The sequence below is a fragment of the Micromonospora sp. NPDC050784 genome (assembly GCF_044456765.1).
Lineage (GTDB): Bacteria > Actinomycetota > Actinomycetes > Mycobacteriales > Micromonosporaceae > Micromonospora > Micromonospora foliorum.
Genome location: NZ_JBITGG010000011.1, coordinates 112,575 through 167,720, shown reverse-complemented (window position 1 = coordinate 167,720; position 55,146 = coordinate 112,575). Strand labels below are relative to the sequence as shown.

General features: G+C 72.8%; 56 protein-coding genes (1 of these 56 cut by a window edge). 34 read left to right on the top strand and 22 right to left on the bottom strand.

The genetic code is table 11. From position 1 onward, the window contains the following. Position 1 precedes the first annotated feature (1 nt). The gene (locus ACIBD9_RS17420; RefSeq protein WP_396718723.1) at positions 2-607 is read left to right on the top strand and encodes a hypothetical protein; all 606 of its coding nucleotides are present in this window, start codon (positions 2-4) and stop codon (positions 605-607) included. 45 nt (positions 608-652) lie between these two features. Here the strand turns inward: ACIBD9_RS17420 and ACIBD9_RS17415 are convergent, their stop codons facing one another. Next, complete coding sequence (locus tag ACIBD9_RS17415) at positions 653-1,369, bottom strand: carbonic anhydrase (RefSeq protein WP_396718721.1); 717 nt, start codon at positions 1,367-1,369, stop codon at positions 653-655. 184 nt (positions 1,370-1,553) lie between these two features. Between ACIBD9_RS17415 and ACIBD9_RS17410 the strand changes: the two genes are divergently transcribed. The 3 genes from ACIBD9_RS17410 to ACIBD9_RS17400 all read left to right on the top strand — a co-directional run bounded on the left by ACIBD9_RS17410 (position 1,554) and on the right by ACIBD9_RS17400 (position 3,828). Beyond that, the gene (locus tag ACIBD9_RS17410; RefSeq protein WP_396718719.1) at positions 1,554-2,222 is read left to right on the top strand and encodes a HEAT repeat domain-containing protein; all 669 of its coding nucleotides are present in this window, start codon (positions 1,554-1,556) and stop codon (positions 2,220-2,222) included. A 6-nt stretch (positions 2,223-2,228) separates the two neighbouring features. Continuing rightward, positions 2,229-3,239 (top strand): HEAT repeat domain-containing protein, encoded by a 1,011-nt coding sequence (locus ACIBD9_RS17405; RefSeq protein WP_396718717.1) that lies wholly within the window; start codon positions 2,229-2,231, stop codon positions 3,237-3,239. A 109-nt stretch (positions 3,240-3,348) separates the two neighbouring features. Continuing rightward, complete coding sequence (locus tag ACIBD9_RS17400; RefSeq protein WP_396718715.1) at positions 3,349-3,828, top strand: hypothetical protein; 480 nt, start codon at positions 3,349-3,351, stop codon at positions 3,826-3,828. Between the two features lie 87 nt (positions 3,829-3,915). Here the strand turns inward: ACIBD9_RS17400 and ACIBD9_RS17395 are convergent, their stop codons facing one another. The 3 genes from ACIBD9_RS17395 to ACIBD9_RS17385 all read right to left on the bottom strand — a co-directional run bounded on the left by ACIBD9_RS17395 (position 3,916) and on the right by ACIBD9_RS17385 (position 8,097). After that, positions 3,916-5,427, bottom strand: a complete 1,512-nt coding sequence (locus ACIBD9_RS17395) for a DUF1996 domain-containing protein (protein WP_396718713.1) — start codon at positions 5,425-5,427, stop codon at positions 3,916-3,918. 253 nt (positions 5,428-5,680) lie between these two features. Next, a complete protein-coding gene (locus ACIBD9_RS17390) occupies positions 5,681-7,732 on the bottom strand; it encodes a glycogen debranching N-terminal domain-containing protein (RefSeq protein WP_396718710.1) in 2,052 nt (683 codons plus the stop codon). Next, complete coding sequence (locus ACIBD9_RS17385; RefSeq protein WP_396718707.1) at positions 7,729-8,097, bottom strand: SCP2 sterol-binding domain-containing protein; 369 nt, start codon at positions 8,095-8,097, stop codon at positions 7,729-7,731. The genes ACIBD9_RS17390 and ACIBD9_RS17385 overlap by 4 nt, the downstream gene beginning before the upstream one ends. 273 nt (positions 8,098-8,370) lie before the next feature. On the opposite strand from ACIBD9_RS17385, the gene ACIBD9_RS17380 reads away from it, so the two are divergent. The 4 genes from ACIBD9_RS17380 to ACIBD9_RS17365 all read left to right on the top strand — a co-directional run bounded on the left by ACIBD9_RS17380 (position 8,371) and on the right by ACIBD9_RS17365 (position 11,800). Then, positions 8,371-9,321, top strand: coding sequence for an SRPBCC family protein (locus tag ACIBD9_RS17380; RefSeq protein WP_396718704.1), 951 nt, complete (start codon positions 8,371-8,373; stop codon positions 9,319-9,321). 29 nt (positions 9,322-9,350) lie between these two features. Further along, positions 9,351-10,523 carry a zinc-dependent alcohol dehydrogenase gene (locus ACIBD9_RS17375; RefSeq protein ID WP_396718702.1) on the top strand — a complete coding sequence of 391 codons (1,173 nt, stop codon included), beginning with the start codon at positions 9,351-9,353 and terminating at the stop codon, positions 10,521-10,523. A gap of 132 nt (positions 10,524-10,655) precedes the next feature. Continuing rightward, a complete protein-coding gene (locus ACIBD9_RS17370) occupies positions 10,656-11,231 on the top strand; it encodes a GNAT family N-acetyltransferase (protein ID WP_396718700.1) in 576 nt (191 codons plus the stop codon). 182 nt (positions 11,232-11,413) lie between these two features. After that, entirely contained in the window at positions 11,414-11,800 is a 387-nt protein-coding gene (locus ACIBD9_RS17365) for a DUF2267 domain-containing protein (RefSeq protein WP_396718697.1), read from the top strand. Positions 11,801-11,842: 42 nt separating this feature from the next. Here ACIBD9_RS17365 and ACIBD9_RS17360 read toward each other — a convergent pair whose 3' ends face one another. The 3 genes from ACIBD9_RS17360 to ACIBD9_RS17350 all read right to left on the bottom strand — a co-directional run bounded on the left by ACIBD9_RS17360 (position 11,843) and on the right by ACIBD9_RS17350 (position 16,358). Further along, a complete protein-coding gene (locus tag ACIBD9_RS17360) occupies positions 11,843-13,648 on the bottom strand; it encodes a hypothetical protein (RefSeq protein WP_396718694.1) in 1,806 nt (601 codons plus the stop codon). Positions 13,649-13,696: 48 nt separating this feature from the next. Then, positions 13,697-14,656 carry an LD-carboxypeptidase gene (locus tag ACIBD9_RS17355; RefSeq protein ID WP_396718880.1) on the bottom strand — a complete coding sequence of 320 codons (960 nt, stop codon included), beginning with the start codon at positions 14,654-14,656 and terminating at the stop codon, positions 13,697-13,699. A gap of 223 nt (positions 14,657-14,879) precedes the next feature. Further along, positions 14,880-16,358: a glutamate--cysteine ligase gene (locus ACIBD9_RS17350; protein ID WP_387169958.1), complete on the bottom strand. Its 1,479-nt coding sequence runs from the start codon at positions 16,356-16,358 to the stop codon at positions 14,880-14,882. 153 nt (positions 16,359-16,511) lie between these two features. On the opposite strand from ACIBD9_RS17350, the gene ACIBD9_RS17345 reads away from it, so the two are divergent. After that, the gene (locus ACIBD9_RS17345; protein ID WP_396718878.1) at positions 16,512-16,850 is read left to right on the top strand and encodes a DUF3817 domain-containing protein; all 339 of its coding nucleotides are present in this window, start codon (positions 16,512-16,514) and stop codon (positions 16,848-16,850) included. A gap of 74 nt (positions 16,851-16,924) precedes the next feature. Here ACIBD9_RS17345 and ACIBD9_RS17340 read toward each other — a convergent pair whose 3' ends face one another. Beyond that, on the bottom strand, positions 16,925-17,473 hold the full coding sequence (locus tag ACIBD9_RS17340) for a hypothetical protein (RefSeq protein ID WP_396718876.1): 549 nt from the start codon (positions 17,471-17,473) through the stop codon (positions 16,925-16,927). 142 nt (positions 17,474-17,615) lie between these two features. Here ACIBD9_RS17340 and ACIBD9_RS17335 point away from each other — a divergent pair, with 142 nt between their 5' ends. The 3 genes from ACIBD9_RS17335 to ACIBD9_RS17325 are packed head-to-tail and all read left to right on the top strand — an operon-like array spanning position 17,616 to position 21,634. Further along, entirely contained in the window at positions 17,616-18,740 is a 1,125-nt protein-coding gene (locus ACIBD9_RS17335; protein WP_396718692.1) for a Vms1/Ankzf1 family peptidyl-tRNA hydrolase, read from the top strand. Continuing rightward, positions 18,733-20,487 (top strand): thiamine pyrophosphate-binding protein, encoded by a 1,755-nt coding sequence (locus ACIBD9_RS17330; RefSeq protein ID WP_396718689.1) that lies wholly within the window; start codon positions 18,733-18,735, stop codon positions 20,485-20,487. Before ACIBD9_RS17335 ends, ACIBD9_RS17330 begins: the two co-directional genes overlap by 8 nt. Before the next feature lie 49 nt (positions 20,488-20,536). Next, positions 20,537-21,634, top strand: coding sequence for an iron-containing redox enzyme family protein (locus tag ACIBD9_RS17325; protein WP_396718686.1), 1,098 nt, complete (start codon positions 20,537-20,539; stop codon positions 21,632-21,634). Positions 21,635-21,721: 87 nt separating this feature from the next. Here ACIBD9_RS17325 and ACIBD9_RS17320 read toward each other — a convergent pair whose 3' ends face one another. Then, a complete protein-coding gene (locus tag ACIBD9_RS17320) occupies positions 21,722-21,952 on the bottom strand; it encodes a CDGSH iron-sulfur domain-containing protein (RefSeq protein ID WP_238672129.1) in 231 nt (76 codons plus the stop codon). 182 nt (positions 21,953-22,134) lie between these two features. Here ACIBD9_RS17320 and ACIBD9_RS17315 point away from each other — a divergent pair, with 182 nt between their 5' ends. Together ACIBD9_RS17315 and ACIBD9_RS17310 are read left to right on the top strand one after the other, a co-directional pair. Further along, positions 22,135-23,577, top strand: a complete 1,443-nt coding sequence (locus ACIBD9_RS17315; protein ID WP_396718684.1) for a hypothetical protein — start codon at positions 22,135-22,137, stop codon at positions 23,575-23,577. A gap of 222 nt (positions 23,578-23,799) precedes the next feature. Continuing rightward, positions 23,800-24,942, top strand: a complete 1,143-nt coding sequence (locus ACIBD9_RS17310) for a SigB/SigF/SigG family RNA polymerase sigma factor (RefSeq protein ID WP_357760174.1) — start codon at positions 23,800-23,802, stop codon at positions 24,940-24,942. A 64-nt stretch (positions 24,943-25,006) separates the two neighbouring features. Here ACIBD9_RS17310 and ctaD read toward each other — a convergent pair whose 3' ends face one another. From ctaD to ACIBD9_RS17285, 5 genes are all read right to left on the bottom strand, one after another. Next, a complete protein-coding gene (gene ctaD / locus ACIBD9_RS17305; protein ID WP_396718681.1) occupies positions 25,007-26,998 on the bottom strand; it encodes a cytochrome c oxidase subunit I in 1,992 nt (663 codons plus the stop codon). Positions 26,999-27,122: 124 nt separating this feature from the next. Further along, on the bottom strand, positions 27,123-27,851 hold the full coding sequence (locus ACIBD9_RS17300) for an ATP-binding protein (RefSeq protein ID WP_396718679.1): 729 nt from the start codon (positions 27,849-27,851) through the stop codon (positions 27,123-27,125). A gap of 88 nt (positions 27,852-27,939) precedes the next feature. After that, positions 27,940-28,416, bottom strand: coding sequence for a DUF4383 domain-containing protein (locus ACIBD9_RS17295; RefSeq protein ID WP_396718676.1), 477 nt, complete (start codon positions 28,414-28,416; stop codon positions 27,940-27,942). Positions 28,417-28,500: 84 nt separating this feature from the next. Next, complete coding sequence (locus ACIBD9_RS17290) at positions 28,501-29,658, bottom strand: glycosyltransferase (RefSeq protein WP_396718674.1); 1,158 nt, start codon at positions 29,656-29,658, stop codon at positions 28,501-28,503. A 22-nt stretch (positions 29,659-29,680) separates the two neighbouring features. Further along, entirely contained in the window at positions 29,681-30,664 is a 984-nt protein-coding gene (locus ACIBD9_RS17285) for a glucosyl-3-phosphoglycerate synthase (protein ID WP_396718874.1), read from the bottom strand. Positions 30,665-30,891: 227 nt separating this feature from the next. Between ACIBD9_RS17285 and ACIBD9_RS17280 the strand changes: the two genes are divergently transcribed. The 8 genes from ACIBD9_RS17280 to ACIBD9_RS17245 all read left to right on the top strand — a co-directional run bounded on the left by ACIBD9_RS17280 (position 30,892) and on the right by ACIBD9_RS17245 (position 40,093). Beyond that, positions 30,892-31,902, top strand: a complete 1,011-nt coding sequence (locus tag ACIBD9_RS17280) for a Gfo/Idh/MocA family protein (RefSeq protein ID WP_396718671.1) — start codon at positions 30,892-30,894, stop codon at positions 31,900-31,902. Further along, positions 31,895-32,983, top strand: coding sequence for a zinc-binding alcohol dehydrogenase (locus ACIBD9_RS17275; protein ID WP_396718669.1), 1,089 nt, complete (start codon positions 31,895-31,897; stop codon positions 32,981-32,983). The genes ACIBD9_RS17280 and ACIBD9_RS17275 overlap by 8 nt, the downstream gene beginning before the upstream one ends. Positions 32,984-33,024: 41 nt before the next feature. Then, positions 33,025-34,806, top strand: a complete 1,782-nt coding sequence (locus ACIBD9_RS17270) for an ABC transporter ATP-binding protein (RefSeq protein ID WP_396718667.1) — start codon at positions 33,025-33,027, stop codon at positions 34,804-34,806. Positions 34,807-34,881: 75 nt separating this feature from the next. Continuing rightward, a complete protein-coding gene (secA2, locus tag ACIBD9_RS17265; RefSeq protein WP_396718664.1) occupies positions 34,882-37,173 on the top strand; it encodes an accessory Sec system translocase SecA2 in 2,292 nt (763 codons plus the stop codon). A gap of 181 nt (positions 37,174-37,354) precedes the next feature. Then, positions 37,355-38,095 carry a GAF and ANTAR domain-containing protein gene (locus ACIBD9_RS17260; protein ID WP_396718662.1) on the top strand — a complete coding sequence of 247 codons (741 nt, stop codon included), beginning with the start codon at positions 37,355-37,357 and terminating at the stop codon, positions 38,093-38,095. 319 nt (positions 38,096-38,414) lie between these two features. Continuing rightward, entirely contained in the window at positions 38,415-38,900 is a 486-nt protein-coding gene (locus tag ACIBD9_RS17255) for a DUF2231 domain-containing protein (RefSeq protein ID WP_396718659.1), read from the top strand. Positions 38,901-39,067: 167 nt separating this feature from the next. After that, a complete protein-coding gene (locus ACIBD9_RS17250; RefSeq protein ID WP_396718657.1) occupies positions 39,068-39,262 on the top strand; it encodes a DNA-binding protein in 195 nt (64 codons plus the stop codon). Between the two features lie 72 nt (positions 39,263-39,334). After that, positions 39,335-40,093 (top strand): class I SAM-dependent methyltransferase, encoded by a 759-nt coding sequence (locus ACIBD9_RS17245; RefSeq protein WP_396718655.1) that lies wholly within the window; start codon positions 39,335-39,337, stop codon positions 40,091-40,093. Between the two features lie 124 nt (positions 40,094-40,217). Here the strand turns inward: ACIBD9_RS17245 and ACIBD9_RS17240 are convergent, their stop codons facing one another. Together ACIBD9_RS17240 and ACIBD9_RS17235 are read right to left on the bottom strand one after the other, a co-directional pair. After that, a complete protein-coding gene (locus tag ACIBD9_RS17240) occupies positions 40,218-41,168 on the bottom strand; it encodes a DUF3500 domain-containing protein (RefSeq protein WP_396718653.1) in 951 nt (316 codons plus the stop codon). A 31-nt stretch (positions 41,169-41,199) separates the two neighbouring features. Beyond that, positions 41,200-41,592, bottom strand: a complete 393-nt coding sequence (locus ACIBD9_RS17235; RefSeq protein ID WP_396718650.1) for an ankyrin repeat domain-containing protein — start codon at positions 41,590-41,592, stop codon at positions 41,200-41,202. Positions 41,593-41,656: 64 nt separating this feature from the next. Here ACIBD9_RS17235 and ACIBD9_RS17230 point away from each other — a divergent pair, with 64 nt between their 5' ends. The 10 genes from ACIBD9_RS17230 (at position 41,657) to ACIBD9_RS17185 (ending at position 47,496) form a co-directional block, all read left to right on the top strand. Then, positions 41,657-42,034, top strand: coding sequence for a signal peptidase I (locus ACIBD9_RS17230; RefSeq protein WP_396718648.1), 378 nt, complete (start codon positions 41,657-41,659; stop codon positions 42,032-42,034). A gap of 112 nt (positions 42,035-42,146) precedes the next feature. Continuing rightward, positions 42,147-42,602 carry a cysteine dioxygenase gene (locus tag ACIBD9_RS17225; RefSeq protein ID WP_396718645.1) on the top strand — a complete coding sequence of 152 codons (456 nt, stop codon included), beginning with the start codon at positions 42,147-42,149 and terminating at the stop codon, positions 42,600-42,602. Positions 42,603-42,644: 42 nt separating this feature from the next. Next, positions 42,645-43,133 (top strand): rhodanese-like domain-containing protein, encoded by a 489-nt coding sequence (locus tag ACIBD9_RS17220; RefSeq protein ID WP_396718643.1) that lies wholly within the window; start codon positions 42,645-42,647, stop codon positions 43,131-43,133. A 50-nt stretch (positions 43,134-43,183) separates the two neighbouring features. Next, complete coding sequence (locus ACIBD9_RS17215) at positions 43,184-43,735, top strand: winged helix-turn-helix domain-containing protein (RefSeq protein ID WP_396718641.1); 552 nt, start codon at positions 43,184-43,186, stop codon at positions 43,733-43,735. A 248-nt stretch (positions 43,736-43,983) separates the two neighbouring features. Further along, the gene (locus ACIBD9_RS17210) at positions 43,984-44,589 is read left to right on the top strand and encodes a winged helix-turn-helix domain-containing protein (RefSeq protein WP_387169911.1); all 606 of its coding nucleotides are present in this window, start codon (positions 43,984-43,986) and stop codon (positions 44,587-44,589) included. A gap of 42 nt (positions 44,590-44,631) precedes the next feature. Beyond that, positions 44,632-45,294 carry a uridine kinase gene (locus ACIBD9_RS17205; protein WP_396718638.1) on the top strand — a complete coding sequence of 221 codons (663 nt, stop codon included), beginning with the start codon at positions 44,632-44,634 and terminating at the stop codon, positions 45,292-45,294. Positions 45,295-45,458: 164 nt separating this feature from the next. Beyond that, positions 45,459-45,857 carry a TraR/DksA C4-type zinc finger protein gene (locus tag ACIBD9_RS17200; protein ID WP_238659536.1) on the top strand — a complete coding sequence of 133 codons (399 nt, stop codon included), beginning with the start codon at positions 45,459-45,461 and terminating at the stop codon, positions 45,855-45,857. Between the two features lie 48 nt (positions 45,858-45,905). After that, complete coding sequence (locus ACIBD9_RS17195; RefSeq protein WP_396718636.1) at positions 45,906-46,778, top strand: DUF72 domain-containing protein; 873 nt, start codon at positions 45,906-45,908, stop codon at positions 46,776-46,778. 111 nt (positions 46,779-46,889) lie between these two features. Beyond that, positions 46,890-47,075, top strand: coding sequence for a hypothetical protein (locus ACIBD9_RS17190; protein ID WP_238659534.1), 186 nt, complete (start codon positions 46,890-46,892; stop codon positions 47,073-47,075). Then, positions 47,068-47,496, top strand: coding sequence for a DUF2267 domain-containing protein (locus ACIBD9_RS17185; protein WP_387169905.1), 429 nt, complete (start codon positions 47,068-47,070; stop codon positions 47,494-47,496). The genes ACIBD9_RS17190 and ACIBD9_RS17185 overlap by 8 nt, the downstream gene beginning before the upstream one ends. Positions 47,497-47,538: 42 nt before the next feature. Here the strand turns inward: ACIBD9_RS17185 and ACIBD9_RS17180 are convergent, their stop codons facing one another. Then, positions 47,539-48,318 (bottom strand): DUF72 domain-containing protein, encoded by a 780-nt coding sequence (locus tag ACIBD9_RS17180; protein ID WP_396718633.1) that lies wholly within the window; start codon positions 48,316-48,318, stop codon positions 47,539-47,541. Positions 48,319-48,475: 157 nt separating this feature from the next. Between ACIBD9_RS17180 and ACIBD9_RS17175 the strand changes: the two genes are divergently transcribed. Together ACIBD9_RS17175 and ACIBD9_RS17170 are read left to right on the top strand one after the other, a co-directional pair. Beyond that, a complete protein-coding gene (locus ACIBD9_RS17175) occupies positions 48,476-48,781 on the top strand; it encodes a hypothetical protein (protein WP_387169901.1) in 306 nt (101 codons plus the stop codon). A gap of 9 nt (positions 48,782-48,790) precedes the next feature. Next, complete coding sequence (locus ACIBD9_RS17170; protein ID WP_396718631.1) at positions 48,791-50,068, top strand: cupin domain-containing protein; 1,278 nt, start codon at positions 48,791-48,793, stop codon at positions 50,066-50,068. Between the two features lie 28 nt (positions 50,069-50,096). Here ACIBD9_RS17170 and ACIBD9_RS17165 read toward each other — a convergent pair whose 3' ends face one another. The 5 genes from ACIBD9_RS17165 to ACIBD9_RS17145 all read right to left on the bottom strand — a co-directional run. Beyond that, positions 50,097-50,759 carry a hypothetical protein gene (locus tag ACIBD9_RS17165; protein WP_396718629.1) on the bottom strand — a complete coding sequence of 221 codons (663 nt, stop codon included), beginning with the start codon at positions 50,757-50,759 and terminating at the stop codon, positions 50,097-50,099. Next, on the bottom strand, positions 50,756-53,431 hold the full coding sequence (locus tag ACIBD9_RS17160) for an FtsK/SpoIIIE domain-containing protein (RefSeq protein WP_396718626.1): 2,676 nt from the start codon (positions 53,429-53,431) through the stop codon (positions 50,756-50,758). The genes ACIBD9_RS17165 and ACIBD9_RS17160 overlap by 4 nt, the downstream gene beginning before the upstream one ends. Further along, positions 53,424-54,542: a hypothetical protein gene (locus ACIBD9_RS17155; RefSeq protein ID WP_396718623.1), complete on the bottom strand. Its 1,119-nt coding sequence runs from the start codon at positions 54,540-54,542 to the stop codon at positions 53,424-53,426. Before ACIBD9_RS17155 ends, ACIBD9_RS17160 begins: the two co-directional genes overlap by 8 nt. A 6-nt stretch (positions 54,543-54,548) precedes the next feature. Beyond that, positions 54,549-54,809 carry a hypothetical protein gene (locus ACIBD9_RS17150; protein WP_030332749.1) on the bottom strand — a complete coding sequence of 87 codons (261 nt, stop codon included), beginning with the start codon at positions 54,807-54,809 and terminating at the stop codon, positions 54,549-54,551. Positions 54,810-54,961: 152 nt separating this feature from the next. Beyond that, a protein-coding gene (locus ACIBD9_RS17145) for a hypothetical protein (RefSeq protein WP_238679125.1) crosses the window boundary here: on the bottom strand, positions 54,962-55,146 show its final stretch. The gene runs 208 nt beyond the window's last position; the window shows 185 of its 393 coding nt (coding positions 209-393); its start codon lies off the right edge, out of view; it ends in the stop codon at positions 54,962-54,964.

Sequence of the window (55,146 nt, the reverse complement as noted above, 5' to 3'; positions counted from 1 at the left end):
CGTGACTCGAACACCAGGCACAAAGAGCATGCCCACCCCGCCACCGCCGCCATGGGCCCGCCGAGCCGGTCACGTGGCGTGGATCGCCCCCGTGCTGGGGTTCATCCCGCTGCACGTGCCGTGGATCCTCGGCATCCCGCTGTTCGCCAATCCCGGTCCGTTCCGCGAGTGGTACCACGGTCGCGGGCCCGGGGTGGGGGACCACCCGGTCGACGGTTTCCTGGGCCTGCCGGCCGGCGCGTTCTACCTGGGTCTGCTGTGCGTCCTCGCCGGGCTCGGTGGCCTCCTGGCGTTGGGACTCATCAAGGACTGGGGTGTGGTCTTCCCCTGGTGGGTGCCGTGGCTGCGCGGACGTCGGGTGCCACCGTGGTTGCCGCTGACGCCGACGGTGCTGGGATCCGCCCTGATGATCGGCTACTCGGCGACCCTGCCCTGGCAGTTCACCGCGGAACTGGCGGAGTCGAGCGCGGAGGACATCTTCACCCCGACCGGCGTTCTCATCGGCCTCCCGCTCCTGCTGGCCTGGACGGTCGCGTTGCCACTGGCCGGGTGGTCCTACTACCGCCGCACCCGGGACCGGCGACGCTGGTCGGTTGTCAGTGGATGACCGACCAGCGTCGCCGCCCGGGATGCCCAGGATCGGGTGACGGGCTCAGGCCACCAGCGAGACCTGCCCGTTGTCCAGGTCGTAGCGGGCGCCCACCACGCGCAGCGCGCCCTCGTGCACCTTCTCGGCGATGATGGTGCTGCGCGCGCTGAGCGCCCGCACCTGTGCGGCGATGTTGGCGCGCACACCGTTCTCCACCGGGTCGCCGGGCTGGTCCAGCACCGGCTCGACGACCGGGCGCAGGGCGTCCACGATGGTGCCGATGTGCCCGGGTGCCGTGCCGCCGGTGTGGATGGCGTCGATGGTGGCGGTGATCGCGCCGCAGCGTTCGTGGCCGAGGACGACGATCAGCAGGCTGCCGAACTCCTCCACCGCGAACTCGACGCTGCCGAGCAGCAGGTCGTCGACGATGTTGCCGGCCACCCGGTTGTCGAACAGGTCACCGAGCCCCTGGTCGAAGAGCACCTCGGGGGCCACCCGGGAGTCGGCGCAGCCGACGGTGATGGCGAACGGGTGCTGGCCGGCGGCGAGCCGGTGCAGGTCGGCCAGGCTCTGGTGCGGGTGCCGGCCGTGACCGGAGGTGAACCGCCGGTTGCCAGCCTGCAGCCGACGCAGCGCCTCCGCCGGCGTATCGACCGGGTTGTCGGCTGGTGCGGCGGTAGCGGCGGACGGGCTGGCCGCGGCCGCGCCGAGCGCCACGGCGGCGGCGCCGCCGGCGGTCAGCAGCGAACGGCGGGACAGGTGGGAACGTGCCACGATCATCTCCCTGAGGGTAGGCGATTCGCTCTTCCTACCAGGCCGCCGTCCACAGTGGTTTTCGCCCTCTGGTGGTCAGCAGGCGACGGTGAATCGCCCCTGCTCCTTCGCCGCCGCGAGCAACAGCATGGACGGGTGTTGACCTTGACACAGTGACAAGGTCTTCACTGGGGCGGAAGGGGTGATTCCGATGACCACGCCGAAACAGGACATGAACGCGATGAGGGTTCTCCGCGGGCTGGAGAACAGCGACTCGTCGGTGCGGCTGCGCGCGGCACTGACGGTCGGCACGACCCCTGACCCGCAGCTCATCGACACGCTCATCGAGCGCTGCGCGGTCGAGCCCGAGTTCTCCGTACGCGAGATGCTCACCTGGGCACTCCTGCGCCACCCACCCGAACTGACCGTCGCGAAGCTCACCGACGAGCTCCGCTCGGAGCGTGCGCAGGCCCGAAGTCAGGCGTTGCACACGCTGTCCAAGATCGGGGACCGGCGAGGCTGGCCGGCGATCACCAGGGCGCTGCTGACCGACGCCGACGACGAGGTGGCGCGAAGCGCCTGGCGCGCAGCGGTCGTGCTCGTACCCCCCGGCGGCGAGCCCGAGTTGGCCATGGTGTTGTCGACACAGTTCGGGCGGGGCGGGCGGGAGACGCAGTTGAGCCTCAGCCGGGCGCTCATAGCGCTCGGCCAGGTGGTCATGCCGATCCTGCGCGCCGCGATGGCGGATCTCGACCCACGTGTACGCGCGCACGCGGTCGCCACACAACGGCTGATGCAGGATCCGGATGCCGGATTCGAGTTCGCGATCGAGGCGGCGAAGCGCGTCGTCGCCCTCGGCCCGACGGGAGAGAAGGGATGACGCCAGGTGTTGATCGGTGAGGTGGCGCGACGGTCCGGCGTCAGCGCCCGCATGCTCAGGCATTACGAGGCGCTGGGGCTGATCCGGCCCACCGGTCGCACCGGTTCCGGCTATCGCGAGTACACCAGCGGAGACATCCGGCTGATCTTCCACGTCGAGAGCCTGCGGTCGTTGGGTTTGTCGCTACGCGACGTGCGCCGCGCGCTCGACGATCCCGGCTTCACACCCGCCGAACTCGTCGACGACCTCATCCGGCGGACGCGACTCCGCATCGCGGACGAGACGGAGCTGCTCACCCGACTCCGCCGGATCGGTGCCGCGGACCCCGCCGACTGGGAGGACGTCCTTCAGGTCGTCACGCTCTTGCGGGCACTGGGGTCGGAGAGCGCGGGCAGCCGCCAGCGCGCCGCCCTGTCCTCGGCCGGTGAGCGTCCGGTGCCGGTGGAGGCACTTGTCGAGGCGGTGCTGAGCGAGTCGGACCCGAACGTCGCCGGAGCCCTGCGCTGGGCGCTGGCGCAGTCCGGCGACGGCGGGGTGGCGCTGCTGGCCGAGGGCCTCGGCTCGCCAGAAGCCGAGGTACGCAGGCGTGCCGTGCAGTGCGTCGCCGAGATTCCGCACGCTGCGGCGACCGATGTGCTGCGGGACGCCCTCGCGCACCCCGACCTCGTGGTCCGCGGGTACGCGGCTCTGGCACTCGGGGTACGCGGAGTGGCGGACGCCATTCCCACGTTGATCGGCATGGTCGTCGAGGAGACCAAGGACGTCGACGCCGCCGACGCGTTGAGCCTGCTGGCGGCCGATCCCGCGCTGGCAGACCAGATCACGACCCGGCTCGTGGCCTGCCTCGGGCAGAGCGGCGTCGCACCGTCTGCACGGAGACGGCTGACCGAGGCGTTGGCGGACATCCCGGGGAGCGTCGCCGCACGCGCCCTCACGGACCTGTCGCACGACGAGGACCGCGCCGTCGCACTGACGGCGACCTCCATTCTCGCCCTCCGCGACGAAGGTTCACCATGACCACACCCTGTGGAGCTGGCCCGAATCGGTGAGGCGTCGCGCGAATTGATCATCGTTTGGACTTCGGCTATCGTCCGCGTCCGTGAAATCTTCCCGTCTTGCTTCCGTCATGTTGATCCTTACCGTTACTACTGCCCTCGCCGCCTGTGGCGACAGTGACAAGGCGACCACCGCCGGACCCACCACGCCCGCTGCCACGTCCGCGGCCCCGTCCGCGGTGGCCACCTCCGCCGCCGCCACGCCCGCCTCGTCACCCGCGGGGGGCGCGGCGACCGACAAGCAGCTCTGCGAGGCGGTGAAGAAGGCCAGCGACGAGATGCGGGCCGAGATGGTGAAGGTCGTCACGACCGGCGAGGCGTCGGCGGCGGACTTCAAGAAGATCCTGACCGGGCTGGAGCAGAAGGTGACCGCGGCCGCCGCGACCGGCGACGGCAAGCTGGCCGATGCCGTGCGGACCTTCGGCGCCGAAGCGGCCAAGGCCGCGGCGGCGGCGGACCCGGCGACCGCCGCCGACAACCCGGCCTTCGAGAAGGCCGGCAAGGACGTCAGCGCCGCGTGCAAGGCCACCGGGGTCAGCGTGGTTCTCTGACCATCGCGGCCTGATCAGGTCGGGTGTGATGACGGACGGCCCCCACGCTCACGCGTGGGGGCCGTCCGTCGCAAACGGAGGCGGCGATCAGCCGCCGGCGAAGGTCGTGTCGACGCCGCACTTGGCGTTCTGGTTGAGGCAGGACTTCACCAGGTCACCGAGACGCTCCGGCTCCCAGGCGTTCATGAAGTCGCCGTGCATCGATGACGGCTTGCCGGAGGAGAGGCTGAGGCCGTCACCGCCCAGCGACTCATAGTTGACCATGAAGGAGAGGTCCGGCACGGCCACCGGGTACTTGCCGGTGCAGACGCCGTTCACCGGGTCGCCCATGTGCGACTTGTGATCGGGTGAGTCGATGTTCTTGCCGTCCCAGCAGTCCTTGAACACGAGCTGGAAGATCAGGTTGCCGCCGGGGGCGCACCTCGGCCAGTTGCCGTCGGCGCTGCGGCCGATCTCGGCGCTGCCCGCGCACCAGAACTGGTTGCTACCGGCGTTCTTCGGAGTGTCGACCTGCCGCTTGGCGTCGCCTTCGACCACCACCAGGCCCGGCGGGAAGGGCTTGACGGTCGACGGGTCCTTGACCCGCGAGCCGTAGTAGATGCGCATGCTCTTGATCGGCACGGCCTTGCCGTCCTTGCGCAGCTCCGGCGTCCAGTAGGCGCTCTTGTCCCCCGGGGCGTTGCAGGTGTTCGGCGCGGAGAACAGCTTGTCCGTCGTGGTGAAGGCGTCGATCTTCGGGCCGAAGAAGGTGTGCATGTGGGAGGCGCCCGAGAGACCAGGCAGGACGATCGGGTCGTCCGGGGCGGAGTTCGCGACGCCGCAGTCGGTGTGGAACTCGGGAACCCGGGTGGTGCCCGGCGGCACCGCCTTCGGCGTGATGGCGTTGAAGGCGGCCAGTTCCCTGCTCCACTTGGCCTGGTCGACCGGCACCCAGCCGCCGGCCGGCGCGCTCGGCGGGACGGACGTCGACGGGGACGCGGACGCGGTGGAACTCGGCGTGGCCGAAGGGACCGGGGCGGCCGACGTGCTCGGCGTGCCCGGCGTGCCCGGCGTGCCCGTCACGGGGCCGAACGTGAACCAGTTCAGGTTCACGAAGTCCGACGTCGAGGTGCTCTTCATGACGGCGAAGACGGTCTGCGGGCCCGCCGGCACGGCGGACGCCGTCGCGGTGACGGTCTTCCACTTCTGCCAGCCACCGGTCTGGGCGATCGGGAAGCCGGCCAGCAGTTGACCGTTCTGCGCGCCGAGGCGCAACTCGACCGTGCCGCCGACGGCGTTCTGCGAGGCGACCCGGGCCGTCAGGTCGACGCCGGTTAGCGACACACCGTCGTAGCGCAGCCAGTCGCCGCTGGCCAGCCAGCCGACGTTCCGGCCGCCGTCGGCGTCGCCGGTGCCCTCGGTCTGCGCACCGGACTGCGCCGCGAAGGTCTCGGCCTGCACCCGGCCGGGCACGGCGACCTCTTCGGCCTGGGCGCCGGCGATGTAGATGCCACTGCCGGCCAGCGCGGCGACGACCGCGGAGGCGAGCGTGATGCGGGCGAGGCGACGACGCTTTCGCGCCCGGTCCGGCGGCGCGACATGCGCGGGGGGAGTCCGCATTACCAGTGATTTCCTTCGAGTCGGTGACAAAGCTCCTGACGAAGGAAGTATGTGCACGTCAGGGGCCTGCATCAACTCGCGGGGAAAGAATTAAGGAGGCCGTTCGGCGCATGCCCTGGCAGCCAGCGCGTCGCCTCGGAATGACAGTTTTTCGCTCGCACAGTCTTAAGTTTCTTTTAAGTCCGGTCGCCGCGTTCCGGTTCACTGATTACGAGTTTTGCGTAACGAATTGCGGTCGAATTCCTCAGTGTCGCTAGAGCTGGTCGGGGCGTTGGCGGGCGAACGCGTCGCGCTTACCCCAACGGCCGGGGATGTCCAGGAGCGCGATCCGCCCGAAGGTGGCCGGCAGCGCCGGGTCCACGGCCAGGTGGTCATCGTGCGGGTTGATACCGAGCATGGTGCGGATCAGCAGCATGGAGGCGCCGCTGGACCAGGCCTGCGGACTGCCGGCGGTCGGGTACCGGATCGGAAACCGGGTGGTGTTGCGGTCGAACCCACCGAACGCCTCGGGTAGCCGACCTTCGAAGTAGGTGGCGGCGGAGAGGATGCCCTCGGCGATGCGGGCCGCCTCGTTGCTGAACCCGTAACGGCGTAGACCCCAGGCGATGAACGAGTTGTCGAACGGCCAGACCGTGCCGTTGTGGTAGCCGAGCGGGTTGTAACGCCGTTGCCCCTCGGCGAACGTCCGCACACCCCACCCGGAGAAGAGCGCCGGACCCATCAGGTGCTCGACCACCCGGGCAGCCCGCTCCGGTGGCACGATGCCGCTCCACAACAGGTGCCCGATGTTGGACGACAGGCTGTCCACGGGGGTGCCGTCGTGGTCGAGCGCGAGGGCGTAGAAGCCGCGGTCCTCAAGCCAGAAGTCCCGGTTGAACCGGTCGTACAGGGCCGCTGCCTCCCTCTCCAGCCGCTCGGCGTAGGCAGGGTCACCCCAGACGGTACGGGCCAGCCGTGCCCCTCGGATCTTGGCGTCGTAGGCGTACCCCTGGGTTTCGCAGGTGGCCCTCGGGAAGCCCGGCAGCCGGCCGTCGGCGTAGGAGATGCTGTCCCAGGAGTCCTTCCAACACTGGTTGTCCAGGCCGGTGGCGCGGTTGCGTCGCTGGTACCAGACGTAGCCGGTGGAGGTCAGGTCCGCGTACAGGTCGATCCAGGCCAGGGCGGCGCGAGCCTCCTGCTCCAACTCCGTCACCAGCGCGGTGTCGCCGCTCCAGCGTTCGTACTCGTCGAGCAGCACCACGAACAGCGGTGAGGCGTCCACCGTGCCGTAGTAGGGGGAGTGGGGCTGCTCCTCGAACGCGGCCGACTCCCCGTAGCGCAACTCGTGCAGGATCCGGCCCGGGTCCTCCTCCAACACGTCGTCGGTGCGGGCGCCCTGCAGCGACGCGAGGATCCGCAGTGTCGGTGGGGTCAACGACGGGGTGACGGGCAGGGTCTGCAAGCAGGTCAACAGGCTGTCGCGACCGAACAGCGTCATGAACCAGGGCAACCCGGCCGCGGGCACGCTCGCACCGCTGAGCGAGAGCGGGGCGAAGCGCAGCGCCGCCAGGTCCACCAGGCTGCGGTTGTAGACCTGTTGGAGGGCGACGCTGTCGGTGTCCAGGGTCGGAGCCGCCGCGACCCAGGCCTGCACGCTCGTGGGCAGGGTGGATTCGTCCGGCCGAAGGGCGCGCAGGGCTTCGCGCAGGTCGACGCCGTCCGGGCGCAGCGCCAGCATGGCGGCCTGTAACCGGGTGGACCACTGCTGCCCGGGGCGCAGCCGGACCGCGAACCGAAGGCCGTCCGGGTCGAACTCCGCCGGCTCACTCGCCGACACGACGACCTCACGTCGGTAGGTGCCGCGCCGGTAGCCCAGGCGCAACTCGTCCGCGCCGACGTGGGTGTAGTACGCGCCGGTCTTGTCACCGATGTCGAACTTGATCTCGAAGATGTCGGCGAAGTCGGCCGCCACCTCCAGGCGCACGTCGAGCGTCATATCCCGCTCGCCGTAGTTGAAGATCGTCAGCGACTCGATGAGGTCCGGGCCGATGCGCCGGCGCCGAATGGCCGACACGTCGGCCTCCACGTAGTCCACCGCCGCACCCGGCACCACGAAGAACGTGACCTCGAAGTACTGGCTGTCGTCCACCGACAGCGCGGTCATGCACTCGCCGTTGACGGTGAGCCGCCAGCGGGACAGGAAGCGCGTGTCGGCCGCGAAGAGACCGACCGGGGTGCTCGGGGACGACTCCACGTCGCCACTGGCGTCGGACACCATGAAGGTGTTCCCGTCGATGCACGCCGCGGTGCCCGCGATGTCCCTCATCGGTGACGTCCATCGTCGGGGTCATTGCGTTGAAGCCGTCCGGGCTCTCGCGGAAACAGCCGCCCGATGCGCAAGGCCAGGGCGAGATCGCCGTCGACCATGATCTCCCCCCGGGTGATCGCCGCCAGCCCGTTCACCTCGCCCCGCGCCATTGCCTCCGCGAGCTGCGCGGACACCTGGATCACCGTGGTGGCCGGGCCACCGCTGCGGGTCACCCGCATCTGGCCATGATCGATGTCCAGCATCCACTGCTCCACGTGGCCGCCGTCGCGGATGTCGAATCGCACGCTCCCACAGATGTTGCTGAACCGCGGATCCTGGCCGGCGACCGTCAACCGCTCGAAGAAGGCGCTGGTCGCCGACATGCCACCTCCTCGGGTGCTGGTCAGAGCGGATGCCGGCTACCCGCTGCGGGTCACTCCTAACGCCGCACGGTGCCCGTTGTTCAGGGTGCGAGCGAGAAGCGGGTCCAGGTGGTCGCGGGCCGTCGCCGCCGCGTTGCCGTCCCCGCAGCCCGCATCGCACGTTCTGCCCGAACCTGGCGCATACGGCACCTCTACGACATAGCGTCACGGGGGCGGACAACCGCCGCCTCCGCCGGCGGACCGGCGGCGACGCCCCACCGGAAGGGACCGGACATGAGTCATGTCGACACTGTGCTCCTGCCGGAGCTGGACGGGCCGGTGCCGGCGACGCTGCCGAGCACGCTCGGCCTGCTGAGCCTGGCCCTGGGAGTGGGTGCGCTGGTCGCGCCCGGACCCATCGCGAGGCTGACGGGGGTGGACGACGCCCCGACCGCTCGGGCCGCGCTTCCGGCCATCGGCCTGCGGGAGTTGGGCAGCGCCGCCGGCCTGCTCAGCGGCCGCCGCCCGGCCGGCTGGGCCTGGAGTCGGGTGGCCGGCGACGCGATGGACCTCACCCTGCTCGGTCGGGCCCTCGCCGACCGCGGCGGGGAACGCCGCCGCCGGGTCGCGCTGACCACCCTCGCCATCGCCGGCATCACCGCCGTCGACGTGCTCGCCGCCGTACGCGTCAGCCGGGCTGGACGGGCCCGCGCCCGGGTGATCCGGATGCAGGTCGCGGTGACGGTGAACCGGTCGCCCGCCGAGGCGTACCGGTTCTGGCGGGACCTGGAGAACCTGCCCCGGTTCATGGCCCACCTGGAGTCCGTACGCGCCGACGACCTGCGCCGCTCACACTGGATCGCCCGTGGTCCGGCCGGGCACCGCGTCGAGTGGGACGCCGAGATCATCGACGACCAGCCGAACAAGTCGATCACCTGGCGTTCGCTGCCGGGGACCCGGGTGCCGAACGCCGGCCGGGTCCGGTTCGTGCCCGCGCCCGGCGACCGGGGCACCGAGGTGCGGGTGGAGTTGCGCTACGCGCCGCCGGCCGGCGCGGTCGGCAGAGCGGTGGCGAAGCTCCTCGGTGAGGAACCCGAGCAGCAGGTCCGTGACGACCTGCGCCGGTTCAAGCAGGTGCTGGAGACCGGCGAGGTCGTCCGCTCCGATGGCAGCCCCAACGGCATCTCCGTACGCCAACAGGCCATGCAGCGCCCCGCCCAGCCGCTGCCGGCGTCCCGCCGCTGACCGCCCGAGCTCTCCGAAAGGGACCGAGAATGAAGGCCACCGCCTGGATGGGCACCGACAGGGTCAAGGTCATCGACGTGCCCGACCCGAAGATCATGAACGCCCGGGACGCGATCGTCCGGATCAGCACCACCGCGATCTGCGGCTCCGACCTGCACCTCTACCACGGCTACATCCCCGCCATGCGCAAGGGCGACATCCTCGGCCACGAGTTCATGGGCGAGGTGGTGGAGGTCGGCCCGCAGGTCCGCAACCTCGCCCCCGGCGACCGGGTGGTGGTGCCCTTCCCGATCGCCTGCGGGCACTGCTCGTCCTGCCAGCGCGGCCTCTACTCGGTCTGCGAGAACTCCAACCCGAACGCCGGCATCGCCGAAAAGATCATGGGGCACTCGCCGGCCGGCATCTTCGGCTACTCCCACCTGCTCGGCGGCTACGCCGGCGGCCAGGCCGAGTACGCCCGGGTGCCGTTCGCCGACGTCGGCCCGGTCAAGGTGCCCGCCGAGATCAGCGACGACCAGGCGGTCTTGCTGGCCGACGTGTTCCCCACCGGCTACATGGGCGCCGAGATGTGCGACATCAAGCCCGGGCAGGTGATCGCGGTCTGGGGCGCCGGGCCGGTCGGGCTCCTCGCCGCGGCCAGCGCCCGGCTGCTCGGCGCGGAGCGGGTGATCGTCATCGACCGGTTCCCGTACCGGCTGCGGCTGGCCGAGGAGCACATCGACGCCGAGACGATCAACTACGAGGAAGTCGACGTGCTGGACACCCTCAACGAGATGACCGCCGGCCGGGGCCCCGACGCGTGCATCGACGCGGTGGGCCTGGAGGGCCACCACGGCAACGCCGCCATGTACGCGTACGACCGGGCCAAGCAGGTGGCGCGGGTCGAGACGGAACGGCCGTTCGCACTGCGGCAGGCGATCCTGGCCTGCCGCTCCGGCGGGGTGGTCTCGGTCATCGGCGCGTACGGCGGCTTCGTCGACAAGTTCCCGATGGGCGCGTTCATGAACCGGTCGCTGATCATGCGGACCGGTCAGTGCCACGTCCAGCGCTACACCCGACCGCTTTTGGAGCGCATCCAGCGCGGCGAGATCGACCCGAGCTTCATCGTCAGCCACCGGATGCCGCTGCGCGACGCCCCGAAGGGCTACAAGATCTTCCAAAAGAAGCAGAACGACTGTACGAAGGTGCTGCTCAAGGTCTGACCGGGTGGCAGCTCTGCCGGCAGCTCCAAAGGAGCCGGTCGCCGTCTCGGCCGTTACCGGTCTCGGCCGTCACCGTTTCGGCCAGGCGGTCGCCGGGCGCGTTTTCCGTTGCCCGGCAGCTAGCGTGTCGTCATGGAGAGTGGTGACACCTCGATGCCGGTCTCGGCCGACCTCACCGTCCGGCTGCGGCCGGTTGCCGAGCCCGACCTGGCGATATTCCGTCGGTTCTGCACCGAGCCGGGCCTGATCGGGTTGGACTGGGCCGGCTTCCGGGATGCTGGGGCGCCGGCGCGGCGGTTCGCCGTCGACGGCTACCTCGGTGAGGACGACGGGCGGCTCGTCGTCGAGGTCGAACAGGAACGGGCTGCCGCCGGCCTCGTCAGCTACCGCTCCGGACGTTATGCCGGACGGGCGTCGTACTGGGAGATCGGCATCGTCCTGCTGCCGCCCTGGCGCGGTCGGGGCATCGGCTGGCGCGCCCAGGCGTTGCTCTGCGACTACCTCTTCCAGCACAGCCCGGCGCAGCGCATCCAGGCCGGCACCCATCCAGAGAACGTGGCCGAGCAGCGGGCACTGGAGAAGGCCGGCTTCCAGCTTGAGGGCGTCATCCGGGCCAGCGAGTTTCGGGCCGGTCAGTGGCGCGACGGCTATCTCTACAGCCGGTTGCGCGACGATCCGTCCCCGTGGGGCGCGCCGACCGGAGGCTGACGCGGGGGCTCAGCTGGCAACCCGACTGACGTGACTGGCACGTTTTGCGAGGCCCCGCCCACCGATGGCAGGGAGTCCGGATCCGCGTGTGACCCCGTTTGCGGCCAGGGAGCCGGGGAACTCGCCCCGTTCGTCCGCCGGCAGGGCCTGACGGCCGGTCGAGGAGACGGAAGGAGCGGGTCATGGAGTACGAGCAGATGATCGCCACGGTACGGCGGCGCGCGGGCCTCGGGGAGAACGAGGCCGTGCGGTCCGTACAGGCCGTTCTGTCGGTGCTCGGCGAACGGCTCGCCGGAAAGGAAGCCGACAACCTGGCGGCACAGCTACCGGATCGGCTGGACACGTCGGTCACCCGTAATCCGCAGGGCCGCCGGTGGGACATCGGTGATTTCCTGAAGCACGTTGGCGACCGGGAGCAGGTCGCGGATGCGGACCAGGTGCGTCTACACGCCCAGGCGGTGTTGCGGACCGTCGCCGAGGCGCTCAACGACGACGAGCGTCACGACCTGCTCGCCCAGCTTCCCGCCGGCATCATCGATCTCTTCGGTGTTCCCACCCCGCGCGGCTGAGCACGCCCCCGCCGCAACCGGCGCGGGCAGGTCAGCGTGGGGTCAGGTCTTGCGGACCGCGCTGGTGAAGCCCGCGATGAAGAGGGTGGCGAAGCTCCAGGCGAGCAGTTGCAGGATCCAGCCGGCGATGGTGAGGGTCTGACCGGCAGCGGTGTCGGTCGGTTGGCAGCGATCCCGGGCACCGGTCCTGAGCAGTGGGGCGCCGAGGTCGAGGCCGACACCGATCTGGTCGATGCTCGTGCAGGCGGCGGCAGCTCCGCTGGCCACCGTCTTCTGCGCGAGGCCGCCGTGGTGGCCGCCGACGACGCTGAGCGCGACGGCGATCGCCAGTGTGGCGAGGAGCAGGAGCAGGGCGCGCCAGGGCTGGTAACCGTAGCCGAGGGTGATCCCGATGAGGCGACCCCAGGCGCGTTCGGCGGCGCTCAGCCCGGCGCGCTGGAGCTGGTCACGGCGTTGGGCGATGAGGATGGTGCGGGCGTCGCGGTCATGGCCGGCGGCCCGGTAGGCGGCGGCGAGCTGCTGGTAGGGCTGGGCGCTGTAACGGGGCGTGTCCTCGCGCAGCAGGGTCAGCCAGCGCCGCAGTGACGCCGGCCGCGGCTGCCCGCTGTAGGTGAGCCCCTCCACCTCGACAAGCGGGCCCGGTGTCGTACGGACCACCCTATCCATGTCGAGGCGGAGAGCACCGCCGACCCTGGTTCCGGCCAGCACCAGCACCACCACCTCGTCACCGCCGCTGGTGGCACTGAACCCGTCATCCAGGAGCACGTCCTGGTCGACCCGAAGGCCGTTCAGGTCGAGGGCGGGACCGACCGTGTTCTCCAGTTGCGCCCCACCGCAGGCCAGAAGCCCACCGATGTGGGCGCCGGCCAGGCAGACGCCGCCCCACTCACTGGCGCTGCGGGCGGTGAAGTCACGATCCAGGGCCAGGTCCCGGTCGATGGTGACGCCGTCGGCGTCGAGGACCGGGCCGGCGGCGTTCGTGAGCCGCGCACCGCGCGCGCTCAGCGACCCGATGTGCGCGCCGATGAGCCGGATCGTGCCCTGCTCGCTGGCGCTGCTGGCGCTGAAGCCGTTGCGGAGCAGCACGTCCTGGGCGGCTCGAAGGTTGTCGGCGTTGAGTGCCGGGCCGACGGTGTTCTCCAGCCGTGCCCCACCGCAGTTGAGCTGGCCGCCGATGTGGGCGCCGAGCAGCCGGACCGTGCCGCGCGCACTGGCGCTGGTGGCGGTGAAGCCGTCATTCAGGAACACGCTCTGGTCGACGGTGAGGCCGTCGGCGTCCAGGGCCGGACCGGTGCTGTTCTTCCACCGCGCTCCGCGGCAGTCCAGTGTGCCGACGCGGGCGGCAGCGAGACGGATGGTGGCGGCGACGCTGTCAGCGCTCACCGTGCTCCAGTCGAGCGAGAGCGCCCAGGCCGCACAGCGCGTGGCCTCCACTGCCGGGTCCGCCGAGCCGGGCGCCTGCTCGATGCGGCACCCGCTCAGGGCGACCGCGGACAGACGGGCGTTACGAAGGTTCACGCCGTCGGGCAGCAGGCAGTCGCGCAACTCCAGCGCCAGGTCACTGGTGACGTTCTCCAGGTCGATCCGGCCGACGACCCGGGCCCCGCGCAGCCGCAGGCCGTGCGGGTCGGGCTCGCCGACCAGCCGGCCGCGCACCAGCTCACGGATGACCGAGGCCGAGATCGCGTGGTCGTCGCCCCAGGAGCGCATCGCTTCCTCGTCGACCGGCCCGTCGCCGGCCAGGTCGAGCACCTCGCCGCGGGCGACGGACTCGATCAGTCGCTGTTCCGCCGCAGTGTGCGTCGCGCCGTTCGCATCCCGCACCCGCTGGGCGCCCACTGACGTCATGACACCCATCATCAACGACAGGCGCGCCGAGCAGGTCGAGCCGCGCGGCTAGCGGGGACGGACTCCCGGCTCCACGGTCAGGGTCCCCGCCGCGGCATCGATCGTGGCCCGCGAACCGAGCGGAACGGTGAGCTGCCCGTTGCCATGGCCCAGTCGGAGCCCGCCCAGGACCGGCACCCCGAGGTCGTACAGGCGGTCCTTCAGCACGGCCGCCGCGTCCCACTCACCCGGTTCACCGACGCTGTTGGTGATCTGGCCGATGACCACCCCGGCGACCCTGGACAGCACACCCACCCGGCGCAGCTCGGTCAGCATCATGTCGATGCTGTACGGAGCCTCGTCCACGTCCTCGAAGAACAGGATCGCGTCGTTGAACTTCGGCGAGTCCGCCGCGCCGAGCGACGTGGAGATCAACGTCAGGCAGCCGCCGAGCAGCGGCCCCGATGCCCGCCCCGGGACCAGCACGGAGGCCGCTGTCTCGGCCGGGTCCCTGGTGATCGTCACGGGCTCGGTGGTCATCACCGCCTTGCGCAGCGCCTCGGCCGACTCGGGGCCGGTCCGGGCGTCACTCCAGTTGACCATGGGGCCGTAGAAGGTGACCAGGCCGGTGTCGCGCCAGAGCTTGCCGTGGATGCTGGTGATGTCGCTGAACCCGACGACCACCCGGGGGTCGCGGCGGAGAGCGGAGACGTCGATCTGGTCGACGATCCGCTGGGTGCCGTAACCGCCGCGGGCGGCGAAGACGGCACGGATTCCCGGGTCGGTGAGCGCCGCGTTCAGGTCGGCCAGCCGCTCGGCGTCGGTGCCGGCGAGGTAGCCGTACTTGGTGAAGACGTGCCTGCCCAGCTCGACCGTCAGACCCCAGCTCCGCAGGATCTCGATGCCGCGGGCCATGTTCGTGGGGTCGGGGGTGCTGCCGGGCGCCACGACCCGAACCCGGTCACCGGGTGCCAGCGCCGGCGCCCGCAGGACCCGCTTCGCACCACCGGGGGCGGCGGCCTGCGCCAACGCCGGCTCCGTCGCGCCAACGAGCGCCGCCCCACCGGCAGCCGCCGCGCCGATTCGGAGTATGTGCCGACGGGACAGGGCCGGCTGCGCGGGCTGTTGGGTCGGGACGCGGTCGGTTCCAGAAGTGCCCACCGGCAACCCTCCATCATCATCGATGTTCGAGTCGCCAAAGCCTACGACAGTCTTCGATAAGCGTGGGGGTCCACAAGGGACACAGGAGGGCTTACGGGATCGGCCACTCGTGCACGGGGCGGTTGCTGTGCATCAGGTCCACGTAGTGCCGCACCACCTCGCGCAGCGCCTCCGGCCGGTCCAGGTGGTCGGCCGACTCCAACCGGTGCAGCGTCTCCACCTGCCAGGTCGCGCCGTTGCGGCTGGTCAGGCAGCGCTGCTCGATGATGCCGAGGAGCCGGTCACGCTCGGCCGGGTCGAGCCCCCACCGGTCCAGGCCGTGATGCGCCATCGGCAGCAACCGGCGCAACACCAACTCGGTGACCGGCAGATAGCCCAGACCGGGCCAGAAGACCTGCGCGTCGATGCCGTGCCGGGCGCAGCTGGTGAAGTTCTCCTCGGCGGCGCTGAACGACATCTGCGACCACAGTGGCCGGTCCGATTCGGCGAGGGCGCGAACCAATCCGAAGTAGAAGGCGCCGTTGGCGATGGTGTCCAGCACGGTCGGGCCGGCGGGCAGCACCCGATTTTCCACCCGCAGGTGCGGGCGGCCCCGCGACACGTCGTACACCGGGCGGTTCCACCGGTAGACGGTGCCGTTGTGCAGGCGCAACTCGGCCAGATTGGGCACCTCCCCGGCCGCGAGGGCCTGCGCCGGGTCCTCCGGATCGCAGACCGGCAGCAGCGCCGGGAAGTAACGCACGTTCTCCTCGAACAGGTCGAACACGCTGGTGATCCAGCGTTCGCCGAACCAGACCCGGGGGCGTACCCCCTGGGCTTTGATCTCTTCCGACCGGGTGTCGGTGGCCTGCTGGAACAGCGGGATGCGGGTCTCGCGCCACAGCTCCCGGCCGAAGAACAGCGGCGAGTTCGCGCCGACCGCGACCTGGATGCCGGCCACCGCCTGGGCGGCGTTCCAGTAGTCGGCGAACTGGGCCGGGCTGACCTGGAGGTGGAACTGGGTGCTGGTGCAGGCCGCCTCCGGGGTGATCGTGTCGGCGGTGACCGCCAAGCGTTCCACCCCGCTGATGGCGATCGGCAGATCCTCGCCCCGCGCCGCGAAGATCTGCTCGTTGAGCAGCCGGTAGCGGGGGTTGGCCGACAGCGTCTCGGCGGTCAGGTGCTCGGGGCGCAGCGTCGGCAGGATGCCGATCATGACCATGTGCGCGCCGATCGCCCGGGCCTTCACCTCGGCGGCGTTGAGGCTGGCCCGCACGTACTCCTCGAAGTCAGCCGTGCCGGTGCCGGTCAGCCGGCGCGGCGGCACGTTGATCTCGATGTTGAACTGGCCCAGCTCGGTCTGGAAGCTCGGGTCGGCGATGGCCGCCAGCACGTCCGCGTTGCGCATCGCCGGGTTCGACGCCTCGTCGACCAGGTTCAGCTCGATCTCCACGCCGGTCATCGGCCGGTCGAGGTCGAAACGGGACTCCCGCAGCATCTCGGCGAAAACATCCAGGCAGCGGCGGACCTTGTCGCGATAGCGGGCTCGATCCTCTCGACTGAAGGTTCGCACGCCGACGTCCTCGCCCATGGTCACCGCCCTGTCACCGCTGGTCCCCCTAACCTCGCACGCGGTCGGCGAGCGGGGGAAGACCTGAGGACCCTTTCCTACCCAACTGCCCGCCCTGTTAGCCCAGCCAGAGCAGACCGATAGCATGGCGGCCCGAGAGGTGGTGGCGTGCGGATGCGCGAGAAGGTGACCCGGTTGTTCGTCGCGGCGGCGATCGCCGAGGCCTGCTCCTGGCTGGCCCTGCTGGTCGGCATGCTGGTCAAGTACGGCCCGCCGGACAACGAGCTGGGCGTCAAGATCTTCGGGCCGATCCACGGCGGCCTGTTCGTCGCGTACGTCCTGCTGGTGCTGGCCGTGGCCCGGCTGCACCGGTGGAGCCTGCTGGCCACGGCGGTGGCCCTGGCCAGCGCGGTGCCGCCGTTCGCCACCCTGGCCTTCGAGCGCTGGGCCCGCCGGCGGGGAATGCTCGGCGTCGACCGGCAAGCCGCGCGCGAGCCCGCCCCGGTCGGCTGACCCGCCGTCGCCCCGGTTGGGCTGCGCCCGCCTGACCGGTCAGACCGCCCGGCCCCGACCGGGCCGGGCACGGATCAGGTCAGCGCCGAGCAGGCCGCGACGCCGGCCAGCAGCAGCGCGCCCAGGAACGCCTGCAACAGCAGTGGCGGCCCGAGGTGCGACCAGAGCGTCGCGGTACGCGGAGTCAGTAACTGCCCGGTGGTGAGGTTGACGATCCGCTCGATCCGGGGCGGCAGCTCCGGGTCGCGTTGCGGGCGCAGGGTGAGCTGCACCTGGTCCGCCGGGTGCAGGGCGCTCTGCGGCAGGTGACCGTGCAGCTCCACCTCGCAGAGCTGCCCGGCGGTGTTGCGCAGCCGCACCGGGGTGACCAGATATTCGGGGCCCTGCTTCAGCTCCTTCCAGCGGCGCCGGGTGCCGCCGCCGCCGAACGAGAAGAGCGAGCGCAGCAGCAGGGCGGGCAGCCGGGCGAAGGCCGCCGCGGCGAGCACCGCCACCAGCACCGGCTGGCCGACGCGTACCTCGCGGGTGTAGCCGTCGAGCAGGCGGATCAACCGCCCGGTGACGATTCGTTCCGTCGGGTGCACGATCCGTCGGGTATCGAGTCCGCTGTCCATCTCCACCACCGAGAGTCCGCTTGTGTTCACAGATCGTATCGACGTCCTCGGTTGAACGACGTGAATGAAACCTGGTCACGGGCTCACGGCCGCGAGGTGACATCCCCGGCGACCCGGGTAAGCGGGGGGCCGAGCTGGAAAGGGGTCGAGCATGCAGCTGTCCTTCCTGCGCCCGCTCTACGACCGTCCCGGGCCGTGGTGCTCGGTGTATCTGGACGCCTCCGCGGACACGGAGGACGCCCACCCCGCCCTGGACCTGCGCTGGCGTGCCCTGGAGCGCAGCCTGACCGAACAGGGGGCGGGCGAGGCGAACGTCGCCGCGCTGGACCGGGTGGTCCGAGGTCATGACCCGATGGTCGGGGACTACGGCCTGGCGGTCTTCGCCAGTCACGGCCATGTGGTGCTCTCCGAGTACCTGTCCGCGCCGCCACTGCGGGACCTGGCCCACGTCGGCCCGTTGCCGCACGTGATGCCGCTGCTCGCCCAGCGCGGCGAGCAGGTGGCCTGGGTACGTGTGGTCGCCGACCGGCTCGGCGCCGACGCGATGGCGGTCAGCGCCGGTGGGGTGCCCCGACGAGCGCACGTCGCCGGCCGGGACGAGTTCCCACTGCGGCGGGCGAAGCCCGGCGGCTGGTCCCAGTCGCGCTACCAGCGGGCGGCCATGGAGGCGTGGCACCAGAACGCCGGCGACGTCACCGCGGCGACCGTGCAGTTGGCCGACCGGGTCGGCGCGGACGTGGTGGTGGTCGCCGGCGACGTCCGGGCCACCGGAATGATCGCCGCCCAGATGCCGGAGCGCTGGCAGGACCTGGTGGTCCGTACCGACGCCGGGTCACGGGCCGGCGGCGCCGACCAGACGATGCTGGACGACCTCACCGTGCAGACCATCGCGGAGATCGCCGACCAGCGGATCAGCGCGGCGCTGGACAAGTTCGGCGTGCAGGAGGACGTGGGCGGCGGCCTTGACGCGGTCGTCTCGGCCCTGCAACGCAATCAGGTCGACACGATGCTCATCGTGGACGACCCGTCGGCCAACGGTGAGCTGTGGATCGGCCCGGAACCCACCGAGATCGCCGTCGACCCCGGGCAGTTGGCCGCCATGTCGGTGGCCGACCCGCAGCGGGTACGCGCCGACGCGGCGCTGGTCCGGGCGCTCGTCGGCACCGACGCGGCACTGACCGTGCTCGGCCCCGACGAGGCGCCCGACCTGACCGACGGCGTCGGCGCGGTACTGCGCTACGTCGACCCCAGCACACCGGGGCGCGGCAATGGTTGACCGAACGGTCGCGGACGTCGTGGTGGAGCGGCTCCTGGCCTGGCGGGTGCCCCGCGCCTTCGGGTATCCGGGCGAGGCGATCGCTCCACTTGTCGACGCGCTGGACCGTACCGGCGGCGAGCCGGCGTTCATTCCGGCCCGGCACGAGGAGACCGCCTCGTTCATGGCCACCGGGCACGCCAAGTTCACCGGCGGCATCGGGGTCTGCCTCGCCACCCAGGGGCCCAGCGCCGTCCAGCTGCTCAACGGCCTCTACGACGCCAAGCTGGACAGCAAGCCGGTGGTGGCGATCGTCGGGGAGGACATCTCCGGGCCGCTCGGCGGTGCGCACCAGGAGATCGGGCTGAGCCGGCTCTTCGGGGACGTGTGCAACCAGTTCGTCCGGTACGGCCGCAGCCCGGAGGAGGTGGGGGTGCTGCTGGACCAGGCGTTCCGCACGGCGGCGGCGACCCGCAGCCCGACCTGCGTGGTGCTGCCCCGGCAGCTGCAGGAGGCGCTGGTGCCCGACCTCCAGTCGTACGGCGCCGGGGTGATCACGGCGACCCCCGGCGAGCCGCTGGCCCGGGTCCTGCCGCACGACGTGGACCTGGACGCCGCCGCGCAGCTGCTCAGCGGGGGCCAGCGGATCGCGATCCTGGTCGGCCAGGGCGGTCGGGACGCGTCCGCCGAGATCATCGAGATGGCCGACCGGCTCGGCGCCGGGGTGGCCACCTCGCTGCTGGGCAAGCCGGTGCTCGACGAGCGGCTGCCGTTCCACACCGGGGTGCTCGGCGAGGTCGGCACCCCGGCGGCGGCCGAGCTGATGGGTGGCTGCGACACGCTGCTGATGGTCGGCACCAACGACCCGTGGACCGACTACTTCCCGATGCCCGAGCAGGCGCGCACGGTGCAGATCGACATCGACGGCCGCCGGATCGGCACCCGGTACCCGGCCGACGTGCCGTTGGTCGGTGACGCCGCCGAGACGCTGCGGGCGCTGCTGGGCCGGGTGCGCGGTCGGCCCGAGCAGCAGTGGCGCGCCACCGTGGAGAGTTCGGTGGACCGCTGGCGGGAGGTCGCCGCCGAGCGGGCCGCCGCTGCCGCGGACCCGGTCAACCCGCAGCTCGTCCTCCAGGAGTTGTCCGCCCGGATGCCCGGCACCGGGGCGGTCGCGGTCGACGTCGGCTCGGTCCTCTACTGGTACGCCCGGCACCTCACCCTGCCGCCGGGAGTCAACGCGCAGCTGTGCGGCACCCTCGGCTCGATGGGCTGCGCCCTGCCGTACGCGGTGGCGGCCAAGCTCGCCGCCCCCGACCAGCCGGTGGTCGCGCTGGTCGGTGACGGGGCGATGCAGCTCAACGGGCTGGCCGAACTGATCACCGTGTCGCACCTCTGGCAGCAGTGGCGCGACCCGCGGCTGGTGGTGCTGGTGCTCAACAACCGGGACCAGAACGGCATGGGTGGCGGGCGACAACCGTCGTCCGACCCGACCCACCGCCGCCCCGACGTGCCGTACGCCGGGTGGGCCCGGTTGCTGGGGCTGCACGGGGTGCGGGTGGACCGGCCCGAGCTGGTCGGCGCGGCCTGGGACGAGGCCCTCGCCGCGGACCGCCCCTGCGTACTGGAGGCGGTCGTCGACCCGGCGGTGTCGCTGGCGCCGCCGGAGCCCGCCTTCGCCGACCTGCGGGGCCTGTACGCCGAGGGCGCTCCGGCCCGGAAGGTCCGCGAGCAGGTGGAGGTCACCGCGAACGCCGACGATCTCGTTTAGCCACTCCGGGCCAGGGCATCAGTAGCGGCCCGACGACGCTGGAGGTCCCATGTCCGAGCCCGCCGACCGCCGCTACGGTCCCGCGACCCTGCCGAGGGAGCGGGGTCCGCTCTCCGCGGCGGTCGTCGAGGCCCTGCGGCACCCGCCGCACGACCTGCCGGCCGATCTCGGCGCCGGCCTCGACCCGGCGGACCCGATCAGCGACGAGGACCTTCAGCTGACTCTGTTCCTCTGCTACGAGCTGCACTACCGGGGCTGGCTCGGGGTGGACGAGTCGTGGGAGTGGCAGCCAACACTGCTGGCGCTGCGCGGCCGCTGCGAACGCGTCTTCGAGGCGGCGTTGCGTCGGCTCGTCGGCGCGCCGTCGGTGCCGGCCGCCGGGGTGGCGGCCGGACTGGCCGAGCTGGTCGCGGCCGACGACGGGCCGGCGCTGGCCGCGACGCTGCAACGGCGCGCCGACCTCACCCAGTTCCGCGAGTTCGTCGTCCACCGGTCGGTCTACCACCTGCGGGAGGCGGACCCGCACAGCTGGGCGCTGCCCCGCCTGGGTGGCCCGGCCAAGGCCGCGCTCGTGGAGATCCAGACCGACGAGTACGGCAACGGGCGGCTGGACCGGATGCACGCCGAGCTGTTCCGACGCACCCTCGACCGGCTGGGCCTGGACACCGGCTACGGCGCCCACGTCGACGTGGCGCCGGCGGTGACGTTGGCGACCAACAACGTGATGTCGCTGTTCGGGCTGCACCGACGGCTGCGTGGCGCGCTGCTCGGGCACCTGGCCGCGTTCGAGATGACCTCCTCGCTGCCGAACCGCCGCTACGGCAACGGGCTGCGCCGGCTCGGCTTCGACGAGGTGGCCACCCGCTTCTACGACGAGCACGTCGAGGCCGACGCGGTGCACGAGCAGATCGCCGCGCACGACATGTGCGGCGGCCTGGTCCGCGTCGAGCCGGCCCTCGCCTCCGACGTGCTCTTCGGCGCGGCGGCCGGGCTCGCGGTGGACCGGCTGTTCGCCGCGCACCTGCTGGACAGCTGGGCCGCCGGCCGCAGCTCGCTGCGCGCACCCGCCCCACCGGCGCTGCCGCCCAAGGTCTCGCTCGTCGCGTTGCCAGCGGCGGCACCGCCGGCCCCGCCCGCGCTCGTCTGACCCGAAGGGCTTGTCACCTCCACGCCGTCGACCGTGGTGTCGGTCTTGCGGCGGAGAGGAAGTCGACGGACCACGCCCGGCGTGGGGTCAGCCCTCCCGGGCGGTGCCCGCCCGGAAGTTGATCGCCTTGTGGGTGCCGTCGCAGAACGGCTTGAGCGCCGACTTGCCGCACCGGCACAGCGCCACCGTGCCCCGCCGCGCGTCGATGCGCTCGCCGTCGGGGGTGACCAGCGCGAAGTCGCCGCGGACCAGCAGCGGCCCGTCCTCGTACGGGGTGATCGTGGCGGCGGCTGGCTCGCTGGTGTCGTCGGTGCGCATGGCCCCGGAAGTGCCCGTCCTCGCCCTGGCGAAACCCGAGCCCTCCGCCGCCGACCAAGCGCGACTCCAGCCGATCGTCGCGGAACGCCGGCGATGACCGGGGCACCCCGCTGACCAGCGGAATGTGCCGCCGGGTGGGTGATGCCCCGTTTGAACCCCATCGGGACGGGAAGCCCGGCCGCGTGGTGAGCGAACGAGGCAAGGTGGGGCCGGTGCACAAGGTGCACAAGGGGCTCACGGCCGATGGCGCCGGTCTCGCCGGCGACCGGGTCGTGGCCGCGGGCAGCTCCGCCCGGGTGCTGGTCGCCGCCACCGCCCGGGCGCTGCGCGGGGTCGACTGCGCCGACCTCGGGCACACCGGGCCGACGTCGCGGTTCCCCGGCGCCCCCGAGCCGGTACGCCGCGCCGCGGTCACCCGCGCCGCCGGCCGGGTCGCGCTCACCGTGGCCCAGGTCGACGAGGTGGACGCCGCCCGGGTGGCCCGCTGGTTCGTCGACCAGTACCCCCGCCGGCGCTACCCCGGGGTGCTGATCGGCTCTCCGCACGGCGCCGCGGCGCACCTCGCGGTGGCCCTCGGCGTGCCGTGGCTGCCGGCCGGCTTCGAGATGACCGTGCACTGGTCCGACGGCGGGGTGGACCGCCCAGCGGACGCCGTGGAGCACGGCGCGGCACTCGCCAGCCGGTTGCTCGCCGGCAACGCCGATTTGCACCTGCGCCAGGTGCACTGCCCGGCCAGCGGCGGGGCCCTGACCGGGGCGACCGTGTCGCTGACCGCCGCGTGGAGGGCCCTACCGGCCGCGTACGCGCAGTTCCTGGCCGACCGGCTGGTGCCGGAGGCCCCCGTGCTGCTGGTCCACGACGCGCGCACCTGGCCGGTGCTGGAGCGCGGGCCGGGACACAGCTTCCAGGTCGGCTGCCCGGGCAGCGGGCTGGACCCGGTGGACTTCCACCCGGACAGCCACGCGTTGCGGCAGGTGCTGCGCTCCGTCGGCGGCGACGCGACCCGGTGGGAGCCACCGGAGGTGTCCGTTCCGTCGGCGTACGCCGAGCACGGCGTCGACTCGGGCTTCGAGCTGGCCACCCGGGACTGGTCCGCCCGGCACCAGCACCCGTTGCACCGGGTGCTGGTGCCCCGGCCGGCGGCGCTCAGCGCGGGCGTGGCCGACCTGTACCGGCGGTGGTTGCGGCGCGCCGGCAAGACCGGTGACCGGTTGGTGGTGGAGTGCGGCCGACTGCTCGATCCGTGGCAGGTGGTGCGGGCGGGGCTGGTGCCGTACTGGTGTGAGAACGCCACCCGCCGCAGCGTCGACGAGGCCGAGTGGTGGCTCGCCGGCAGCGAGGCGTTCAGTTCGGTGGACGTGTTGCCCGAGCCGCCCGGGGTGCGCTCGCCCGCGCTGGCCGGGCTGCCGCAGTGGCTGGCCGTCGCCGGGTTCGGCCGGCGGCGTCGGGCGCTGGACCGCACCACCGCCCGGGGCTACCCGGTCACCTCGGTGCCCACCCGCCGGGCCACCGAGGTCCTGCGCGCCCAGCCGTACGACCTGCCCGCGCCGCCCCCACTGGGGGTCGCCGAGGCGCTGGCCGTGCTCCGCGACAGCGGCGGCCACCAGGGGTTGTTGGTCTCCTGAGACGCAGCACGCCGAAACATCCTCGCGAACCCGGGGTCCCGTGATTGAGTACCTACGGAGCGGGAACATCGCTGGCTGCGACGGCCTGATTGCGCTGCGTAGAGGCGGTGTCGCCCGCTGGCATCCCAGTCACTGACCCACTTTCCGGCCCGGTGCGTGGCTCGACCACGCGCACGACCGGTTTCCCGATCCGGGCGGGGGACCTTCCTGAGGGAGGCGCGGATGTTCGGACAGACGAGCACGACCACGACCACACCACCACCCACCGATCGAGGTCTGGAGGATCTCGACGCGGCGGCGATGGCGTACGCGGCCCGGATCGCCGGGCTCCCACCGGAGCGGCGGGGGGAGGCCCGCGAGGACCTGGTGCGTTTCGCGCTGCCGTTCGCCGGCCGGCTGGCCCGCCGGTACCGGGGGCGGGGGGAGCCACTGGAGGACCTGGAGCAGGTGGCCCGGCTGGGGCTGGTCAACGCGGTCGACCGCTATGACCCGGAACGGGGCTCGTTCACCGCCTACGCCGCGATCACCATCGTGGGCGAGATCAAACGGCACTTCCGGGACCGGACCTGGGGCGTGCACGTGCCCCGCCGGCTGCGGGACCTGATCCTCGAGGTGGGGCAGGCCACCGCCGCGCTCACCAGCGAGCTGTCCCGGGCCCCGTCGGTAGCCGAGCTGTCGGCCCGGCTGGAGACCCCGGAGGAGGAGATCCTCGCCGCACTGGAGTCGGCGGCCGGCTACAGCCCGGCCTCGCTCAACGCGCCGGTGGGTGGGGAGAGCTCCGCCGAGTTCGGGGACCTGGTCGGCGAGTCGGACAACGCGTTGGAGTCGGTCGACGACCGGGTGACGGTGAGCGGTCTGCTGCACCGGCTGCCCTGGCGTGAACGGCGGATCCTCGCGATGCGCTTCTACGGCAACCAGACCCAGGCGGAGATCGCCGCCCGGTTCGGCATCTCGCAGATGCACGTGTCCCGGCTGCTGTCGCGGGCGCTCACCTGGCTGCGTCAGGCGATGCTCGCCGACGCGCCGCCGCCGTGGCAGAACGGCGCCGCCGAACCCGACCCGGGCAAGACCCGGATCTCGGTCAAGCAGAACGGCGACTCGGTGGTGGTCGAGGTCGGCGGCGAGATCGACCGCGACGGCGCGGACCAACTGCGCCGGGCCATGCTGGAGGCGGTCACCGGTCAGCCCAGCGAGGTGGTCGTCGACCTGGTCGGCGCGGGTGGCTTCGACGCCGGTGGGATCGCCGCGCTGATGGCCGGGCGGGACGCGGCGGAGCGGACCGGGGTGCCGCTGCGGCTGACCCGGGTCCAGCCCGCGGTACGCCGTTCGCTCACCGCCGCCGGCCTGGCGCCGGCCCGGGACTGACCGACACAGACGAACGAAGGGCCGACACCTCGCGAGGTGTCGGCCCTTGCGCGCGTACCCCTGGTCAGTGCTCTTCGGGGTTGCCGTCGCTGTGCGGGTGGCGCCAGCGCTCGTGCGGCTTCGGAGTGTCCTCGGCGTCCTTCGGCGAGTCGCTCTCCTCGAAGCTTGGCCGGCGGACGCCCTCGGGCTCCGGCACGTCCACCGGCCGGGCGCCGGAGCGCGGTGCCGGCTGGTAGTCGGTGGCGTCGCGGGCGCCGTGCGCGCCCTCGGCGGACGGCGACTCCGGGGTGTGGTGCTCCATCCGCAGTTCGTCGGAGAAGTGCTGCGGCGGCTTCGTGGTGCGCTGCGGCAGGTCGCGGCCCAGATCGGCGACGAGCGGACCGTACTTCAGGTCGAAGGCGGGGCGCTCGGACCGGATCCGGGGCATCCGGTCGAAGTTGCGCAGCGGCGGCGGGCAACTGGTGGCCCATTCGAGGGAGTTGCCGAAGCCCCACGGGTCGTCCACGGTCACCACCGCCCCGTACCGCCAGGACTTCCAGGCGTTGTAGATGAAGAAGAGGGTGGACAGGCCGAGGATGAACGCGAAGATGCTGGAGATCGTGTTCAGGGTGGTGAAGCCGTCGGTGGGCAGGTAGTCGGCGTAGCGGCGCGGCATGCCCTCGCTGCCCAGCCAGTGGTGCACCAGGAAGGTGCCGTGGAAGCCGATGAACATGGTCCAGAAGTGCGCCTTGCCGAGCCGCTCGTCGAGCAGTCGCCCGGTCATCTTGGGCCACCAGAAGTAGTAGCCGCCGAAGAGGGCGAAGACCACGGTGCCGAACACCACGTAGTGGAAGTGCGCCACCACGAAGTAGGTGTCGTGGGTGTGGAAGTCCACCGGCGGGCTGGCCAGCAGCACCCCGGTGAGGCCGCCGAGCAGGAACGTCACCAGGAAGCCGATGGCGAACAGCATCGGCGTCTCGAAGGTGATCTGCCCCTTCCACATGGTGCCGATCCAGTTGAAGAACTTCACGCCGGTGGGCACCGCGATCAGATAACTGAGGATGCTGAAGAACGGCAGCAGCACCTGGCCGGTGGCGAACATGTGGTGCGCCCAGACCGTCATGGAGAGCACGGTGATGGCGATGGTGGCCAGCACGATCCCGGTGTAGCCGAAGAGTGGCTTGCGGGAGAACACCGGGATGATCTCGGTGATGATGCCGAAGAACGGCAACGCGATGATGTACACCTCGGGATGGCCGAAGAACCAGAACAGGTGCTGCCAGAGCATCGGGCCGCCGGTGGCCGGGTCGTACACGTGCGCGTTGAGCAACCGGTCGGCGGAGAGCGCCAGCAGCGCGGCGGCCAGCAGCGGGAACACCAGGATCACCAGCACGCTGGTGAACAGCATGTTCCAGGTGAAGATCGGCATCCGGAACATGGTCATGCCGGGCGCGCGCAGGGTCAGGATCGTGGTGATCAGGTTGACCGCGCCGAGGATGGTGCCGAGCCCGGAGACGACCAGGCCGATCACCCACATGTTGGCACCCACACCGGGGCTGTGCTCGTAACTGCTGAGCGGGCTGTACGCGGTCCACCCGAAGTCCGCCGAGCCGCCAGGGGCGAGGAACCCGCCGACCACCATGAGGCCGCCGAACAGGTACAGCCAGTAGGCCAGCGCGTTGAGGCGGGGGAACGACACGTCTGGTGCGCCGATCTGGATCGGCACGATGTAGTTGGCGAACCCGAACGCGGCGGGCGTGGCGAACAGCAGCAGCATCACCGCGCCGTGCGAGGTGAAGAGCTGGTTGTACTGCTCCGAGGAGAGGAACTGCAGCCCCGGGCGGGCCAACTCGGCGCGCATCAGCATCGCCTGTAGCCCGGCCAGCAGGAAGAAACTGAAAGAGGTCAGCAGATACAGCAGGCCGATCTGCTTGTGGTCGGTCGTGGCGAGGAACTTGATCAACGAGTTGCCGGGGATCGGCGTGCGTACCGCTCCCGGGAAACCCCCGAAGCGGGCCGGTGCCAGGATCGCCGGGCCCCGATCGCGACCGGGTTCTGTGGTTACCCGCTTGGGCATGGCTGCTCACCCCGTCGTGACGGCAGAAAGGACGGGCGTGCTCTACCCACCCTCACACCATGTAACCAGCCAGCAGCGGTAATTTCGGTCAGATCGCCAGTACCGGGGCAAGTGCCCCAGGCGTTCAGGTCGCCGGCAGCATCGCCCAGACGGCCTTGCCCCGACCGGCCGGCACGCTGCCCCAGCGCTGGGTCAGCTCCCGGACCAGCATCAACCCCCGGCCACCCTCGGCGTGCAGGTCGATCCCACCCGCCCGGGCCTCGGCGCTGCTGCCGTCCACCACCGCCAGGTGCAGATACGGCCGGCGCAGGGTCACCGTCACCTGCATGGGCGTGCCGGCGTGGCGCACCACATTGCCCACCAGCTCGCTGAGCACCAGCGCGGCCGGGCCGGACGCGTCCGGCAGGTTCCACCGGGCGCACGCGTCGGTGACCAGCTCCCGGGCCCGCCGGCACGCCCCGGCCACCGGCTCCAGCCGGGCCCGCATCCGCAACGTGGACGTCGTGCCGGCCAACCGGGTCGCCTCCGCGCAGTCCGCGGAGACCGGGAGCACCCGACACGTGGTCGACTCGGCCAGCCAGCGCGCGGCGACCGGCGACGGGGAGCAGAGCAGCACCGGCACGGCCGGCCACTCCTCGGCCCGGCGGGCGGTCGCGGCGAAGACGGACAGCGCCAGACGATCCTCCACGTTCACGCCGGCCATGTCGACCACCAGCGCCTCCGGCTGGTCGACCAGCGCGTCGCTGAGCGCCTGGTGCACCGAGCGCATCGTGCCCAGGTGCAGCGGGCCGGCGAGCCGGACGACCGCCACCGGTGCGGTGGTACGCACCTCGCAGGTGATCCCGCTCGACATCGGCGCCTCAATTCGCTGCTGGGTCCGGATCTGCCAACTACCCGAGGCCGTTCCCGATCAAACCGGACCGACGGCGGGGCGAGGCAGGTCACGCCCCGCAACGCCAGGTCAGGGACGGTCGGCCGGTCAGGACGCCCAGTGCGATCATGCCGAGACCGAGACCCAGGTGCAGCCAGTCGTCGGCGTCGTTGACCGGGAGCACGTTCGCCCCGGTGTCGTGGTCCACCGCCAACCCGTAGAGCCAGAGCACCAGATAGATCGCGCCTCCGCCGATCAGGAACGCCCGAGCGCCGGTGACCGTCCGCGCCAACAGCAGACCCGCCACCCCGAACGCCAGGTGCACCAGGTTGTGCAGCACCGACACCTGGAAGACGCCGAACAGGTACGCGCCCGAGTCGTGGCCGGCGAAGCGCAGCGCGTCCATGCCGCTGGTGATCCCCGGCACGAAGCCGAGCACGCCGACCAACAGGAACAGCACCCCCACCGTCGCCGCCGCGCGACGGACCGGCGGTTTGCCGTCGGCCGGGTTGGGTCGCGCCCGGGAGTGCGCCATCGGTCCGACCATTCCCGGCTCCTCGTCACGCGGCGGGCATGAGCGCTGCCGGCTACCCGCTGGCGCGGCCGACAAACCGGTCGGCCGCGCCACCGATCAGGCCGGCAGCAACCTCGGCGCGCTCGCCAACTGCCGCACCCGCTCGTACAGCTCGACGTAGCGCTGCGCCATCACCGCGGGCGTGAAGCGCTGCGCGGCCACCCGCCGGCACTCGTCGGGGTCGAGCAACTCGGCGGCGAGGACGAGGTCGTCCAACTCCTCCTCGTCCGCGGTGAGGAGCCCGGTGCGGCCGTGCTCGATCAGCTCCGGCAGGCAGCCCCGGGCGGTGGCCACCACCGGCGTGCCCAGGGCGAGCGACTCGACGACAGCCGTGCCGCCAGGCTCCTCCCACCGCAGCGGGAACAGCGACGCGCGGGCGCTGGCGAGCAGGTCGTCGCGCTCCTGGCCGGCCACGGTGCCGACCCAGCGGACCAGGTCACCGTCGACGTGCGGAGCCACCTCGTCGAGGAAGAACCGCACGTCCGGGTTCTGCCGGGCCTCGTCGCCGGCCGCGGCCAGGTCGGCCGGCCGGTGGTACGGGCCCACGGGGCCGGCCAGCACCAGCGGAAGACCGACCCGGTGCGCCAGGCGGGCACCCACGTCCTGCCCCTTGCCCGGGTTGATCCGACCCAGGATGAGCAGGTGCTCGCCCTTCTCCGGTCGCGGCCGCCGGTCGGCGTCGACGGCGAGCGGCGTGGACAGGTGCACGTGCCCCACCGAGTGCTCCCGCAGCGCCAACGGGGCGCGGGCCAACTGCGACGCGGAGACGCCGTTGACCCTTACCCGGCCGCCGCCGTCCAGGCCACCGTAGAGCGCCGGGTGCTTGGCCAGGTCCCAGTGCAGGGTGTGCAGGGTCGGCGGCCCGGCCGGCCCCATCGCGGTGAGGGTGGCCAGCCCGACCGCCTCGACATGATCGTGGACCAGGTCGATGTCGTCACGGGAGTGCAACTCCCGGACCACCCCGGCCAGGTGCGCCTGGGCGATCCCGCAGACCTGGTTGTACGGCCGCTGCAACGCGGCGAACTGCCCGTCGGCGAAGACCGAGACCTGCTCGTCAACCGGCAGGGTGCTGCTGCCCACCGAGGCGAGCACCACCCGTACGCCGAGCCGCCGCAGCTCCGGCACCAGCGTGGCGATCACGTTCTCGATGCCGCCGTAGCCGGGCGGTGGCACCGACAGCCACGGGCCGGCGTTCATCAGCACGGTGAGGCTCATCGGGCTCGTCCCTTCCGGCAGCTCACGCGGCGGCCACCCGGCGGCGGGGCATCCGGTGGCGCAGTTCGGCCAACGGCGGGCGCTCCTCGATGGACACGTCGCTGACCACGATCTCGCGGTCCAGGTTCGGCAGAGTGTCCGAACCACCGCGACGGAACTGGGTCAGCAACGCCTCCGGCGCGAACCCGGGGGTCGCCCAGCCGCGCCGTTGCAGCCGGGACCAGGCGGTCAACATGATCTGCGCGGACATCCGACCCAGGGCGGCGGTGTCCTGGTGGCGGTGCTTGCGCTCACCGAGGTCGACCTGGGCCAGCGCGTCCAGGCCGACCAGGTCGAGCAGGTCGATCATCATGGCCGTCTCCACCCCGTACCCGGAGACGAACGGCACCTGGGCCAGCACCTCGCGGCGCCCCGCGTACTCACCGGCGAGCGGCTGCACGAAGCCGGCCAGCTCGGGCCAGAAGAGGTTGAGCAGCGGTCGGGCCATCAACTCGGTCACCCGACCCCCGCCGTCCTGCTCCACGCTGGCGGTGCCCACCAGGGGCCGGTGGTAGAAGCCCTTCACGAAGTCGACCGACGGGTCGGTCAGCAGCGGGCCGAGCAGCCCGCTCACGAAGTGCGGCCGGAACTCCCGCAGGTCGGCGTCGATGAACGCCACCACGTCTCCCTCGGCGGCGGCCAACCCGGCCCAGAGCGCGTCGCCCTTGCCGGTGAGCCGGGGCAACCCCCGGGTCATCGCGTCCTGGCTGACCACCTCCGCACCGGCGGCCCGGGCCACCTGGGCGGTCCGGTCCGTCGAGCGGGAGTCCACCACGATCAGCTCGTCGACCAGGGCGACCCGATCCATCAGGTGCTCCCGGATGGTCGACACGATCGCGCCGACGGTGGCCTCCTCGTTGCGGGCCGGCAGCACCACGCTGACCCGTGTCTGACCCTTGGCACGCAACAGCCGACGTGTCGGCCAGTCGGCCGCCGACGTCGTCCGGTACGTGGCCCACGCCTCCACCACCGGTGACACGCTCGATGTCGTATCCCGCACGGGCACCCCTCCGTTCGTGCGTGGAAAAACCGAATTTGGTTGTTCCCATTCCTCGTCACGCGCTAACCGCTTTCTCGGCAACAGCTTGATCACAGAGGTGACGTCAATGGGTTCCCGGGGGATGAACGTTTGATTGCGCACACCCCAGGGGACTGCTCTCACCGCACATGAAATGTCTTCGAAGGGGTGTCGGGATGCGGAAATGCCGGGTGGGTCTGATCGGCGCCGGCGGCGTGGCACAGCGTCACGCACGGGTGCTGGCCGGGTTCGACGACGTCGAGCTGGTCGGGGTCACCGACGTGGCGGCGGAGGCGGCGTCCGCGCTTGCCGCACAGCACGGCGGGCGGGCCTGCGCCGACGTCGCCGAGCTGCTGGCCACCGAGCCGGACGCCGTGTACGTCTGCGTGCCACCGTTCGCGCACGGCCCCGCCGAGGAGGCGGTGATCGAGGCCGGGCTGCCGATGTTCGTGGAAAAGCCCGTCGCGGTCGACCTGAGCACCGCCGAGCGGATCGCCGACCTGGTCGCGCACCGCGGGCTGCGCACCGCCGTCGGCCACCACTGGCGTTACCTGAGCGTGCTCGACCAGGCCCGCGACCTGCTCGCCGACCGCCCGGTCCGGATGGTCAGCGGCGCCTGGCTGGACAAGGTGCCCCCGGTGGCGTGGTGGTCGCGGCGGGACCGCTCCGGTGGCCCGGTGGTCGAGCAGGCCGCCCACGTGCTCGACCTGATCCGCGTGCTGGCCGGCGAGGTCACCGAGGTCACCGCGTACGGCAACGGCACCCCACCGCCGGTCGACGGCGCCGACATCGACTCGGTTACCACCGCAGCGCTGCGCTTCGCCGACGGCGCGGTCGGCACGCTCAGCGCCGCCTGCGTGCTCGGCTGGAAGCACCGCGCCGGCCTGGAGATCCTCGCCGACGGGCTGGCTCTCATGATCACCGAGGACGGGCTGTCGATCCGCGACGCCGACGGTGAACGACACCTCCCCGCCGACCCGGAAGCCGCCCGGGTGGCGGTGGACCGGGCCTTCGTCGACGCCGTCCGGGGCATCGGCGACGACGTGCGCGTCCCGTACGCCGAGGCCCTCGCGACCCAGCGCCTGGCCCTCGCGGTGGCCGACTCGGCCCGTACCGGCACAACCGTGCGGCTCGGCGCCGCGACGGCGCCGGCGGTGCTCACCACCGGGGTGGCCGTCGATGCGTGACAAGGTCGTGGTGGTCACCGGCCCCGGTCAGGTCGACCTCGTCGAGCAGGACGCCGCCCCGCTGCGCCCCGGCACGTTCCGGGTCGAGACGCTGTACAGCGGTGTCTCCGCCGGCACCGAGCTGAGCTACGTCAAGGGCACGAACCCGTACCTGAACGTCACCTGGAACGCCGACCTGGGGCTGTTCCAACCGGGGGCGGCCAGCACGCCGTACCCGGTGACCCGACTCGGCTACATGCAGGTCGGCCGTGTGGTGGAGAGCGACACCCCGGCCGTCGCGGTGGGCACGGTCGGCGCGATGACGTACGGGCACCGCACCGGCTGGCTGGCCGACCCGGTCGCCGAACGGTTCGTGGCGCTGCCCGACGACCTGGACCCGCTGCTCGGCGTCTACGTCGCGCACATGGGCCCGATCTGCGCCAACGGTCTGCTGCACGCCGCCGCCGACCTGCACGGCACCGACGTCCGGGCGCTCGGCGACGGGGTACGCGGCCGACGGGTCGCCGTCGTCGGCGCCGGTGTCGTGGCGCTGCTGACGGCGTTGTTCGCCCGGCGCAACGGCGCCGCGTCGGTGGTGGTGCTCGACCCCACCCCGCACCGCCGTCAGGTCGCCGAGGCGCTCGGCCTGGAGACCCTCGACCCCGACGCGGACGACCCGGCGGTCGTGCTCAAGACCCGCTGGGCGCACACCGCCGGCGACCGGGGCGCCGACGTGGTGTTCCAGTGCCGGGGGCAGGCGTGGGCGTTGCACCTCGCCCTGCGGCTGCTGCGGCCCCAGGGCACCGTCATCGACCTCGCCTTCTACCAGGGCGGCGCGGACGCGGTCCGCCTCGGCGAGGAGTTCCACCACAACGGGTTGTCGCTGCGCTGCGCCCAGATCGGCCGGGTGCCGCGCGGGCTCGCGCCCACCTGGGACCGCGAACGGCTCTCCGCCGAGACCGTCGACCTGCTCAGGACGTACGGAGACGGCATCCGCAAGCACCTCGTCTCGGCGGTGGTGCCGTTCGACGAGGCGCCCACCCTCCTCACCGACCTGGCCGACCGTCGCCGCCAGGAGCTCCAGGTGGTGCTCGCCGCCTGACCCGCCGTCGCCGCGTGCCAGGGCCGGCTACCGTTCCCGGCATGAGCACCGTGCAGGACCGACCGGCTCTTCCCGGCACCGCCGCCAAGAGCCGGTCGGTCGGCCTGGCCGCGTTGCTGCCGTACCTGCGGGAGCACCGCGGCACCCTGGTCGTGGTGGGCGCGCTGTCGCTTGTCGGCTCGGCGGCGTCGCTGGCGCAGCCGCTGCTCACCCGGTCGGTGCTGGAGCGGATCGGCGCCGAGCAGGGGGTGTCCCGGCTGGTGGCGGTGCTGGTGGCCCTCGTGGTGCTCGGCGCGGCGATCGGCGGGCTGCGCGACTACCTGCTGCAACGTACCGCCGAAGGAGTGGTGCTGGGCACCCGGCGCCGGCTGGCCGGGCACCTGCTGCGGCTGCCCATCGCCGAGTACGACCGCCGACGCACCGGCGACCTGCTCTCCCGGGTCGGCTCGGACACCACGCTGCTGCGCGCGGTGGTCACCTCCGGGCTCTTCGAGACGGTCACCGGGGCGGTGACGGTGGTCGGCGCCGGCACGGCCATGGTGCTGCTCGACCCGCTGCTGTTCGGCGTCACCCTGCTCGGGGTGGCGCTGGGGCTGGTCTTCGCCGCCACCTTCGCCCGCCGGGTCCGGGCGCTGGCCCGGGTCGCCCAGGAGCGGATCGGCGAGATGACCTCGGCGGTGGAGCGGGCCATCTCGGCGGCCCGGACCATCCGTGCCAGCCGCGCGGAGACCCGGGAGACGGAGGCCGTCACCGGCAGCGCGCGGGAGGCGTACGCGGCGGGGCTGCGGGTGGCTCGGGTGCAGGCGTTGGTCGGCCCGATCGGCTCGGTCACCGTGCAGGGCGCGTTCCTACTGGTGCTCGGCATCGGTGGGGCGCGGGTCGCCGCCGGGGCCATCTCCGTCGGCGACCTGGTCGCGTTCGTCATGTACCTGTTCCTCCTGGCGCTCCCTCTGGGCCAGGTGCTGCGGGCGTACACCCAGTTGCAGTCCGGCCTGGGCGCCCTGCAGCGGATCGAGGAGATCCTCACCGTGCCCGCGGAGGGCGCGGACGACCGTCCGGCGGCCGCCGCGACGGCGACCCCGCGCCGCCCGACCCCGATGATCGAGTTCGACCGGGTGGGCTTCGGCTACCCGGGCGGCGAACCGGTGCTGCATGAGGTCAGCTTCGCGGTTCCCGCCGGCACCCGGACCGCCCTGGTCGGTCCCTCCGGCGCCGGCAAGTCCACCCTGCTGGCCCTGGTCGAACGCTTCTACGAGGTGAGCGCCGGCGCGGTCCGACTCGACGGCACCGACGTCCGGGACCTGCCCCGCGACGCGCTGCGGGCCCGGCTCGGCTACGTCGAGCAGGAGGCTCCCGTGCTGGCCGGCACGCTGCGGGAGAACCTGCTGATCACCACCCCGGACGCCACCGACGACCGGTTGCGCGAGGTCCTCGACGAGGTCAACCTGGGCCACCTGGCCCGGCGCACCCCGCAGGGCCTCGACGTGCAGGTGGGGGAGGGCGGCGTCCTGCTCTCCGGAGGTGAGCGGCAGCGACTGGCCATCGCCCGCGCGCTGCTCGCCGGACCGCCGGTGCTGCTGCTCGACGAGCCGACCAGCAACCTCGACTCCCGCAACGAGGTCGCGCTGCGCCGCGCGATCGACGCCGTGGCCGTCCGCCGGACGCTGTTGATCGTGGCGCACCGGCTGGCCACCGTGGTCGACGCCGACCAGATCGTCGTCCTCGACGGCGGCCGGGTGGTGGCCGTGGGCACCCACGCCGAACTGACCGCCACCGACCCGCTGTACCGGGAGCTCGCCACCCACCAGCTGCTGGTGGGCTGACATCGTCCCAGGAAGTCCGACTTCCCGGGCGGCCGGGCCGCGCACGCCGCCCGGAATCGCGTACCGTTGCCGCTCATGGGTGTGTCGCAACGGTTCAAGAGCAAGTTCCGGCGGTTCCTCCAGCGCCCCGGCTCGACCGTGGATCTTGCTCCGCTGGAGAAACTGCTCCCGGCGATCGAGGCGCGCGAGGCTGAGCTCGCCGCGCTCGACGACGCCGAGCTGACCCAGGCCGCGGGCGCCGCCGCCGGTTACGAGGAGATCTGCGCCGTCGGCCGCGAGGCCGCCCGCCGTGGCCTCGACCAGCGGCCGTACGACGTGCAGCTGCTCGGCGCGATGTCACTGCTCTCCGGCAAGGTCGCCGAGATGGCCACCGGTGAGGGCAAGACACTGACCGCCACGATCGCCGCGTACGGGCACGTCCGGCTCGGCAACGGCCCGGTGCACGTGCTCACCATCAACGACTACCTGGCCCGTCGCGACGCCCAGTGGATGGAGCCGGTCTACACCCTGCTCGGCCTCACCGTCGGCTGGGTCAACGAGGCCTCCACCCCCCAGGAGCGGCGCGACGCGTACGCCTGCGACGTCACCTACGTCTCGGTCAGCGAGGCCGGCTTCGACTACCTGCGCGACCAGTTGGTCACCGACGTGGAAGACCGGGTGCAGCCCGCGCTGACCACCGCCATCGTCGACGAGGCCGACTCGATCATGATCGACGAGGCCCGGGTGCCGATGGTCCTGGCCGGCGCGGTGCCGGGCGAGCAGGACCCGGTGCACGCCGCCGCCGCGCTCGTCCGTGGCCTGCGCAAGGGCAAGCACTACACGGTCGCCGAGGACGGGCGGAGCGTGGCGTTCACCTCCGCCGGCCTGGCCGCCATCGAGGCCAAGCTCGGCATCGACCTGTACGACGAGGAGCACGTCGCGCAGCTCTCCGCTGTCAACGTGGCGCTGCACGCGCACGCCCTGCTGCACCGTGACGTCGACTACATCGTCCGGGACGGCTCGGTCGAGCTGGTCGACGAGATGCGCGGCCGGGTGGCCCAGCGCCGCCGCTGGCCGGACGGCCTCCAGGCCGCGGTCGAGGCCAAGGAGGGCCTGGACGCCACCGCCGAGGGCGAGGTGCTCGGCACCATCGCCATGCAGGCGTACATCGCGCTCTACCCGAAGGTCTGCGGGATGACCGCCACCGCTGTGCTGGTCGGCGACCAGTTGCGGGAGTTCTTCGGCCTCGAGGTCGCGGTGATCCCACCGAACACCCCCTGCATCCGCGAGGACGAGCCGGACCGCATCTACGCCACCCGGGCGGAGAAGGACGAGGCGCTGATCGACGAGATCCAGCGCTGGCACGCCAAGGGGCGGCCGGTGCTGGTCGGCACCCTGGACGTCAAGGAGTCCGAGGGGTTGGCCGCCGGGCTGAACGCCGCCGGGGTGCCCTGCGTCGTGCTGAACGCCAAGAACGACGACGAAGAGGCCGCGATCATCGCCGAGGCCGGCGCGTACGGCGCGGTGACCGTCTCCACCCAGATGGCCGGCCGGGGCGTCGACATCCGCCTCGGCGGCAGCGACCAGGCCGACCAGGAGCGGGTCACCGAGCTGGGTGGGCTCTACGTGATCGGCAGCGGCCGGCACGACAGCCGCCGCGTGGACGACCAGCTGCGCGGTCGGGCCGGCCGGCAGGGCGACCCGGGTGGCTCGGTCTTCTTCGTCAGCCTGGAGGACGACCTCGTCGTCCGGCACGCCGCCGACTCGGTGCCGGCCTCGCCGCGGATGAACGCCGACGGCCTGGTGACCGACGAGCAGGTCGACTACGCGGTGGAGCACGCCCAGCGGGTCGCCGAGGGCGTCAACCACGAGATCCACCGCAACACCTGGCGCTACAGCGTGGTGATCGAGCAGCAGCGCAAGGCCCTCGCCGCGCGCCGGGAACGCCTGCTGACCAGCGACGTGGCCGCGGTGATGCTGCTGGAGAAGGAGCCCGAGAAGGCCGGCGAGATGGACGAGGACCTGCTCGCCCGTGCCGCCCGGTCGATCGCGCTCTACCACCTGGACCGGCTCTGGGCCGAGCACCTGGCCGAGCTGTCGGAGGTCCGCGAGGGCGTGCACCTGCGCGCGCTGGGCCGGCTCGACCCGCTGGACGAGTTCCACCGGGCCGCGGTGCCGGCGTTCAACGACCTGATCCCGGAGATCGAGGCCCGCACCATCGCCACCTTCACCGAGACCGAATTCGATGAGGACTGGCAGCCCGACGACGGCACCCTGGTCCGGCCCACCGCCACGTGGACGTACCTGGTGCACGACAACCCGTTCGGGTCCGAGCTCGACCGCTTGATCGCCTCGATCGGGCGGCGGCTCAGCGGCGCCTCGCGCTGACGTACCGACCGTCGGGGCCCCGGTCGCGCCTCCGCGCCCGGCAGGGGCCCCGATTTACGCCGTTTCGACCCAGCTTTCCCAGGGTAGTAGGGCTGGTCGGTCGAGTCGGGAGAGAGCAGACGATGACACAGGTGACGATGCGTGCCGGGCAGGCGCGAGACGGCACGGAGGCTGCGAACCGGTGAACCTCGACACGCGGGAACCGGTGGTGCAGACCCTCGGCGTACTGGAAGCAGCCGCGCTGCTCCGGGAGTTGACCGCCGGGCTGATCTCCCTGACCGACTTTGATGAGGCGCTGCTGGCACTGGTCCGAGTCACCCGGGACGCCGTCGCCGGGGTGCGCTGGTGCGGGTTCACCGCCCTGCGAGCCGGCGAGCCGGCCGGGGTGGCCGCGTCCGACGAGGGGCTGGCCGGGCTGGACGACCTGCGACACGGGCCGGACTCGCCCGCGATGAGCGCGATCCACCGCCGCGAGATGGTCCTCGCCGCCGACCTGGCCAGTGAGCCCCGCTGGCCGGCCTGGACGGCACGCGCCCGCGACCTCGGCGTACGCGGGGTGATCTCCGCGCCGGTCGACATCGACGACCAGGTGATCGGTGCGATCAACCTGTACGCCGCCGCGCCGGACCTGTTGACCCCGCAACACCAGTTGACCGCGATGCTGCTCGCCGAACACGCCGGCCTGCTGCTCGCCGCCGTCCGCGACCGTGGCCGGCAGCTCACCCTCGCCGGCGAACGGGACGCCTCGCTCCTGCAGGACGGGGTGGTGGGCCAGGCCGTCGGTGTGATCATGACGCAGCGCGGCTGCCCGCCGGCCGAGGCCCTCGACGTGCTGCGGACCGCCGCCTCGTCGCTGGACATCCCGCTGCGCGAGGTGGCCGAGCGACTGGTCCGCACGGTCTCCCGCCAACGCGACAACTGACCCCGGTCCGCGCCGCCTCCGGCCGCCCTGGTGCCGTGATCGCGTCGGTGCCCGTCCGCCGTGTCGGTGCCCGCTGGCCGCGTCGGTGCCGGTCGGCCGTGTCGGTGGCGTGATCGACTCGGGTTCCTGGAAGTCGGGGGGTTACGGCGTGGCGGATGCCCCGATTTCCTGAAGCGCGAGTCGATCAACGCTTGGTCTGGCCGTCCGGCGTCGGTGCCCGTTCTCCCTGCTACCGGCGAGTCGGGCGGCATCGTTTCGCCTCGACCGGCCTCGGGTAGCACTCTGGTCAGGTGAGCTGCGCCGACCCGGGGGAGGACCGATGCAGAGCCGGCTGCGGGTGCAGGGGCACCCGATCCAACCGATGCTGGTGACGTTCCCGCTCGGGCTCTTCGTCAGTGCGACCGTCTTCGATCTCACCGACGTGGTCGGCGGGCCCGCGTTCCTCGGCGAGGTCGGCTACTGGACGGGCGTCGCCGCCCTCGTCGCCGCCGCGCTGACCGCCGTGGCCGGCATGGTCGACCTGTGGGACGTGCCGGTTGACCGGACCCGCCGTACCGCAGTCGCCTTCAACCTGGTGAACGCGGTGATGGCCGCCATGTTCCTGCTCACCTGCCTGGTCCGGTCCCACTCCCCGCAGCGCGGCGCGTCGGTCGCGGTCCTGGTCACCGAGCTGGTCGCGCTGGCCGTCGGCGCGGTCGGCGTGCATTTGGGTGCCCGGCTGATGCGTCAGTTCGACGCCCCTCGCACCGAGGCCGGCGGCCTGGACGCACTCGCCAGCGCCACCGGCGAGATCGCCCGCCCCTGACCCGACGGACCCGTCCCTGACACGACCTGCCGGACGGGCCCGTCCCCGAGCCGACCGCCGGGCCTGCCGGACGGGCCCGCTCGACCCGTGAGCCGGGCGCCAGGCCGGCCGGCGGGCCTGGCGCGCGGGGCCGGCATCCGTGCGACTGGTCGGTCTACCATCCCCGGATGACCTCCTCTCTGGACACGCTCCCGAAGATCGGTGCGCCCGCCACCCGGGCCCTGAACGGCGCCGGCTACACCGCGCTGCGGCAGCTCGCGGGCGTCCCCCGGGCGGAGCTGGCCAAACTGCACGGCATGGGCCCGAAGGCGCTCGGAATCCTCCAGGCCGCCCTCGAGGAGCACCAGCTCGGCCTCGGCTGAGATCCACCGAGGACGCCCCGGCAGGGCGCAATTGGGTTGCCGGTCGGGTGGCCGGCTACGAGGCTGACCGCCATGACCGCTGAGCGTGACGCCGAGGACTTGATCGCGGAGGCCGTCGCCGCACCCGTCGATGGTTGGGGCTTCGGCTGGCTGGCCGGCCGGGCCACCGAGGAGCGTCCACCCTGGGGGTACGCCCGGCTCGTCGCCGACCGGATGGCGCACGCCGACGCGGCGCTGGACGTGGACACCGGCGGCGGGGAGGTGCTCGCCGAGGTGCCGCGTCCACCGAAGCTGCTGACGGCGACCGAGGCGTGGCCGCCGAACGTCGAGGTCGCGCGACGGAACCTGCGTCGGGTCGGCGCGTCGGTGGTGGCGGTGGCGCCGGACGGGCCGCTGCCGTTCCGCGACGCCTCGTTCGATCTGGTGGTCAGCCGGCATCCGGTGCGTACCGACTGGGTCCAGACGGCGCGGGTGCTGCGGCCGGGCGGGACGTTCCTGTCGCAGCAGATCGGGGCCGGCACCATGCGGGAGCTGAGTGAGGCGATCCTCGGGCCGTTGCCGCCGCCGACCGCGCGGCATCCCGAGCAGGCGGTCACCGCCGCCGAGGCCGCCGGCCTACGGGTGGTCGACCTGCGTCGGGCCACCCTGCGGGCGACCTTCGCTGACATCGGCGCGGTGGTCTGGTTTCTACGCAAGGTGGTCTGGACGGTGCCCGGGTTCACCGTCGACCGTTACCGCGCACCGCTGCGCGACCTCCACCAGCGCATCGCCGCCGAGGGTCCCTTCGTGGCCCACGCCCAACGCTTCCTCATCGAGGCCACCCGCCCCTGACGGCCCCCCCACCCGTCGATCTTGCGCTCTCGGTGCTCGCGAAAGCCGTCGACCCGGGCAATTCGACCACCGAAACTGCAAGATCGACGGGGCGGAGGCGGGGGCGGGGGCGGGGCGGACGGGGTTAGTGGGGGTGGGACTGGTGGTGGGTTGCTAGGACGTCGGCGCCGAAGTCGCTGGCGGGGCGGCGCAGCACGGTGTGCGCGTGGTTGCCGTCAACGGTGGTGTTGTCGTACTCGATCAGCAGGTCGTCGCCCTGCACGCGGTAGTAGTGCCGGCGACCGGGGTGGGTCGGGCCGGCCCAGGCGAAGTGCAGCGTGCCGGCGTCCAGTCGAGCCGCCTCCCGGATGGCCAACTCGGGCGGCAGGCGGTCGAGGTAGAGGGCGACCACCTGGTCGAGCAGCGCGCGGCCGGTCGGTCCCAGCCGCTGCGCCGGTACGCCGAGCGGCTCCAGCGGCCCGTCTACCCGACCACGGGTGGCGCTGATGATGTCCGCCGGCGCCTCGTCCGCGATGATCGCGGCGGCTCGTTCGGCCGGGCCCAGAGCGTCGAGCAGGGCTCGGGCCAGGTCCTCCTCGACGCCGAGCGGGCGGGAGACGGGCCGGCCGGCGTAGCGGACCGCGGCCGGGTTGGCGCCGAAGAAGATCGGCGCGGGGGAGACCTGACCGTCCACCACTGTCATGTTCACCGACAGGTGGTGCCCTTCGAGTCGCCACGCCCAGCGGTCGTCGCGCGCCGGGTCGCCGAACACGGCCACCCAGTAGTCGGCGCTGTGTCGCCCGCGCTGCCAGCCCTCGGCCCGATCCAGCACCTCCTCCAGCGAGATGATCGCCATGGCCTGCGCGTACGCCGAAGGGCTGAGCGCGGTGGCCAGCAGCCGGTGCGCGGCCTTACGGGCGGTGACGTCGAGTTCGGCGAGGCAGACACCCGGTCGGGGTCGGGGCCGGTACTCCAGCCAGCGTCGGGCCGCCTCGTCGTCGAACGAGTGCACGGCGCTGTCGCGGGCGGCGGGGTCGAGCGCGCTCAGCAGCGCGGTGCTGGCGGCCCGCATCTGCTCCGGCAGAGGATCTTCCACCGACCCTGTATACCGGCCGGCCGTGCCGGTGTCAGCCGACGCGCAGCAGCTCCGTCATCTCCGGCAGGTCGAAGAAGTTCGCCGTGTCGATGGCCGAGGGGTTGCCGTGTGCCGGATCCGCGCCGGCGGCGAGGAGCGCGCGGACCGCTTCGGTGCTGCTGCGGAAGACCGCCGCGGCCAACGCGGTCTGCCCCCGGTCGTTGGCCCGGGTGTGGTCGGCGCCGCGACTGAGCAGGGCGGCCACCGTGTCCGGGTGGGAGTGGTACGCGGCCAGGATGAGCAGCGTGTCGCCCTTGTCGTTGGTGAGGTTGACCGGCAGGCCGGCGTCGATCTGCGCCGCCAGCTCGTCGGTGGCGCCCGATCGGGCCAGGTCGAACATGCGGTGCGCGAACGCCAGCGTCTCGGCGTCGAGGTCCTCGGTCACCGGTCCAGGTTAGTCGCACCGGTCCTGATAGGTTGCTCGGCCGGCGTGCTGGGGGAGGGGCCCGATGGGTGAGACGGTGTACGTGGGCAACGCGGGTGTCGACGGCGCCACCAACGCCGGTTGGCTGCTCGGGCACTTCGCGCCGCCGGGGGAGATCCGGCACAGCACCGACGTCGAGGTGAAGTGGGGCGTGCACCCACCCGGGCAGGCCCGGTCGCGGTGGGCGACCGGCGAGCTGCGGACCACTCTGCTTGTCCTTATCGAGGGGTGTTTCCGGGTGGAGTTGCCGGACCGGACGGTACGGCTGGCCGCGCCCGGCGACTACGTGGTGTGGGCCCGGGGGGTGGACCACTCCTGGTTCGCCGAACAAGCGTCGGTGGTGTTGACCGTGCGCTGGCCGTCGCTGCCGGGCTACCGGGCGGACCCGCCGGTGCTGCGCTGATCCACCCGTACGGCTGACCTGCGTCCCAACAGGCGGAATTACCTACTAAACCTATAGGCTTTGCCGTCTAGAGTACGAGGGCACCCCGCCGAGCGACCCGCGAGGAACCGCCATGACGCACCACCGTCCGGAGCCCGACCTGCTCACCGTTGCCGCCGGTTGGGCCGACCCGGCCGGCTGGCCGGTCGCGCTGCGTTTCGACCCGGCCGAGCGCTGGTACGCCCGCCTCGCCGTCAGCGACGAGCACGAGGTGTGGGCGCTGAGCTGGCTGCCCGGGCAGGGCACCGACCTGCACGACCACGGCGGCTCCTCCGGCGCGTTCCGGGTGGTCAGCGGCACGCTCACCGAGGAGACGGTGAGCGCCGGCCGACTACGTCCCCGACTGCTGCCCGCCGGCGCCGGCCGCCGCTTCGGCCCCCGGCACGTGCACCAGGTGACCAACCGGGGCGTGGAGCCGGCGGTCAGCGTGCACGTCTACCGGCCGGCGCTGCTGCGGATGACCCGCTACCACCTCCTGGACGGGCGGCTGCGGGTCGCCGAGGTCGCCGAGGCCGGCCGGTCCTGGTAGCCGCCCGCACCGAGATCCCCTGTCACCGGAAGGAACCGAGAGATGCAGATAACCGCCGAGCACTGTCCCGCCCCCGTGCCGCCGCCGGGCTCCCGGGGCATCGACGAGATCCTGGCCGCCGCGCGGGCCCGGCTGCGCCGGCTGGACCCGGAGCGGGCGCACCTCGCGTACCGGACCGGAGCGCTGCTGGTCGACATCCGCCCGGCCGCGCAGCGGGCCGCGCACGGCGTGGTGCCGGGCTCGCTCACCGTCGAGCGCAACGTGCTGGAGTGGCGCTTCGACCCGCGCTGCCCGGCCCGGCTGCCGCAGGCCGTCGACTACGACGTACCGGTGATGATCCTCTGCCAGGAGGGCTACACCTCGTCGCTGGCCGCCGCCGCGTTGCAGGACGTCGGCCTGCACCGGGCCACCGACGTGGTCGGTGGGTTCGCGGCCTGGCGGATCGCCGGCCTGCCGGCCCTCGGCCCGACCCCACTGCACCATCCCTCTCGCCACGCGTCCCCGGTCAACGCCGGGTGGGCGCGCCACTGACCGCCACGCCACACCCGGCGTGGCGGCCGCACCGCCACTCAGGAGGCACCATGTCCGTCGTCGCCATCCCCACGCGCCGCCACCCGGGGGTGCGCCCGGCCCGTCCGCGCACCAGCCCGACCCTGACCATCACCCTCGACCTCGTCCCCGGGCCGCTGAGCCCCCGGCTGGCCCGGCTGGTGCAGCTGCTCGGCGAGCTGGCCGAATCGGGGGAGGGCCAACTGCGCGCGGTGGAGGACACTGCGCCGGCGCCGCGACCGGCCGCACGCCCCGTCGCCGCCGAGCCGCCCGCCGCGGCGGCGGACCACGTCCGCATCCTGGCCGGCTCGCGGATGGTCCGCCAGGGCGACCGGGTCATTCCGCTGACCCGCATCGAGTACGAGCTGCTGCTGTTCCTGGCCGAGCGGCCCCGCCGGGTGTTCACCCGTCTGCAACTGCTCTCCAGCGTCTGGGGCTACGAGCACGCGGTGGCCCGGACGGTGGACGTGCACGTCCGCCGGCTGCGCGCCAAGCTGGCCGGCTCGGAGGTGGTCACCACCGTCTACGGGGTCGGTTACCGGCTGGCCGACGAGGCGCCGATCAGCGTGGACCACAGCAGCTGAGCCGGGGTCCGGCGGCCATGTGACCGGCCTGGTGAACCGGTCGGGGACCCCCGTATCGGGGCATCTCGGCGACTCTGCTGTAATCATCAGGCCTCGTACGCAGAGCGAGCATATGGCTCCGATGTGTTCGTCAATTGTCACATTCATGCAACGCAGCCGCCTCTTGACCCTCGCCCAGGCGCCGGGAAGCATCGATGAAGCGGCGTCCCGGGCCGTGGGGAGATACCCGGACCAGCCCAAGGAGGACCATGTCGGTCAGCCCCGCCTCGTCGCGCGCCGGATGGCATACGTCCCAACCCGCGGTGCCCGGTCGACCTCCCGGCGGCCAGCGTCGCCCGGCGAACACCGCCGCGCCCGTGCTCACCGTGACGCTGTCCATCCCGCTGGCCTGTGAGGAGTCGCTGACCCCGGCGGCACGTCGGCTGCTGGAGGCCGCTCGCGAGATGCTGGAGCGGGGCGAGGGCGTGATCGTCGGCTCGGTCCCGGCCGAACGGCGCCCCGACCAGGCGCCGACCGGCCGGTCGCCGGCCCGTCCGATCAGCCCGACCATTCCCGCCCTGCACATCCTCGCCTCGTCGCGTTCGGTGCTGCGCGACGAGGAGCCGCTGCCGCTGACCCGGCTGGAGTTCGACCTGCTGCTGCACCTGGTCGCCCACCCGCGTCGGGTGTTCACCCGGCTGCAACTGCTCAACGCCGTCTGGGGCTACGAGCACGCCGGCGTCCGCACCGTGGACGTGCACGTGCGTCGGCTGCGCGGCAAGGTCGGGGTGGACGTCCCGTTGGTCACCACCGTCTACGGCGTGGGCTACCGGCTCGCCGACGACGCCCGGGTCACCATCGACCGCTCCGGCTGACCGGGCGGCACCGACGCGCCCGGCGCGGGGCAGGATGGTCCGGTGCGCATCCGTCCCATCTCGCCCGACCTGCTCGTCACCGAGCTGACCGGCCGGCTGGCCGACGCGGCGACCCGTGCCGCGAGCGCCGCCGCCAGGCCCGCGCGGCTGCGGGTGGCCGTGGACGGCGCCCCGGCCGCCGGCGCCGACGAACTGGCCGCGGCACTCGTCGACCCGCTGCGCGCCCAGGGCCGCCCGGTGCTGCACGTCCGCGCCACCGACTTTCTCCGTCCCGCGTCGCTCCGCTTCGAGCTGGGACGCACCAACCCGGACTCCTTCTACGAGGGCTGGGTCGACGAGGCCGGACTACGCCGGGAGGTCCTCGAACCGGCCGGTCCGGGCGGCACCGGACGGCTCCTCCCGTCCCTCTGGGACGCCGACGCCGACCGGGCCAGCCGCGCCCGCTACGTCGAGCTGGCACCCGGCGGTGTCGTCCTGGTCAGCGGCTCGCTGCTGCTCGGCGGCGCGCTGCCCTTCGACGTGACCGTCCACCTGGAGCTGTCGTCGGCGGCGCTGCGCCGACGGACCGAACCAGCCCAGCAGTGGGCGTTGCCGGCCTTCGACCGGTACGCCGAGGAGGTCGTTCCGGCGAGCTTCGCCGACGTCGTGGTACGCGCCGACGACCGCCGCCGACCGGCGCTCGTGGAGCCGGGCGGAAACGACTGACAACAACCGAAAACTTGTCGGTTTGCGCGGCTGATCCGGCGGGTACTCGCCCGGCTCACAGAGCGCGGGTGATCGCCCGCGTACCGAACGCGACCGTGACCGGGGCCCCGCGCCGCCGGCACCCGGTTCACCTTGAGCCACAGGCCCAGGAAAGGCAGGCAGCGATGCTCGTCCACGACACGGTCGGTACGACCCGGTCCCAGACGGAGATCGACCAGATCCGACAGTCGCTACAGGCGCGCTACGACGAGCTGACCGCGGAGTACGACCAGGCCGTGCTCCAGAGCCAGGTGCTTCGGCTGGTGGAGGTCGGCGACACCGCCGGCGACGACCAGGCCGACAGCGGCACCAAGACGGCCGAGCGGGACACCGCCCAGTCCCTGCTGCGCACCATCCTCGACCGCCGCGGCCAGTACGAGCACGCGCTCGGTCGGCTCGAGGAGGGCACCTACGGCTGGTGCGAGGGCTGTTCGGCGGCGATCCCCGTGGAGCGGCTGGAGATCTTCCCGTCCGCCACCACGTGCGTGACGTGCAAGCAGACTCGCGAGCGGCGGGCGGCCTGAGCCACGCCAGCGGTTGCCGGTCGGTCCGCGACGCGATGGACTTCCACCATGGGTGACATCCTGGTGGGCACCGCGTCCTGGACCGACCGCACGCTGCTGGACTCGGGGTGGTATCCGCAGACCGCCGACACCCCGGAGAAACGGCTGGCCTACTACGCCCGGCAGTTCCCACTTGTCGAAGTGGACGCCACCTACTACTCGCCGCCCGCCGAGGCGACCGCCCGGCTGTGGGCCGAGCGCACCCCGGCCGGCTTCACCTTCAACATCAAGGCGTTCAGCCTGCTGACCGGGCACCCCACCCGGGTCAGCGCGCTCTACAAGGACCTGCGCCCGGAGACCGAGAAGAAGAACGTCTACCCCGACGACCTGCCCGCGCAGTCGTACGAGGAGGTGTGGACGCGCTTCCTGTCCGCGCTGGACCCGCTGGTCGAGGCCGGCAAGCTGGGCGCGCTGCTGTTCCAGTTCCCGCCCTGGTTCACCATCAAGCGGGCCAACAAGCAGTACCTGCTGGAGGTGGCGAAGCGCTGCGCGCCGCTGCGCCCGGTGTACGAGTTCCGGCACGCCTCCTGGTTCGACGGCGACAACGCCGACGAGACCCTTGCCTTCCTGCGCGAGCACAAACTCCCGTACGTCTGCGTGGACATGCCGCAGGGCCACCGCTCGTCGCTGCCCCCGGTGCTGGCCGCCACCGCGGACCTCGCGGTCATGCGCTTCCACGGGCACAGCGACAAGTGGACCAGCAAGGACATCCACGAGAAGTTCGGCTACCACTACTCCAAGCGGGAGTTGGCCGACTGGGCGCCGAAGCTGCGCGAGCTGGCCGACGAGGCCGGGCAGACCCACGTCCTCATGAACAACTGTTACCGCGACTACGCGCAGACCAACGCGAAGACCCTCGCGGGTCTCCTCGACGCCGGCTGACCTCACCCGATCCGGGTGGGGCCGTCTCACCCGCTCCGCAGGGATGGTGGACGCGGTGGGTACGGCCGCCCGCGGACGGCCGACGCCGGAGACGACACGGAGGTGACGGGGATGACGGTTCGATTGGTGACGGATCGACGGCGTGGTGCCGTCCTGCACGTGGTCGGTACGGCCGACAACGCCCGGCGCGCCCCGCAGGGCAGCCCGGTACGGGCCCGCCGTGGCCCGGTGGGGCCGCCGCGCCGCGCCGACGACCGACGGTGGGACAGCACGGAACGGGGGTCGACCGATGGCTGACACGATGATCTCAGCGTTCGAGTCCTCGCTGGACAAGACGAACCTCATTCTCAAGGACATCGAGAACGCCTACGGTTGGCCCAAGGATCGGCGTAACCAGTCGTACGCCGCCCTGCGCACGGTGCTGCACCTGCTGCGCGACCGGCTGCCGGTGGACGAGAGCGTGGAGTTCGCCCAGCAGTTGCCGGTGCTGGTCCGGGGGATCTACTTCGACGGCTGGGTGCCGTCCGACGTGCCGATCAAGCTCAACCGCGACGACTTCCTCTACGAGGTCCGGCAGGGCTTCCCGTACGACGCGGAAGGTGGCCCGGAGCGGGTGACGCAGGTGGTGCTGGACACACTGCGCCGTCACGTCACCCAGGGTGAGTGGCAGGACGTGAAGGACACCATGCCCAAGGACCTCGCCATGATGATGCCGTGACGGCCTGACGCCGTGAGCCCGCCCGACCGCTGTCGGGCGGGCTCAGTCGTCGGCGCCGGCCGCCTCCGCGGCGGTGGGCACCCGCGACACGGGGTGCCCGGCCTGCCGGGCCAGCGCGGCGAACGCCACGGCGTCCACGATCGCGGCGCCGCCCGGATCGTTGTTGAAATAGACGTACGCCGGCTCGTCCGCGCCGAAGGTGTCGGTCAGCCGGCCCACCCAGGACCGCAGCGCGGCCCGACCGTAGCGGGGCCACGGCCGCGCCCGCCCCTCGTGCAGCCGCAGGTAGCCGAAGTCGGTGGTGCGCCAGCGGGGGGCGACCGGGCGGCCCAGCCGGTCCGCCCAGACCAGCGCGGCCCGACGCCGTTCCAGCACCGCCCGGGTGTCGTCGGTCCACCAGGAGGGGTGCCGGGGCTCGACCGCGACCCGCACCTCCGCCGGGAACAGTCGCAGTGTCGCGTCCAGCGCCTCGACGTCCGCCCGCAGGTTCGGCGGCAGTTGCAGCAGCACCGGGCCGAGCCGGTCGCCGAGCGCGGTGGCGCGGCCGAGGAACCGGGCCACCGGCTCCGCCGGGTCGCGCAGCCGCTTGATGTGCGTGAGGTATCGGCTCATCTTCACCGCCACGCAGAAGTCCTCCGGGGTCCGGGCCCGCCAGGCGGCGAACGTGTCCCGCTCGGGCAGCCGGTAGAAGGCGTTGTTGACCTCGACCGTGGCGAACCCCGCCGCGAAGTGCTCCAGCCAGAGCCGCTGCGGCAGCCGCTGCGGGTAGAAGCGGCCCCGCCAGTCCTTGTACTGCCAGCCGGACGTGCCCACCAGGATCACCACCCCATCCTGGCACTCTCCGCCGCCGCTCGCGAACTGCCCGTGTCGCCCCGGTTCGGCGTCTACGGTGAGGGTTAGAGAAGATCGCGCGTGGGGTACCACCCGCAGCACGACGGACCCCGGCGCACGGCGGGGCGGCACACCCGAGGGAGTACCGATGGCACTCAACGATGACGACATGCAGACCAGTGGCGGCGGCGGCGTGGAGGGTCCGGCCGACGGTGGCGCGACCCCCGGTCAGCACGACGGTGGCGCCGATGGCGGCGCGGAGGGCCCCGCCGACGGCGGTGCCACCCCGGGTCAGCACGACGGTGGCGCCGACGGCAGCGCGGAGGGTCCCGCCGACGGCGGTGCCACTCCCGGCCAGCACGACGGTGGCGCCGACGGTGGCGCGGAGGGCCCCGCCGACGGTGGTGCCACTCCGGGTCAGCAGGACGGTGGCGCTGACGGCAGCGCCCGGTAGAGGCACGCCATGACGTACCTCGACCCGCCGGGCGGCCACCACGGCCGCCCGGCGGTTCCGTCCGCCGAGGCCGCCGCGGCGCTGGCCCGCTGCGTCTCGGTCGAACCGGCCAAGTTCGCCGCCGCGCACTGGGGGCACACCCCGCTGCTGTCCCGCGCCGCCGAACTGCCCGACCCGGCCGGCTTCACCGACCTGCTCAGCCCCGCAGACGCCGACGAGCTGCTGAGTCGGCGCGGCCTGCGTACCCCGTTCCTGCGCATCGCCAAGGACGGCCAGTTGGTCGCGGCGGCGCGCTGGACCGGCGGCGGCGGCGCGGGCGCCGAGATCGGCGACCAGGTCCTCGACGAGCGGGTCCTGGAGCAGTACGCGGCCGGGGCCACCCTGGTGCTGCAGGGCCTGCACCGGATCTGGCCGCCGCTCATCGACTTCGCCCGGGACCTGGGCCTCGCGCTCAACCAGCCCCTGCAGATCAACGCCTACCTGACCCCGGCCGGCAGTCAGGGCTTCGCCACCCACTACGACACCCACGACGTGTTCGTGCTCCAGGTCGACGGCCGCAAACACTGGCGGATCCACCCACCGGTGCTGCCCGACCCGCTGGAGAAGCAGCAGTGGGGTGGCCGAGCCGACGAGGTCGGCGCCACCGCCCAGGGCCCGGCCGCGCTGGACGTGGTGCTCGCCCCCGGTGACGCCCTCTACCTGCCCCGAGGATGGCTGCACAGCGCGCAGGCGCAGGACGCCAGCTCGCTGCACCTGACCGTGGGCATCCGCGCGCTCACCCGCTACGCCCTGGTCGAGGAGTTGCTGGCGCTGGCCGCCGAGGACCAGCGGCTGCGAGCCAGCCTGCCGTTCGGCACCGACGTCGCCGACCCGGACGCCATCGAGCCGGAGCTGACCGAAACCGTGGAGGCGCTGCGGGACTGGCTGCTGCGCGCCGACCCGGGCGCGGTCGCCGCGCGACTGCGGCAGCGCGCCTGGCCGGCCGCCCGCCCGGCGCCCATCCGACCGCTTGCCCAGGCCGACGCGCTGGCCGCCCTGGACGCCGACTCCCGGCTCACCCTGCGACCCGGCCTGCGCTGGCAGCTGGTGCCGCACGACGCGGACACGGTGGCGCTGCGGCTCTTCGACCGCACCATCACCCTGCCGGCGAGTTGCGAGCCGGCCGCCCGCGCCCTGCTCGACGGCACTGTCACCCGGGTCGGTGACCTGCCCGGCCTGCCCGACGACGCCGACCGCGTCACCCTGGCCCGCCGACTGCTCCGCGAGGCGGTCCTCGTCCCGGCCTGAGCGCCGGCGGGAGGGCCCTCGCGCGGGGTCAGCGGCCGAGGATCAGCAGCAGCACTGTGGTCAGCAGACCGGCGCCGAGGACCACCGTGATCGGTCGGGGGCCGAGGACCGCGTGGCGACGGTCGGCCAGCACCCGGGCCGGCACCAGGCCGACCAACGGGCCGAGCAGCGTCACCACCAGCGCCAGCACCGGTAGTCCGACCGCCAGGTCGCCGCCGTACCCGACGCCGAGCGCGCGGGCCCCGGCGCCCAGCGCGTACGCGAGCACGCCGCCGGCCACCCCGCAGAGCGCCAGCAGCGGGTTGACCGAGCCCGGCAGCTCACCCGGCTGCCCGGCCCGGTCGAGCAGGTCACGAGCCTTGGCGAGCAGCAGCACGGGGTCGGTGGCCCCGACGCCGTTCGCCGGGGCGGGCGGGCCGCCGAGGCGGCGGGCACCGAGGCGCGAGCGGACCTGCTGCCACAGGTGGGCCACCTCGGCGTCGACCCGTTCCTGCTGCTCACGGGCGGCGACCAGCTCCTCCTCGGCGCTCTGGAGCTGTTCGGTCGCGTCGGCGACGGCCCGCTCGGCGGCGGCGCACTGCCGCTCGTGCCAGGTGTGCGCCTCGGCGCGCTGCTCGCGCACCCGCGCGGTGAGGTCGGCCAGCCGCCGCAGCTGCGCCGCGTACGTCTCGCTGGTCACCGGTTCGTTCATCGTGTCGGTCCATACGGGATGATCACCTGTCCGGTGCGGTGGACCGCCCGGTCGAAGAAGAGCCCCCGCCAGGGGCGGGGATACCAGTCCGGGCCGCCGGTGCCCGGGTAGAGCGAGGAGCCCAGCTCGCCGCCGTGCGCGTCCAGGGCCACCCAGGCGCCGATCTGGTCGGTACGGGCGGCCGGCCCACCGAGGTCCGCGCGCATCCGGGCGACGCCACGCCACCAGGCCAGCACGTGCGTGCGTCGTTCCGGCCCGTCGTGCATGATCCGGCGCAGCTGCTCCAGGCCGGTACGCCGACCCGCGCGGGCGGCCAGCGCACCCGCCGCCGCGTCGACCGCGAACAGCAGCAGGTAGTGCGGGCTTCCCGGACCGCCGAGCCCGTCGGCCGTCTCGGCCATCAGCTCGCCGACGGTCTCCTCGTCGTACCAGGCGGCGTCGTCGGCCAGGTCCTCGTAGAGGGCGCGGGCGATCGGGTCGGCGTCCGGGTCGAGGCAGGCGATGGAGAACCGGGCGGTGCCCGGCGGGTGCTGGCGGGCCAGCGACCGCGCCGCCGCGTCCAGCACCGCGCACGCCTCGTCGACGCGGGTGCCGAGCACCGCGAGGTTGCGGCCCGGTGCGCGGGGCAGCCGCAGCGCCGCCGAGCGGGACTGCACGTCGATGATCTCGCCGAGCAGGGCCACCGGGTTGCGCGGCGCGGTCCCGTCCGGGGGTACGGCGAGCGCCCGGAAGTCCGGGGCGTCCGCGAGCCGGGGGATCGCGTCGCCGTCGAAGAGTCGGGCCGGTGCCGCGTCGGGGGCGCGCATCCGCCACAGCCGGTGCTGCAACCCGCTCCAGGTCTCCCAGTCGCTGGCCGACGGGATGCGGGCGACCTCGTTGCCCTCCACCATTCCCGACTCGGCGTTGACCACCGCGTGCCAGCGCGGCAGCGACTGCGCCGCGTCGTTGCGCTCGGCGAGGATGCGCAGCGCCTTGGGCAACGCGATGCGCAGGGTGAACTGGGCGACCAGCGCCGGGCGGCCCCACAACGCCTCGATGCCCCGCACGTCCTGCGAGGCGAGGACCAGGTGGATGCCCTGGGACCGGCCACGTCGGGCCAGGTCCTCCAGCAGGTCGGCCGCCTCCCGGGCGACCACGTCCCGGCCGGCCAGCAACATCTGGAACTCGTCCACCACCGCGACGATGCGTGGCCAGTGCCCGGTCGGGTCGACCGCCCGCAGCTCGGCCAGCTTGGTCACCTCGTGCTTCTTGGCCGCGTCGGCGCGTCGACGCAACTCCTCGGCGAGGAAGCGCAGCAGCGCCAGCCCGAACTCCCGGTCGGTGTTGACGTTGATGCCGACCAGGCGCATGTGCGGCAGCCAGCTCGGGTCGCGCCGGCCCTGCGCGAACCGCGCGAAGGAGACCCCCTCCTTGAAGTCCAGCAGGTAGAACTCCAGCTCGGCGGGGGAGTAGCGAGCCGCCAGGGCACCGATCCACGCGAAGATCAGGTTGGTCTTGCCGGTGCCGGACGGCCCACCGATCAGCGCGTGCGGTGGATAGTCGCCAAGCGTCAACCGCACCGGCCGGCCGTGCGGGCCCTCACCGATCGGCGCGGTCAGCCCGTCGGCGGAGTCCTCCCGCCACATCAGCTCGGGCGGGGGCAGCAGGTCGGTGAAGGGCGTCGGCGGCGGGCCGGCGTTCACCCGGGCGGCGACGTCCCGGCAGGTCTCGGTGACAAGCGTCGCCGGTGGCGGTGGGTCCAGCCGGACCGGAAGCCCGGCCGAACCGCCGATCCGCGCGCCGGACACCCCGGCCACCACCCGGGTCACCGTCGGATCCTCCGGCAACGGCACACCGTGCACCACCAGGTGTACGCCGCAGGCCGCCCCGGCCCGCACCACCCGGTCCAGTTGCCCGCGCTCGTGTCGGTTCAGCTCCTCACCACCGAGCAGCACCGCCACCCGCCACGGTTCGGGTCGTCGGCCGGTCGCCGCGGCCAGTTCGCGCAGCGACGCGTACTCGCCGGCGAGGACCGTCTCGTTGATCCGGCGGATCTGCTCCACCAGGTCGTCCAGCAACGAGCCCAGCCCGCCCGGGCCGACGAAGGTCAGCAACCCCGCCGTGCCCAACGGGGAGAACCCGGCCAGTCCGCCGCCGAGCTGATCCGGGTCGTACCCGATCAGTCGTACCGCCCCGGGGTCGGCGCGGCCGACGGCCCGCAGCAGCAACGCGGACACCACCGCGTCGCAGCCGGCGCGGTCGTCCCCGGAGAGGTGGACGTGCCCGGCGTCGAGCAGCGGCACCAGCGCGGGCACCGGGTCGACGCCGTCGAGCCGGACCGTGCCGACCCGCAGCGCCCCGGGCGGCTCGGCCCGGCGGGCGGGCGTCGGCGCCCACCCCGCCCAGTCGGCCCCCGCGCAGCCGGGCGCCTCCTGGCGGGCCGCGTCGGCGGCCCGCCGGGCCAGCTCCGCGATCCGGGTGGAGTAGCGGGCGTCGATCTCGGCGATGCGGCGGTCCCGTTGGGCGCCCACCCGCTCCGGTACGGCGGCCGCCGCCCGCTGGACCCGGGCCAGTCGTTCCCGCCCCGCGGTCAGGTCGGCCTGGGCCGCGGACAGCCGGGTACGGGTGGCACCCAACGCCTCGGCGAGGGTGTCCCGGATCCGGCTGGCCAGCTGACCGCGCCGGTCAGCCATCGGAGCCCCGACGCGTCGGCGCGTCCCGCCAGGGGCTGCCCGAGCGCGGAGGCAGCCCACCGGAGCGCGGCGGCGGCCCATCCGAGCGCGGCGGTAGGCCACCGGAGCGCTGCGCGGCGGCGGTGCCCGGCCGCTGCACCGCACCCCCGGCGCGGGGAACCGCGCCCGCCGGCCGCCCGCTCCCGCCCGGTTGACCGGCGCCCACCGGTTGCCCGGCCCGCGTCGCTTGCCCAGCGGCCACCGGCTCGCTGGCACCCGCCGGTACTCTCGCGCCGCCGGCCGGCAGGTCCCGGCCGAGGCGGGCGAGCAGCAGCCCGGTCGCCACCCCGGCGGTCACCGCGGAGTCGGCGGCGTGCGGTGGCTCCCCGGAGGCGCGCGGCGGCGGCATCCGGCAGACCCGGGTCAACAGCGTCTCCAGCACCGGCGGGGGCAGCCCGGGCAGCAGGTCACGGACGCGCCCGTCCAACTCGCCGCGCAGCCGCCCGAGGTCGGTGGCGCGGGGCGGGTGCCCGAGCAGCTCACCGGCCAGCTCGCGCAGCAGCGGTGGGGCCAGCGCCGCCATGCCCAGCCCCACGTCGGCCGGGGCCCGGCGCAGCTCCTTGCGGAGCCGGTCCCGGTCGCCGGAGCGGACGCCACCCACCACTCGGCGCAGCAACTCCTGGGAGTCGTCCACCCGCTCGTCCGGTTCGTCGTCGGTGCCCTCGCGCCCGCCGGTCAGCTCGGCCACGCGCACCGACCACCAGCGGCGCATGCGCACCTGCTCGGCCGGCTCCGGCGCGACCGCGGTGGGCCCGGACGCCGGTGGCGTGTCGTGTCGGGGAGCGCGTTGCTCGGGGCGGGGGGCCGGGGCGCCGTCCGCGCCGAGCCCGATCGCCGTGAGATAGGCCGACAGTTGTTCCTGGGCCACCCGCAGCGCGTACCCGGCGCTCTCGGCGTGCTCGGTGGCGGCGGACAGCTCGGGCACCCCCATCGGGTTGGCCGACTCCTGTCGTACCCAGCGCAGGCGCTCCGCGGCCAGGCCGAACTTCTCCAGCGCCTGCCCGAGCAGGGCCACCGGGAACTCCTCGGTGGCGGCACGGACCTGCCCGCCGACATCCTCGATGATGGACATGGCGGCCTACAGGGTGGAGACGTAGAGCTGCGCCTGCTCCACCGCGACAAGTGTCGCGGCGAGACACTCCTCCAGCTCCTGGCTGGCCTGGGTCAGCGACGCCTGGGCCGCCTCCACGGTCTCGTGCCCGCTGCCCTCCAGCGCGCCGGCGAGGGTCTGCTGTGCCTCGGACAGTTTCTCGCCGGCCGCCTGCACGGCTGTCTGCCCGTCCCCGATCTGTTGGAGGGCGACATCGATGGCAGCCTTCAACTCGGCGACGCTCGCCACGGCGGAACCTCCTGGGGGCGGGGAGATCTCCATTAGAGCCTATCGGCGGTCCCGAAAGAACATCCGCCCTGTCGGTGTTCCTGCCCGCCTGTCCGGAAGGCCCTCGGAAGTGCCGGGAGTCCGATCTGTGGGAGTCCCAGTGCGAGAACTTCTCAGTTGCTGGTCGGGTTCTCGCGGAGCCAGCGCGGTCCGTACACCTCGGCGCCCAGCGCCGTCACGCGCCCGCGCAACTCCCGGTCGGCGGTGACCACCAGCCGGCGACGCCGCGGCGCGCCCTCCACCAGCTCGACCACCGTGTCGTCGCCGGAGCCGGCGGCGGAGACCACCCGGACGCCCT

Coding starts and splice junctions, on each gene's coding strand:
- ACIBD9_RS17415 (WP_396718721.1), bottom strand. CDS start 1,369: ATGATCGTGGCACGTTCCCACCTGTCCCGCCGTTCGCTGCTGACCGCC.
- ACIBD9_RS17410 (WP_396718719.1), top strand. CDS start 1,554: ATGACCACGCCGAAACAGGACATGAACGCGATGAGGGTTCTCCGCGGG.
- ACIBD9_RS17400 (WP_396718715.1), top strand. CDS start 3,349: ATGTTGATCCTTACCGTTACTACTGCCCTCGCCGCCTGTGGCGACAGT.
- ACIBD9_RS17395 (WP_396718713.1), bottom strand. CDS start 5,427: ATGCGGACTCCCCCCGCGCATGTCGCGCCGCCGGACCGGGCGCGAAAG.
- ACIBD9_RS17390 (WP_396718710.1), bottom strand. CDS start 7,732: ATGAGGGACATCGCGGGCACCGCGGCGTGCATCGACGGGAACACCTTC.
- ACIBD9_RS17385 (WP_396718707.1), bottom strand. CDS start 8,097: ATGTCGGCGACCAGCGCCTTCTTCGAGCGGTTGACGGTCGCCGGCCAG.
- ACIBD9_RS17380 (WP_396718704.1), top strand. CDS start 8,371: ATGAGTCATGTCGACACTGTGCTCCTGCCGGAGCTGGACGGGCCGGTG.
- ACIBD9_RS17375 (WP_396718702.1), top strand. CDS start 9,351: ATGAAGGCCACCGCCTGGATGGGCACCGACAGGGTCAAGGTCATCGAC.
- ACIBD9_RS17370 (WP_396718700.1), top strand. CDS start 10,656: ATGGAGAGTGGTGACACCTCGATGCCGGTCTCGGCCGACCTCACCGTC.
- ACIBD9_RS17365 (WP_396718697.1), top strand. CDS start 11,414: ATGGAGTACGAGCAGATGATCGCCACGGTACGGCGGCGCGCGGGCCTC.
- ACIBD9_RS17360 (WP_396718694.1), bottom strand. CDS start 13,648: ATGACGTCAGTGGGCGCCCAGCGGGTGCGGGATGCGAACGGCGCGACG.
- ACIBD9_RS17350 (WP_387169958.1), bottom strand. CDS start 16,358: ATGGGCGAGGACGTCGGCGTGCGAACCTTCAGTCGAGAGGATCGAGCC.
- ACIBD9_RS17345 (WP_396718878.1), top strand. CDS start 16,512: ATGCGCGAGAAGGTGACCCGGTTGTTCGTCGCGGCGGCGATCGCCGAG.
- ACIBD9_RS17335 (WP_396718692.1), top strand. CDS start 17,616: ATGCAGCTGTCCTTCCTGCGCCCGCTCTACGACCGTCCCGGGCCGTGG.
- ACIBD9_RS17330 (WP_396718689.1), top strand. CDS start 18,733: ATGGTTGACCGAACGGTCGCGGACGTCGTGGTGGAGCGGCTCCTGGCC.
- ACIBD9_RS17325 (WP_396718686.1), top strand. CDS start 20,537: ATGTCCGAGCCCGCCGACCGCCGCTACGGTCCCGCGACCCTGCCGAGG.
- ACIBD9_RS17320 (WP_238672129.1), bottom strand. CDS start 21,952: ATGCGCACCGACGACACCAGCGAGCCAGCCGCCGCCACGATCACCCCG.
- ACIBD9_RS17310 (WP_357760174.1), top strand. CDS start 23,800: ATGTTCGGACAGACGAGCACGACCACGACCACACCACCACCCACCGAT.
- ctaD (WP_396718681.1), bottom strand. CDS start 26,998: ATGCCCAAGCGGGTAACCACAGAACCCGGTCGCGATCGGGGCCCGGCG.
- ACIBD9_RS17300 (WP_396718679.1), bottom strand. CDS start 27,851: ATGTCGAGCGGGATCACCTGCGAGGTGCGTACCACCGCACCGGTGGCG.
- ACIBD9_RS17295 (WP_396718676.1), bottom strand. CDS start 28,416: ATGGTCGGACCGATGGCGCACTCCCGGGCGCGACCCAACCCGGCCGAC.
- ACIBD9_RS17290 (WP_396718674.1), bottom strand. CDS start 29,658: ATGAGCCTCACCGTGCTGATGAACGCCGGCCCGTGGCTGTCGGTGCCA.
- ACIBD9_RS17280 (WP_396718671.1), top strand. CDS start 30,892: ATGCGGAAATGCCGGGTGGGTCTGATCGGCGCCGGCGGCGTGGCACAG.
- ACIBD9_RS17275 (WP_396718669.1), top strand. CDS start 31,895: ATGCGTGACAAGGTCGTGGTGGTCACCGGCCCCGGTCAGGTCGACCTC.
- ACIBD9_RS17270 (WP_396718667.1), top strand. CDS start 33,025: ATGAGCACCGTGCAGGACCGACCGGCTCTTCCCGGCACCGCCGCCAAG.
- secA2 (WP_396718664.1), top strand. CDS start 34,882: ATGGGTGTGTCGCAACGGTTCAAGAGCAAGTTCCGGCGGTTCCTCCAG.
- ACIBD9_RS17255 (WP_396718659.1), top strand. CDS start 38,415: ATGCAGAGCCGGCTGCGGGTGCAGGGGCACCCGATCCAACCGATGCTG.
- ACIBD9_RS17250 (WP_396718657.1), top strand. CDS start 39,068: ATGACCTCCTCTCTGGACACGCTCCCGAAGATCGGTGCGCCCGCCACC.
- ACIBD9_RS17245 (WP_396718655.1), top strand. CDS start 39,335: ATGACCGCTGAGCGTGACGCCGAGGACTTGATCGCGGAGGCCGTCGCC.
- ACIBD9_RS17230 (WP_396718648.1), top strand. CDS start 41,657: ATGGGTGAGACGGTGTACGTGGGCAACGCGGGTGTCGACGGCGCCACC.
- ACIBD9_RS17225 (WP_396718645.1), top strand. CDS start 42,147: ATGACGCACCACCGTCCGGAGCCCGACCTGCTCACCGTTGCCGCCGGT.
- ACIBD9_RS17220 (WP_396718643.1), top strand. CDS start 42,645: ATGCAGATAACCGCCGAGCACTGTCCCGCCCCCGTGCCGCCGCCGGGC.
- ACIBD9_RS17215 (WP_396718641.1), top strand. CDS start 43,184: ATGTCCGTCGTCGCCATCCCCACGCGCCGCCACCCGGGGGTGCGCCCG.
- ACIBD9_RS17210 (WP_387169911.1), top strand. CDS start 43,984: ATGTCGGTCAGCCCCGCCTCGTCGCGCGCCGGATGGCATACGTCCCAA.
- ACIBD9_RS17200 (WP_238659536.1), top strand. CDS start 45,459: ATGCTCGTCCACGACACGGTCGGTACGACCCGGTCCCAGACGGAGATC.
- ACIBD9_RS17195 (WP_396718636.1), top strand. CDS start 45,906: ATGGGTGACATCCTGGTGGGCACCGCGTCCTGGACCGACCGCACGCTG.
- ACIBD9_RS17190 (WP_238659534.1), top strand. CDS start 46,890: ATGACGGTTCGATTGGTGACGGATCGACGGCGTGGTGCCGTCCTGCAC.
- ACIBD9_RS17185 (WP_387169905.1), top strand. CDS start 47,068: ATGGCTGACACGATGATCTCAGCGTTCGAGTCCTCGCTGGACAAGACG.
- ACIBD9_RS17175 (WP_387169901.1), top strand. CDS start 48,476: ATGGCACTCAACGATGACGACATGCAGACCAGTGGCGGCGGCGGCGTG.
- ACIBD9_RS17170 (WP_396718631.1), top strand. CDS start 48,791: ATGACGTACCTCGACCCGCCGGGCGGCCACCACGGCCGCCCGGCGGTT.
- ACIBD9_RS17165 (WP_396718629.1), bottom strand. CDS start 50,759: ATGAACGAACCGGTGACCAGCGAGACGTACGCGGCGCAGCTGCGGCGG.
- ACIBD9_RS17160 (WP_396718626.1), bottom strand. CDS start 53,431: ATGGCTGACCGGCGCGGTCAGCTGGCCAGCCGGATCCGGGACACCCTC.
- ACIBD9_RS17155 (WP_396718623.1), bottom strand. CDS start 54,542: ATGTCCATCATCGAGGATGTCGGCGGGCAGGTCCGTGCCGCCACCGAG.